Genomic DNA, 57,671 nt, shown 5'->3' on the forward strand with positions numbered 1-57,671 from the left:
TAGAGCCCACTCAACCACTGCGTCTTGCTCGACAATCCAAAAACAATTGAGAGGCTAGGACTTTTGTCCCAGCCTCTTTTTAACTGCTCTTAGTTCCCCATTTCCCCTTTGGGTACGAGCAGATAGAAAAATAGCAAATTCAATCCAAATACGGCAACAAAGAGCGCTATTTGGGTGGCATCAATCGTTTGTTTCTCAGTCAAATCTTGGATCAGCTTTGTATAATAATAGCCTGGGAAAACCCGTTGTAGCTTGCCAACCAAGTCCATAAATCCTCCACTTGCACCAAGCGTATCAAAGGGAATAATGGTCATGGCTGCTAAAATAATAACTGGAAAGCCAATGGTATCAATCGTCTTGGCATCTACCCTCACCCCAAGTACAAAGCCAATCACACTAAAGTAGATCCCCATCAAGGATAAGAGGAAAAATTGTACCAACAGGCTAGCCGTCACTGGAAAGTGAAAACCTAGAACAGCAACTACTAGCACTGCTAAAAAGATCAAGCTGTTCAGAATCAGTTGTACAATCGATTGATCCCATAAATAGTGCTTGACACTATAGCTTGTAAAGTGGGATTCAAAAGAATAAAAGCCGATATCTGAGGCGATTCGCTTACTAAAAGTTGCAAGGCTATTGCCAATGACCCCGATAAATACAGCAATGCCTAATAAAATACTTGGTGAAACCCCTTTTTGAAGCTGATAAAAGAAGATATACCAGCCTATGGGTAAAATAATGGTGAATAATACGAAGCGCTTATTTCGTAAAACTTGTTTTAATTGAATCTTTTTCATGCTTGTTCCCTTCCTTTATTCATCTCTTCTCGGAAATACTGCTCAATGGTTTGACCAGCCTGATGGATGTCCTCAACAGCCTTTGTTGCAGCAATTCGACCGTCTTTTAAAATCAGGACTTTTGTAAAAAAGGCATCAATTTGGTTAAAATCATGGGTCACCACAACAGATGTAAACTCTTGCTGCTCCAGCAATTTCCAAAAATTATCCACTGCCTCCAAGTCCATGCCTGTCGTCGGCTCATCTAAAAAAATCAACTTTGGATGATTCAAAATGGTTAACAATAAGGACAAGCGTCTCTTTTGACCACCAGAAAGACTTCCCACCATCTGCTCTCTTGATTCTCTCAATTCGACCATTTCTAAGAGTCCATTGATATCAGCCTGCTTCAGCTGATTCATCCGGCTTTTTAATTCGACGAATTCAGCAACGGTTAGATCCTCGATGAGCAGATCTCCCTGAGGCATCATCCCAATTTCTCTTTGAAAATCAAGTGAAGTCTTTATCGTCCCCGAATCAGCCTGGAGCTGCCCTGCGATAATGTTGAACAGGGTGCTTTTACCTGCTCCATTATTTCCCAGCAAGGCAATTTTGTCTCCTTCTTCTATCGAAAAAGACACCCCCTTTAATACAGCTTTCTCCTTAAATGATTTTGTAATAGATGCTACCTGAAACATACGATCCCTCTTTTCTTATTGATCTTGTGTCCATTATACTTCAAGGGGAAAACCTTGGAAGCTCTCTGTCAGAATCGGTCAAAAAATCGTCGTGAATGGTCAAAAAAGAGGCTGGGACAAAAGTCCTAGCCTCTCAATTATTTTTGGATTGTCGAGCAAGACGCAGTGGTTGAGTGGGCTCTACTACGTTGATTTCATCAGCTTTTACAGCCCTACTCAACTGTGCGGAGGTGGAACGACGAAATCGAATTCTAACGAATGACCGATTTCTGTCCCACTCTCTCTTCCATTATTCCTTCCAAAAGGTCAGGCTCTGGATAAATCGGTAGTTTGAACTCTTGGTAGACACTGTCGTTTTGGGATACTTTTCCAGTAATTGTTGGATCTTGTACAAGCCAAGACCTCGGCCATCTCCTTTACTTGAGTAGTCCTTTTCAAAAATTCTCGCCAGTTCTATTTTTTCAGCTTTTGTACTATTTTCAACGATTAAGATGAGGGAGTTTGCCTCCTGAAGCATGGCAAGAGTCAGCTGGGGGTCGTCTGATTCGAGACTCGCTTCGATAGCATTGTCACAAAGAATGGATAAGAAGGTGATGAAATCTAAAACCTCGATGAATAAATCACGAACAGGTTCATCGATCTCGACAGAGATCCCAATCCCTTTATTTTGAGCTTCCAATAATTTTGCGGACAGAACACTTTTTACAGCTGGATTTTCAATGTGACTGAGTTTAGCAATATCAAACTTGCTATCGTAAAATTGTTGGCCACTCTCTCGGAGAACATTCTCATAGACTTCCCTGATCGCGTTGAGATCTTCATGCTCAATACTTAATTTGAGACTGGTTAAAATATTCAGGTAATCGTGACGAAAGGCACGAATCTCCCCATAGAGCATTTCGACGTGTTGGCTATAGGTGGCTAACTCCTGCAGTTGCCTATCTTTTTGTTCCAGAATTTCTTGTTTCAATCGTTCTTTAGACACTGCATTGAAATACAAGAGCATCACAAAAAACAAAATCAAATAAATACTATTTAACTGTTCCCGTAAAGCATCTGCATGAGGAATAACATCCTCAAAAACCACCAGACCTACAACACTGACTAAATACACAAACATGGAAAGATCCATCGGGAGTAAGAAACGATTAAAATACTGCCGTTGAAACCCTACTTTTAAATCTGTAAAATCTAGTTTTAACAATTTAGTGATTCCTATATAAACAGGAAAGACCAGCAATTCAAGTAGAGCATCATACCAGCTGACAGATGCCTCATGAACAAGTACGATCCCTAACATTGGAAAGACATAAAAGGCTAAGAGACGCGCAATGAGACTCTCCATGACAACCGGGTAGAGCCCGTAAAAAATATTCAAAAGGTGTCGTATGTTACGATTTCGGTAGAAACTATAGGCAATAAATACTAAGAAATAGCCAAAAAAGCCTACCGGTGGCACAAGGGTAAAGACGACTGCAAAGAAGAAGGGGCACAAAAAGAGCCAGCGCAAGGCGAACTCTTGTCTACTGATATGACGATAGATCAGCATACTGACGAAGAACTTTAGGTAAAATATTAGAACATCTAACAGCAATTCTTTCTCCCTTCTATTTTTTCAAAGCTTCCAGTAAGCCTCTGTACTTGGTCCGTGAGATCAAGCAATTGTCCCCATTTTCAAAAAAAGCTTTCTTGTCTTCTTTATCAATCTTCGTAATATTTTGTGGATTCACCACAAAGGAGCGGTGACACCGATACAAGCGGGGATCTGCTTTTTCGATATCGGCAATACTAGCGTAAAATTCCAAGCGCTCATCCTGGGTATGTAAAATGACCTTGTGAATAGTTGGAGACGTTTCAACATACAAAATCTTATTAAAGGGAACTTGTACTCGCGCCATCGCACTCTCAAATGTAAAAGCATCTTGCGCAATCGTGGTCCCAGCTTGCTCCAAGGTATAATCGATGGCTGAGCTGATTCTCTCTTTGAACTCTTCCTCACCCAGCGTTTTATCGATAAAATCCAAGGCAGCTACTTTGTACTGAAAGGTAATGGGCATGAATTCAGAGTGAGTGGTGACAAAGACAATGGTCGCATGGGGATCTTTCTTACGAATCTCTTTTGCGATCTCCAGTCCTTTTTTCTCCTCACCTTTAATCTCGATATCTAAAAAGAATAGGTGATGGGCGCCTCTCTCTGTGATAGCATCCAGCAACTGACTTGACTTCCCAAACACTTCTGGCGCTTTGCATTGCAAGGATTTTTGACGGATGAGATCCTGCAAGACCACTTCGATACGCGATTGTTGGATCCATTCATCTTCTAACACAAAAATCTTCAACAAAGTCCTCACTCCTTCCCCTCTACGAATATGTTCTATTTTACCATAAATGATGCCTGCTAAGCCACTCTTTCAAAGGAGACTCAAAGGCCTTCTACTTTTTTTCTTAACAAAAAAACTCTCCCGGAGGAATCCGGAAGAGCTTGCGCAAGGGGAATTTGAAAAATATTTTTTAATATGAAAAAGGTCGATAAAATCTACGCTATGTTCAAACTCTCATTTTACTAGCAGCGATATTACGATCAAGTTTTATTGTCAATAGACATGTATGTGGGAAGTTCTCCCCTTGCAACAATGTAGACCTGTGATCTACTCTTACTAGTATACACTAGAATTATTACAAAATCAGTTAATTTGTATTGCAATTTGTTGGCAAATATTCCTCCGCCCGAAAACCCCGCAAACACCGGATTCCCAAGCATCTACGCAAGTCCTCTTTAATTAGTATTTATCATTTCTGTTACAAAATTTAAAATAAAAATATTATTCCACAACACATGAAAATTCCAAAGCACGATAAAAAAGGAGGAACGATATTTTCCTCCCTTTGAGCTAGTAAGACACTTCGGTAAGGCACCATGGTGCTTGCCGTAGTCTAATGAGGTGCTTCAGCACCCATTAGACTAAGTGTCTTACATCATCCCACCCATCATGCTTGGATCCATTCCTGGTCCTGCTGGGGCTGCTGGTTCTGGTTTGTTGGCTACGACTGCTTCGGTCGTCAAGATCAGACTCGCTACGGAAGCGGCGTTTTGAAGGGCTGAACGGCTCACTTTAACTGGGTCGATGATTCCTGCATCAATCATATTCACCCATTCACCTGTTGCAGCATTGAAACCTGTTCCGACTTCGGCATTTTTCAAGCGATCAATCACAATAGATCCTTCGTAACCGGCATTGTGAGCAATTTGGCGCACAGGTTCTTCCAAAGCACGAAGAACGATATTGCGTCCGGTTGCTTCATCTCCTTCTAATTCAAGGGCTGCGACTGCAGAGATAACATTGACAAGAGCTGTACCACCTCCGGCAACGATTCCTTCTTCAACGGCTGCGCGAGTCGCATTAAGGGCATCTTCGATACGGAGTTTCATTTCTTTCAATTCTGTTTCTGTTGCAGCACCAACCTTGATCACGGCAACACCACCAGACAATTTGGCCAAACGTTCTTGTAATTTTTCACGGTCAAATTCAGAGGTTGTGGTTTCGATTTGTGACTTGATGACCGCCACACGGTTAGCGATCGCTTCTGGGTTACCAGAACCTTCGACAATGACGGTACTGTCTTTATCGACTGAAACTTTAGCTGCTTGACCAAGGGCTTCAATGGTTGCATCTTTCAATTCCAAACCAAGATCGTCTGTAATGACTGTACCACCTGTCAAGATGGCAATGTCTTCTAGCATGGCTTTGCGGCGATCACCAAATCCTGGTGCCTTAACAGCTACGACATTAAAGGTACCGCGGATCTTGTTCAAGACAAGTGTTGGAAGAGCTTCGCCATCGACATCATCTGCGATGATCAAGAGTGGACGGTTGCTTTGAAGAATGCTTTCCAACAATGGCAAGATTTCTTGGATATTTGAAATCTTCTTGTCAGTAATCAAAATGTATGGATTTTCAAGGTCTGCCACCATTTTTTCATTATCAGTGACCATGTATTGTGAGAGGTAACCACGGTCAAACTGCATGCCTTCAACGACTTCCAGTTCTGTTTCCATTCCACGAGACTCTTCAATCGTGATGACCCCATCTTTACCAACTTTTTCCATGGCTTCAGAGATGTACTCACCGACTTTTTCAGAACGAGAAGACACAGCAGCTACTTGAGCAATGGCTTCCTTGCTTGATACTGGGATCGCATTGTTTTTCAAAGCTTCTACTGCTGTTGCAACAGCGGTCTCGATCCCACGGCGGATGCCAATTGGATTAGCACCTGCAGTGACGTTTTTGATTCCTTCACGGACGATGGCTTGAGTCAAAACCGTTGCAGTTGTTGTACCGTCACCTGCGATATCATTGGTCTTAGAAGCCACTTCTGACACCAATTTAGCACCCATATTTTCAAAATGGTCTTCCAATTCGATTTCTTTTGCGATGGTCACCCCATCATTTGTGATCAAGGGTGAACCAAATGATTTTTCAAGAACCACATTGCGACCTTTAGGGCCCAACGTAACTTTCACTGTATCTGCTAAGACATCGACACCACGGACCATTGCAGAACGTGCATCAGATGAAAATTTAATATCTTTTGCCATTTCTCTTACCTCTTTCTTCTCTTACTCTACAATTGCAAGAATGTTTGCTGTTCCAACGATGGTGTAGGTTTCTTCCCCATCTTTCACTTCAATTCCTGCATGGCTTTCAACCAAAACGTGGTCTCCTGCTTTTACAGCTGGAGCAATGAGTTCGCCACTTAGGGTACGCACACCTTCACCAACGGCAACCACTTCAGCTGTTTTTGTATCGGCCTTGCTCGCACCTGCGAGGACAAAACCTCCAACAGTCTGTTCTTTTTCTTCTACTTTTAAGACCACACGGTCTCCTAATGGTTTTAACATGTTCATTCCTCCATACGTGTTTTTAGCACTCTCTATACGTAAGTGCTAACTTATGTTTCTATTGTATCACTTGGTCAGAAATAGTCAAGAAAAAAACACCTCAAAAATAGATGAGATGTTTCTAAAATATCAATTTAAAATTGTCAATTTTTGATTGAAATCGTCGATCACTTTTTGAAGATTGATCCGCCCGCGGTAGATGCCATATCCAAAAACAATCATGCCTAAAATTCCAACCAAGGCTAGTAAAATCCCGAGGATCAAGAGTGGGAGGAAACTTTTGTGAAAGAGATAGATCAATACCACACCAATACTGGCAATGATAAAGAGTAAGCTGAACCAACGACCAAGGTTTTCAAGCATGTGGCGTTGGTACTTGATTTCTGTTTCATATCCATTGACAAGTTCTTGTTTTGTAACCATGGGATTCCTCCTTATAAAAATTGAGAATGAAGTGCAAGTAAAGGAGGTCAATTCACTTCATTCTCAAAAACTCCTACTAGCAAATTCGTTTTTTCTTTTCCTTAGTATTTAAGATGTGGGTCGAAGATACCAAGGGCAACACCGATCAAAGCAACTACAACGAGAAGTAACATAACTTTGTTTGGTGAAATTTTTTTCTTAGACATCAACCACCAGCAAAGAGTGATGAAGGCTGCTGTCAAGAGACCTGGATAAACACCATCGATCTTTTCTTGGATGTTCAAGAAGACTTTTCCTTCAGAATTCTTGAATTGAAGGGCTGTTGTAACAGATACCCAAGTAGCTGCTACGGCACCGATAACCATACCACCGACAACGCTGATCGCTTTACGAAGAGCTTGTCCTTTTGGTCCTACAAGGAATTCAACGGCTTTATCCCCTAATTGGTAACCTTTGAAGAAGGCAAAGCGCATACCAAAGTAGACTAAGAGGTTCCATACGACGATGTAGAAGAGAGCACCAGCGACGTTACCACCTTTAGAAAGACCAAGGGCAATCCCTAAGAGAACTGGGATCAAGGTACCAACAACCAATGAGTCACCAATACCAGCGATTGGTCCCATCAAACCGGCACGCATACCGTTGATGGTTTCGCCATCCACTGCATCTCCGTTTGCACGCGCTTCTTCCAAACCAGCTGTGATCCCTACAACAAGAGATCCAAGTTGTGGTTCAGTGTTGAAGAAGGCCGTATAGGTTTGCATAGCATCCTTTTGTTCCTCTTTTGTGTCATACATTTCTTCTACGATTGGAAGCATAGAAGTCAAGTACCCGAAGGTTTGCATATGTTCTTGAGAGAAACAAGTCAAATGACCATAATACCAATGATGGAATGCTTTTGCTAATGTTTTCTTTGAAATTTTCTTTCTATCAGCCATTTTAAATATCCTCCTCATCATCGTCTAGGTCCACCACTCCGGCTGGAGCAGCTTTCATCGATTTGATCACTTCAAGTTCATAGTAGATTACTGCAAAGATTAATGAAACAACGGCACTGGATACCAAGTTCAATCCGAGAGATTTTGCCAAGGTAAATCCAACAAAGAATGGAATGAAGTCAGTTGCTTCTGTAACAATTTGTTTCAACAAGATGGCAATACCGACACATGGGAGAAGAGCACCGACTGTAAAGAGGGCTTTCATCCAGTAACCATCCATAGGAAGGTATTGTTTCATCAAATCAACCATGTTTTCACCGTATTTGGTGATAATCATTGTTGGAAGGAAAGAGAAGAGGAAGTGAGAGATCCAAGGGTAAACCCAGTCAACTGCGTAGAGTTTTTTGAAGTTTCCTTCTTCAACGGCTTTCCAACCAATGTGTTGCCAAACCAAGTTCATAGTAGCGGTACCGTAGAAAAGAACTGTACCGATTGTCCCAACGGCTGCACCGATTGGAGCTGCAGCTGCGGCGATTCCAGCTTCATCTGTGATGTTATTAGCATGCACAAACAAGATAGCAAGAGGAACACCGATGTAAGAGATGGCACGCACATCGGCAGATACGGTACCACCAGGTGTTACCAAGGCGATATAAACGACTTGAAGGGCAACCCCGACCATAATACCGGTTGTCACATCTCCAAGAATTAAACCTGAAATCAACCCACCGATCAAAGGACGACCGAGTGTATAGTTCCCGATACTGGAACCTCCCATACCAGGCATTGAAGACAAGCTGGCGAAAATACCAAGCAAGATTGCTTGAATCCATGAAATTGTCATAACAAACGCTCCTTTTGTTTGTAAATATATTTACCTAACAGATAAGACTGTTAGTTTTAAAAACCAAATTTTGATTTGAAATCATCCCAATAACCGATGGAAACATCTGGCAACAATTGGAATTTCACCTTGTAGCCTGCTGCTTGAATGGCTTGGAAGGCTTCTGCTTCTTCCTGAGTGATGGATTGGTTATTTCCCAATTTCACAGCTCCAGGACGATCATTTGCAGGGCCAACAATGATTTCTTTAACATCACCTGGGACAAACCCTTGGTCGACCAAAATTTCCTTCATATCGATTGGATTTTTGGTGATCAAGAAGTAACGACTATCTGATTCTGTTACTTTTGCTGATTTTTCTTTAAAGGCTTCCTTTGTCCATACAAAGGTTTTCTTGTCTGATGCGCCTTTGTAAGCTTGGATCAAAACCTTGTTTGATGCTGCTGCATCGTTTACGGCAATCAAGCCATCACATGGTTTTTCCTTTGCCCAGCGTGTGACTGTTTGACCGTGAATCATGCGGTCATCAATCCGTACAAATGTTACTACCATAAGGTACCTCCCTATTAAATATCGTCATCATCTTCTTCAGCACTTGTGGCTGAAACTTCAAAAGGCTGTAGTGCAGATCGTGCTTCTGATAAGATGGTAGCTGACAAATCGTCTCCATCCAACACATCTTTCATCACAACTGCCGTCAAGGCCATGGTAAGGTTCATCCCACCAAGGATTAAGGCTCCATCGAGCTTTCCAGCTTCTTCTAGAACCGTGGCTGCAGTGGTTAATGGACTACCACCTACGATATCTGCCAAGACCAAAACAGAATCATCAGCTGTCAATCCTGAAATGCTCTCTCTGAAATCAACTGCGAAGTCATCAACTGATTTTCCTTCTTTGAGTCCAACTGCGATGACCTGATCCATCTTATCACCAGCAAACATGGCTAGTGATGTTTTTAGACCTTCTGCCAGTCCACCATGACTGACCAAAACGAGGTATTTCATTTTTCTACGCCTCCTTTATTTGACTCTATTGTAGATTATTTGAAAGCGTTTTTACATTGTCAAATGTCACATTCCTAATATGACATTTAGCAATAAAAAAATGACATCTGTCACTTGACAAAATGCCATCTTATTTTACTCTAAACTCCTACCTGTAGGCTACTTTCAATCTCCCTCTGAATTTGAGGCAAGCGGTTCTCAACATCTTGATCGCGCAAGGCATTGCCAATCAAGTAGTCTAGCTTTTCTAGCACCTCTTTTGAGACATTTTTCGGACTACTTTCAACAGCTTGTTCCATGATGCGGTTCAAGGTCTGATTGGTCAAGGAATTCGTCCCAAAATCATCTACCTGCAAAAGGTCTTTACTAGAGCGACTCTTGACTACCTGTGGCATGACAGAGATCCCTTGGGATTGGGCAAAGAGGGTTTGTTGAATTTCTGGATCCTCTGTTAAGAGTTGCATCAATTCCCAAGCCAACTTGGAATGAGAACTTCGAGCCGACATAGCAAAAGAAGTCGTCGTGACCAAGGTTGCCTTGGTCGATTTTGACTTAGCCGGCATCGGGATACAGGTCCAAGTGAAGTTTGAATATTTAGAAACGTGGTAGGGATAAGGTTTATAGGTCCGATATTGGGCCAAGGTCATAGGATAGAAAGCGACTTTCCCCTGGTCAAAATCTTTAGAGCTCACCTTGTAATTTTTATTTAGATCTTCCAATTTTTGCAGAAAAGTCAAAGACTCTTTCACTTCTGGAGCTGTCAACTTGAGCATGCCTCCTTGGAAAAGATGACCTCCATTTGCCGCCAAGGCTTCTTTCCAGGTGTATTCTGTGCTTCCAAATTGGTCCAATTGCCCATCTCCATTGGTATCTTTGGTTAGTTTCTTGCAAATCGTATAGAACTCTTCAAGGGTCCAGCCTTCTTTGGGAACCGCGATGCCTTCTTTATCCAAGAGATCTTTATTGACACACATCAAAATCGGATTGCTTTCATAAGGTAAGGCATAGGTTTGCCCCTGATAGACACCCGATTCAAAGGCAACGGGATAAAAGGCAGCTTGATCTTTTCGATCCATATAGCCGTTTAACTTTTCTAGCACCCCCCGCGCTGCTAATAAAGAAAGATCTTGCTCAGAGACCATAAACACATCCGGCGTCTTTCCCGAGACAATCTTTTCAGAGAGCCAGTCTGAATAATCTGACTGCGGAATCCCATTTTCATACTCTACACGGACGTGGGGATGGGATTTTTCAAATTTTTGAATCGCACGATCCAAGGCATGGGAACGTTGACTGGTCGGCACATCCCAGCTAGAACCTGCATAAACGCCGATATGGAGTACGGTCGGTTGCTGTTTCCACCAATAAAAACCCGCGCTCGCACAGAGCACAACAAGGAGACCAATCCCCCAACAAAGATGCTTTCGCTTCAATTTCATTCTGTATTTCCTTTAGAAAAATCACGTCTCGTCACTCCTGTTTGGACTGACCAGATCGCTAATTGCGTTCGATCTCGTAGGTTTAATTTCGCCAAAATCGTTGATAAGTAATTGCGCACGGTTCCTTCTGACAAGAAAAGTTTGGCCGCAATTTCTTTATTGGACTCCCCATAGCCGACTTCTTGGATAATGCGCCATTCCGTCGTGCTCAAATCCTTGACATTGTCCTCATCTACAGCAATAGAGAAGTTGGATTTAGCCATTTGTGAGAAAATTTGAAAGACTTTACTAGCGATATTCGGGTTGATCATGGCTCCGCCCTGATATACCACCTTAATCGCTTCATAGAGTTCCTCTGTCGAGGCTCCCTTCAAAAGATAACCTGAAGCACCATACTTGAGTGCACTATAGATAAATTCATCATCGTCAAAGGTCGTTAAAATAATAATTTTGATATCCGGATAGTGCTCTTTGACTTCTTTTGTCGCCAAAACTCCATCCATGCCTGGCATCCGAATATCCATTAAGATCAGGTCAGGATGTGTCTGTGGAATGCTCGACAAGACGTGATTCCCATCTTCCACTGTGGCCACCACTTCGATATCGGGGTGGGCTGACAAAATAATTTTCAGAGATTCTCGAATCAAGGCCTGGTCATCTGCCACCATTACTTTTATCACCATCTCTATCTCCCTTCTTTATATTTCGGTAAACTGACGCGCGTGAAAAATCCATCGCGACTTTCAAATTGAAGCTGTCCTCCTAGGATGGAAATGCGCTCCATCATCTGCTTGAGTCCATAGCCATAGGTCAAGGTTTCAAACCCAACCCCATTGTCCTGCAACTCGATCAGATAATCTTCTTCATTCTCAAAAAAATGAAGGATCATCCGGCTGGCATGACCGTGGCGAACCGCATTGGTCATAGACTCTTGGATCACACGAAAGATCGTATCTTCAATCATGACATCCATATCGACATCGACCCATTCATAGTGTAAATCGACCTGCAAGTTGGAAAGCGTCTGGTACTCGCGGATCATCTTTTCCAAAGCATCTTTGAGGGTTCGTCCCTCAAGGGCACCTGGACGGAGGCGATTGAGAGAGCCCCTCACATCCTGGATCCCTTCCCGGACAACTTCTGATACGCTTTTTACCTGCTCTTTTGCCCGATTGGGATCGATATCAATCAAGACCCCAACAGCATCTAAACCTGCCGAGATCCCTGTTAGCGCGTGTCCCAAGGTATCGTGAATCTCCCGAGCAATCCGTTTACGCTCCCGATCTTCTGCAATCTTCTCAGACAAGGCCATATAGTTGTTCAATTCCGTATTGACCTTCGAAACCATGGCCAGCTCTTCTTCCACTTCGTGGTTTTCCGCAAGAACATTCATAATATAGAACAAAAGTGAAATAATGAAGAGCACCATATTCAAGGCATAGAGGGAATTCTTCAAGAAAAAGGCCAGAATCCGAATGGAGGCAGGATAAAAATGAATATAGACATCAAGAGAAGGTATCGGAAAGAAAAGCGAAAAGACGTCTGAATTGGTCACAAGAAGCATCAAGAAACTCACTAGGATAAACGCAAACCAATACTTGCGGTCTCGCTTGGTATTCAACTCTTTGGAACCATAGAAGATATCCGCAAAAACCAATAGAATAAGCCCGTTATAAGCTACATTTTGGACCCACATCAAGAGCAACATCAGGAGGATCTCCAGAATGTTCCACTTATCAAAAATGGACCATCGACTCGTTTGAGACCGGTAACGACTCATGGAGATCAAGGCAATCCCAGCAAATAAGAGCGCAGACAACCAAAAAGTTGTAGAGGGCGCAAAAGGAATACGCTCTAAGCGTTCTACTAATAGAGAAGCTTGCCGTTGGGCAATGATATAGTTGGTTGCTTGAAGATAGATGATACTGTTGAGCATCACAGCGATAAAATTCACGACCATCAGGATGGCCAAACTGTATCTCACACCTCTAAATTTTCTCATTACTGCCACCCATTCACATCAAAGTGATCGATGTTTTCCTTTGTCATCATTTGAACCGGAATGGTTACTTCTTTTTTGTAGCTCTTCCCATCAGCCATATCTTGGATGACCTCCATCACGCGATCTCCCATCTTCAAAGGAGACTGGGCAACGGTTCCTACAACATCATCTGTCGAGTGCAGCAAGGCTTTCATATCTGGTGAGCCATCAATCCCATAGATCGCAATGGGATGGGTGATCCCTTGCTCCTTGATCGCTGCTAAAGCTCCTATAGCTGAACGGTCATTCAAGGAGACTAGAGTATCGACATTCCCCCCTGACTGCAAGAACTTACGGACAGCTGGCATAGCGATCTCCGTCTGACCCTTGGTTTCTAGTTCCGAGATAATCTCATATGACCCATGTCCTTTGATGGTATCCTTAAATCCCTGAATCCGCGTATCTGCTGAAACAGTCCCCTTATGCTCTAAGAGCAAAATACGAGCATTTGAGGAGCGTTTCATCAGCTCTTTCGCAATCAAGACTCCTGCCTGGTAGTTGTCAGAGACAATGCTGGCATCCGGCTTAAAATGCTTGAGCTGGGTATCAACTGCAATGATCTTAATTCCTTGTTTTCTAGCTTTTTTAAGAGCTCTTAAAATGGGCTGACTATCCCCTTTAACCGGATTAATCACAATCACATTTACCTTTTGAGCGCAAAAATCATCGATCTGCTGGCTCTGCCTTTTTTCATCCAATTCTGGATCTCGGACAGATACAAGAGCTCCTTTTTCATCAGCAATTCGACTAATTTCCGAATGAATACTTTTATAGAACTCATTGTTCATGGTCATATAGGTGACACCGATCTTGGTCTGATCCTTGATGCTACTGGTTTGACAAACGGCATAGATCCACAAGAGGATGCAGGCCACTGGAATCACCAGTAAAACCCGTTTTATCAGCCATTTCAACCGTTCTTTTCTTTCTTCTTTCCCCTTCAAACTCCGTTCCTTTTCTGAAAATTTTGAATATATATTACTTTATTTTACTACTTTTTCAAGATAAATGCTGGCTTTTATTGTACAGATGCATATTTTTGATTTATTTTTAAAAGAGTAATTCCCGAATGAAACCCCTACCAAGTATCAAAAAAGCTGGTCTATAAACGAACCAGCTTTCTTTTTTATTTCTAAAAAGGAAGATCTTCCTCTTCTAAGATGATATCAGCTAAATCTCCCGTTCCACCATTTTCACGCATCGCTCGCTGAGCGCGGCTCTCTAGCAACTGAAAACTTTGGCAGAGGACCTCTGTCACATACTGCATGACCCCATTTTTCTCGTAGCGGCGCGTCCGAATCTCTCCATCCAAAGAGATCAGGCTCCCTTTGCTGGCATAACTAGCCATGGTTTCAGCTAATTTCCCCCAGACAACGACATTGACAAAATCAGTCTCTCGCTCCCCGTTTTGGTCCTTGTAGCGACGATTGACCGCAACGGTCACTCGGGCAACGGATTTGTCTGTGCTGGTTTTATGCAATTCTGGAGCCGCTACTAGGCGACCGATTAAAATAACTTTATTATACATCATTTACCTCCTATCTATTTATTCGAAAAAATTTTAAAAAATGGAGGTGACAAACCAAAATCAAAAAAATCTAGGATCCAAAACATCCTAGATTCTTCTCTTTATTCGTGCCAGTGACGAGCAGGATCAAAAGGTGTCCCTGCTACTTCTGCGTCATCTAATTCTATAATGCCTCGTTTTTGAGGAGCATTTGGCAAGTGCAATTCGCGCGGACTGCACATCATACCATAACTTTTTTCTCCACGAAGAGCCCCTGGGAAAATCAAGCTACCATCCGGCATCATGGCACCTGGAAGAGCGACAATGGTCTTGAGACCCACTCGCGCATTTGGAGCTCCTGCTACGATCTGAACTGTCTTGTCTGGTCCAACTGCTACTTGGCAGATATTCAAGTGGTCACTATCTGGATGGGCCACCATTTCAAGGATTTCTCCCACCACAAATTTTGGTTCCCGATCGTTGACCAAACGTTCTGCGAAGCCTTCTCTTTCCAATTCTTGGTTCAAACGATCTACTTGCTCATCTGTCAAAAAGACTTGGCCCTTGCCTTCGATGGCGAAGAAAGATGAGGCGTCAAAGATATTCCAGGCAACGGTTTCTTGCTTGTCCTCACGGTAAACGCGAGCCACTTTTCCTTTTCTCTCCACCGCTAGCTTTGCTTCCCCACTATTTTTCAGGGTCAGCATCAATACATCGCCGACTTGTTCTTTGTTGTATGTTACAATCATGATTTTCTCCTATTTTAATCCTGCTAAGAATGCTGTAATCTGCGCCTTGGTTTTCCGATCCCGATTGACAAACCGACCGATTTCCTTATCCTTTTCCAGAACCACCAAACTAGGGATCCCATAAACATCCCAGACTTTCGCCAGATCCAGATAGGCATCTCGGTCAATCAAGATAAAGGTAAATTCGGGATTTTCAGCCTCAATCTCCGGCAAAAAAGGCTTGAGATAACGGCAATCCCCACACCAGTCGGCTGAAAAGACAAAGACTTTCTTGCCCTCTTGCTCTACATAAGAAGCAATTTTTTCTAGAGAATTTGGTGTAATCATAGTTTTTCCTCTTCGTAATGCAAGAGACCATCCTCATAGACAAAGCGGTAATGGCGCTCATCTTCAAAAATGACACCACCTACTAAGCGCTCTTCACTAGACTCGTAGAGTTCCACATACAGAGTCGCAATCGTCCCCATGGCTTCCATTTGCTCCCGTACTTCTGCTACCAATTCTTCTTGGGTACGGAGACGCTTTTGATCTTTGGCAATTTTATAAACACCGGCCGCAAGGACTCCTGCACTTGCTACAGCCAGACTAGACAAAATAATTTTTTTAGCTTTCATAGTGCCTATTGTAACACAAAATAAGCAGAGGGACAACGGTCTAAGCTGGATCTCTCCCTCTGCTTTTTGGGACTGATTTCCATAATAACGCTACCATCCTTGTAGAAAAAGTGATAAAATAGCATCAGAAAGAAGGTAACCTATGACTGATTTATTTTCTAAAATCAAAGAAGTAACTGAAATCCCTGCCATCTCAGGTCACGAAGCTCCTGTACGGGATTATTTGCGCCAACAATTGACCCCTCATGTGGACGAAATCGTGACAGATGGTCTCGGTGGGATCTTTGGGGTCAAACACTCAACGGCTGCCGATGCTCCTCGTATCTTAGTAGCTGCTCACATGGATGAAGTTGGTTTTATGATCAGCGAAATCAAAGCTGATGGGACTTTCCGTGTTGTCCCAATCGGAGGTTGGAACCCGATGGTCGTCAGCAGCCAACGCTTCAAACTCTTTACACGTGACGGACGTGAATACCCTGCTATTTCAGGATCTGTTCCTCCACATTTGACACGTGGTACAGGTGGGCCAACCGTACCTGCCATTAGCGACATCGTCTTTGATGCAGGCTTTAGTTCTAAAGCTGAAGCTGAGAGCTATGGCATCCGTCCTGGAGATACCTTGGTCCCAGATAGCTCTGCAATTCTCACTGCTAATGGTAAAAACGTCATTTCTAAAGCATGGGATAACCGCTACGGCGTCTTGATGGTCAGCGAATTGGCCAAGAGCCTTTCTGGCCAAGCCTTAAACAATGAACTGTATGTAGGGGCCAACGTTCAAGAAGAAGTGGGACTTCGTGGAGCCCACACTTCAACCACTAAATTTGATCCTGAAATCTTCCTTGCTGTAGACTGTTCGCCAGCAGCTGATGTCTTTGGAGACCAAGGTGCGATTGGGGAAGGAACACTGCTTCGTTTCTATGATCCAGGTCACATCATGCTACCAAATATGAAGGATTTCTTGCTCACTACTGCTGAAGAAGCGGGCATCAAATTCCAATACTATTGTGCCAAAGGTGGTACCGATGCAGGTGCAGCACACTTGAAGAACGGCGGAGTCCCATCAACAACTATTGGTGTCTGTGCACGTTACATACACTCTCACCAAACCCTCTATGCCATGGATGATTTCTTGCAAGCGCAAGCCTTCTTACAAGCATTGGTTAAGAAATTGGATCGCTCTACAGTTGATTTGATCAAACACTATTAAGCAACATCTATCACGAGTCCCCGTAAGGGACTTTCAGATCGAGGATAAAATCCTCTTAAAAACTTTCCTTAGGTGAGTACGGACGTCTGTGAACTTCTCCGAAGTTCCAAGACTAATTATTGAGCCTGAGGTCTCAATAATTCCGAGTGCCTGAAACTGAGTCGTTTCAGGCACTTTTCTCACAGCGGAAAGTTTAAGTGCACCCTGCTATGACCTTAATAGACTACCTCATTTTATTTGTTTAGCATCACTTAGGTCATTTTATGTAAAAAATATGCCTGAACAATCAAATTCTATGATGTCTAACCTCATCTTAGGAAAGTATCTTAGAATATTTTATCTTCCATCTGTTTTCTGATATAATATGAAAGAATGAAATGGTAGGAAACTGAACACTCATCCTTGGATTCGTGTGGCAGACCCTTCCCTTATATACAGGAGTTTTACATGAAAAAACAAGCTTTTAGTTCTGAAAAGTATTTGAACTTGCAACGTGACCACATTATTGAGAGGATCAACCAATTCGATGGCAAGCTCTACCTTGAATTTGGTGGTAAGATGTTAGAAGACTTCCACGCTGCTCGTGTCCTCCCTGGATACGAACCAGACAATAAGATCAAGCTGCTCCAAGAATTGCGCGACCAGGTTGAAATTGTCATTGCCATCAACGCCAACAACATTGAGCACTCAAAAGCCCGTGGGGATCTAGGAATTTCTTATGACCAAGAAGTGCTACGCTTGATCGACAAATTCAATGAATTGGGGATCTTTGTAGGCTCTGTCGTCATCACCCAATATGCTGGACAAGCTGCAGCAGATGCCTTTCGCAAACAACTAGACAAGAGCGGGATCGCCTCTTATCTCCACTATCCGATCAAGGGCTATCCGACCGATATGGACCACATCATCTCTCCTGAAGGGATGGGGAAAAATGACTACATCAAAACTAGCCGCAATTTGGTCGTTGTGACAGCTCCTGGACCTGGTTCTGGTAAGCTGGCAACGTGTATGTCCAATATGTACCATGACCAATTAAATGGGATCAAATCAGGTTATGCCAAGTTTGAAACCTTCCCAGTATGGAATCTTCCTTTGCACCACCCAGTTAACTTGGCTTATGAAGCAGCGACTGCAGATCTAGACGATGTCAATATGATCGATCCCTTCCACCTCCAAACCTATGGAGAAACAACGGTCAACTACAACCGCGATATCGAAATCTTCCCTGTCTTGAAGCGCATGTTGGAACGCATCTTAGGAACCTCCCCTTACGCTTCTCCAACAGACATGGGCGTCAACATGGTTGGCTTTGCCATTGTGGACAATGACGCTGCGATTGAAGCTTCCCAACAAGAAATCATCCGTCGCTATTACCAAACCATCTTGGATGTCAAAGCTGAACGTGTCGGTGAAGGAGCCGTCAAGAAGATTGAGCTCTTGATGAATGATTTGGGCATTACTCCAAATGATCGGAAAGTGACCGTGCTTGCCCGCCAAAAAGAAGAAGAAACAGGTGAGCCAGCCTTGGCCCTTGAATTGCCAAACGGCGAGATGGTAACCGGAAAAACCTCTGATCTCTTTGGCCCAACCGCAGCCCTCCTGATCAATGCGATCAAGAAATTGGCGCATATTGATAAAGAAACCAAATTAATCGAGCCAGAATACGTCCAACCTATCCAAGGCTTGAAGATCAATCATTTGGGTAGCCGTAACCCTCGTCTTCACTCAAACGAGATCCTCATTGCCCTAGCCATTACAGCTATGACCAATGAAGACGCTAAGCTTGCTATGCAAGAATTAGGCAAGTTGAAAGGCAGTGAAGCCCACTCAACCGTGATGCTGACAGACGAAGACAAGAATGTCCTTCGCAAGCTCGGTATCAACGTCACTATGGACCCTGTCTACCAATACGATCGCTTGTATCGTAAATAAACTCAGACAAACAAAAACAATCCCTCGAATAGGGATTGTTTTTTTTATGATGCAAAGAAGAGAGACTATTTGACAGCATCCCATAATTGGCGAATAGGCTTTCTTTGAACAGGGTCCACAAAATGAGGAGCAATTTCATTCAAAGATTCTAGAACAAAGGCACGTTCTGCCACATAAGGATGCGGCAAGATCAAGTTTGGACTGTAACAAATGGTGTCATCCATATAGAGCAGATCTAGATCGATCACACGTGGCCCCCACTTGACCTCACGAACACGCCCCATTTCCAGCTCAATGGCAAGTAAGGTCTCTAATAAATCCTCTGGGGTCATCCAAGTTTCAACCTCTGCCACTTGATTCAAAAAGGTGTCCTGCTCCACTCCTCCCCAAGGTTCTGTTTCAATCCTTGTGGATGTCTGAAGAAGGCGAATACCTCGATCCTTGATTTTTTCTAGCGCCGTCTCTAGTTGCAGTTGTTTATCTCCCATATTGGTGCCAAGCCCAATAAAGGCCCGTTTTTTCTCCCGTTCGATTGTCACCGAACAAGTCTCTAATGGCAAGGGAACAGGAGCCCAAGGTTTTTTCAACTCCAGACGAACTTTTTCTACAAAGGCATAGCTTTCGAAAATCTTTTGAACCAATTGAAAGGCCACTGTTTCAATCAGATCGATCTTTTCTGCCTGCATCCACTCGGTCAACTGTTCCGCCAAGATCCCATAATGGATCGAAGCTTCCAAATCACCTGTGCGGGCAGCACGGGTCATCTCATAATCTACCCATATGTCTAGGACAAAACGTTGTCCTAATTCTTTTTCTGCTGGAAAAACACCGTGATAGGCGTATACCTCTAAGTCCTTGATCCGTAATTGATCCACTCTCTTCACCTCTTATAGCCAGCCATTAGTGGCCCATGAGTTTATAGGCTTCATTTTTTAAGTCTTTATCTGTCGCAAGCAGTCCACGCGCAGCAGTTGTCACTGTAGCGGTCCCAGGTTTACGGACACCACGCATATTCATACACATATGCTCTGCTTCTACCCAGACAAGTGCTCCTTGTGCTCCAAGATATTCCATCAAGGCATCTGCGATTTCTACCGTCAAACGTTCCTGAATCTGTGGTTTTTTAGCGTATACTTCGACCGTACGAGCCAGTTTTGAAAGCCCAGCCACACGGCCATTTGGAATGTAGGCAATGTGCACTTTTCCATAAAATGGTAAAAAGTGATGCTCACACATGGAATGGAAGAAGATATCCTTCTCGACCACCATATTGTTATCAATGATTTCAAATGATTTAGACAGGTGCTCTTCTGCTGTCTGCCCTAATCCTGCAAAGATTTCTTGGTACATCTTGGCAATGCGGGTCGGCGTTTCCTGAAGTCCCTCACGGTTCTCATCTTCACCGACTGCCTCGATGATCATTTTCACTGCTTCTTCAATTTTCTTTGTATCCATATCATCTCCTAGTTGGATTTTTCTGTTTTTAATAAATAAGGTCGTACCTGGCTAAGGAAGTAGAGCGATCCCGTTACAATGAGGAGCTCATCGCCTTCAGCTTGCCAGTTTTGTAGAAACTCTTGCCAGTTGACTTCCTCAAGCTGATGCTTTTTCGCAGCAGCTCTTATCTCTTCTTGAGAATAGGCTCTTGGATCTTCAAAGGTTGTGAGGATCAAGCGACTATTTTCCAGTTCCTGCCACTGAATGAGCATCTCTTCTAAAGCTTTGGTCCGGATGCAGGTAAAAAGAATGGTCTTTTTTTGACTTGGGAAAAGTTCCCGAAGACTTGCGATTAAAGGCGCAACGGCGTGGGGGTTATGGGCCCCATCTAGCACGATCATGGGATTTTGCGAGACCACTTCCATCCGGCCAGGCCAGACGACTTGATGCAAGGCCTCATCCACTAACTCTCTTGACAAGAGTTCACGCCCTTCTCTTTCAAAAAGTACATCACAGATGCTGATCGCAAGAGCTGCATTTCTGGCCTGGTGATGACCTAAGAGCGCTACTTGATAGGAGGCTGTTTCTCTTTTGGAACTGTGATAAAAAAAGGATTGGCCCGATAGACAAGAGGCTTCTAGCTCAACTTGGTAATCTCTGTCATAGGCTGTTATCGGTGCCTGCTTCTGAATCGCAATGCCTTCAATGACTTGGCTGGCTTCTGCTTCTAATTTCCCTAGAACCAGAGGAATTCCTGGCTTAATGATACCAGCCTTTTCACGGGCGATGGAAGCCAGATCTGGCCCAAGAAGGGCGACATGATCCAAGCCAATCGAAGTGATTGCGGTCAGAACGGGCTGGCAGACATTGGTACTATCTAGTCGTCCCCCCATACCGACTTCCATAATCACATAATCCAGCTCCTCATGAGCAAAATAATCATAGGCGATGGCCGTCATCACTTCAAATTCAGTCAACCCTTGAAAGATAGCCCTTGATTCTTCAGCTTCCAGGAGCTGCTGGTAACTATCCAGGTAGGTTTGCAGGTCTTGATCCGAAATGGCTTCGCCATTAATGGTGATTTGGTCATTGTAATGGATCAGATAAGGAGAGGTAAAGACTCCAACCCGTAAACCTGCCTGCCTCAAGAGTTGGGACAAGGTAGCAATGGTAGAGCCTTTGCCATTGGTCCCCGCAACATGAATGACCCGACAGTCTAGGTGAGGATTTCCTCTCAAAGCCAAGAGAGCTTCCATGCGCTCCAAGCCGAAATGTGGATCTTGGGAACGATAGGCTTCTAGCCAACGAAGATCCAACTGATGTTCTTTTGTCTTCATTTACTTGTATTGTTTTAAATTGGTATCTGCTGCCTCTTGGGCTTGGAAAATGGCTTGCCCCAGACTGGCTGCCATCTTGTGAAGGGGAATATCATGCACCCGCACTACTTCGACTCCTTGACTGGCTGCAATACTGGTCAAATGGCTCGAAGCCAGGTCCCGATTCCAAAAACCAGTCTCCGTTGCAGGATCTGTCTCAAATCCAGCTTCCTCAATAATATTGACCACAAATCGTTTGCGGGAGACCCCTAGAAAGATCGGATACCCCTTTTGGTGAATCGTCCCGAGTTCTTGTAATAAGAGTAAGTTCTCACGCTTGGTCAAACCAAAACCAATCCCAGGATCCAGCATGATACGATCCATCTGGACACCGGCTGCTTTCGCTACCGCAAGCGAGCGGTCAAAGAAGGTCCACATCAAGTCTTGAATCGGTTCTTGAGCCATCTGTTGAAGCTCTTGCTCTGAAAAGACTGGTTCGAAACCAAAACGTGGAAAGATAGTGGAACTTGGATGATGCGGTCTTGCCATCACTGGATTAAACATGAGAACTGCGCTCGCTTCATGCTCCGCGACGACAGCAGCCATCTTAGGATCTCCAAGAAAACCCGTAATATCGTTGACAATATCAGCCCCAGCTTCGAGCGCCGCCGCCGCCACCTGGGACTTCCAGGTATCCACTGAGATCAAGACATCACTTTCTTTCCGAATGGCTTTAATTACTGGAACCACGCGGTCAATCTCTTCTTGGATCTCTACATAATGACTACCTGGTCTTGTTGATTCTCCTCCGATATCGAGGATCTGAGCTCCTTCTTGGATCAGTTTTCTCGCCTGCTGCAAGGCTGCATCCACACTCGTATACTTACCGCCATCAGAAAATGAATCCGGAGTGACATTTAAGATCCCACAAAGAAGGGTCCCTTGGCCACTCAGCCATTTATTATCAATCATTTTCGTTCTCCTTTGATTCCCTTCCTACAGCATGATTGCGAACAAAAGAGGCTAGAACAAGTGTTCTAAACCTCTGAGTCTACTCTCCATACGGATTTCTGACCTTCTGTAGGATGGTTCTGCATCAACACTCATTGGTACCTACCATTTTATCATAATTTATCATGGAAGAAAACTCTCCATACTGGCAATAAACAAAGGAGTATGACCACCGGATAATAATAAGCCAGCGCATTCAAGGTCATGTGAAGGCAAATGCTATACTCGATCCGCTTGTAGCGATAAGCCACCCAAGTTAAGATCAAGGACATACCTCCGTAAGCTACCCATTCCCCTAGGGTACTCGGTCCATGCAAGTAAGTAAAAAAGAGAGCACCGGCTAGATAACCAATTGGTTCTGCCCCTCGAAAGATCAAACGAGGGATAATGGCCCGACAGAGCAGCTCTTCTAGAATCGGAGCAACAAGGATCACGACCATTCCCATAGCAAGAAAAGGAGCATGAGATTGCAGTTCATTCAGAGCCGCTTGGTTTGCCGTCGTACCACCTACCTCTTGTTTCAACAAGGGATAGGCGAGCAGGTTATTAGCCATCAATAAGAGAAGAAAAAGAAAATTTCTCCCCAAAGCCGGCCAGGTAATGACCCGAACATCTAAGTTCTCCAGAGGGCTCATCTTGATGACCTTATAAAAAACAAAGAACACCGCCACTGTCACCAAGAGAGTGAGGATAGTGACCCACCTTGCAGGCATTCCTTCTTGAAGGGAATAAACCATGGTGATGAGGGGGAATTGCGAGAGAAAGAATAAGGGCACAAAAAGCAGGAGCCAGAGGGCATTCTGACATAATGGGTGCTTTCGAACAAAAGACTGCATATTTTTCAATGGACAACCTCTTTCTTGTATAAAATAAGAAGACTGGGGCTTTCGCCTCCAGCCTTCTCACTTTATTTCAGTTTACTGATTTTTGAAACGTTCAACGTCACGCGCAATCACCAACTCTTCATCCGTTGGAATCACCAATACCTTCACACGGGAATCATCTGTGGAAATATCTCCAACAACTCCAAAGACATTCTTTTCAGGGTCGACCTTGCAGCCAAACCAGCTGATTCCATTGATAATAGAAGAACGAACGTTTACTGCATTTTCACCGATTCCTGCTGTAAAGATGATGGCATCTGCACCATTCAAGACAGCCAAGTATTGACCGATGTATTTTTGCAAACGATCGATAAAGATATCGTAAGCCAATTTAGCTTTTTCATCTCCATTGTGCATCGCTGTATGGATATCCCGCATGTCACTAGAAGATCCAGAAACACCCAGAAGACCTGATTCACGATTGAGGATACGGCTGATATCTTCAGGTTTATTGAAATCCTCTGTATGTTCCATCAAGTAAGGAATAATCGCTGGATCGAGATCCCCTGTACGGGTTCCCATCATGACTCCACCTAGAGGGGTGAAGCCCATTGAGGTATCGACAGAGATTCCCTTGTCAACCGCTGTAACAGATACACCATTGCCAACGTGGCAGGTGATCAATTTCAATTCTTCTAATGGTTTTCCAAGAAGTTTAGCAGCTTCACCAGCTACATACTGATGACTGGTTCCATGAGCACCGTACTTACGGACCTTATTTTCTGTGTAATATTTAGTTGGAAGAGGGTAACGATAAGCTTTTTCCGGCATGGTTGTATGGAAAGAAGTATCAAATACCACAACACTGGTAATATTTGGACAAATCTCTCTAAAGGCGCGAATTCCAGCTGCATTTGCAGGATTATGAAGAGGTGCTAACAAAGACAATTCTTCTACTTTTCGAAGGACTTCGTCATCTACCAAGGCAGAATCCTTGAAGTATTCTCCACCAGCAACGACGCGGTGGCCCACACCTGTAATCTCATCGTAGGATTTGATAATATCAAAGCGAATCAAATCATCCAACAAAATTTTTACAGCTTGTGTATGGTCCTGGATATCTAATACTTGTTTTTCAGAGCGTCCATCAAATTTAACAGTTGAAATAGAATCCTTCAAACCGATCCGTTCAATCAACCCTTTTGCAAGAACAGTTTCCTCTGGCATTTGGTACAATTGCCATTTTAAACTAGAGCTTCCTGCATTAATAGAAATTGTTTTCGACATATATTCACCTCATTAAGCGTTTTCACTTCCTCTATTATATCAGATCTTTGATCAAATTTCACTATCCTTTAACCAGTTTTGGAAACTTTCCGTGAAGTGAACCACCTGGTCTTGATCCTGAAGATCGGTAAACGGATAGACAAAGGGCTGGACAGACTCTTCTTCTTGTTTTCGTAGGACGAAAATCGTCTTAGCATAGGCGGGATTTGAAAAAAGAGATTCTGGCAAGGTCAGCATAGCAAGGATTTGAGCCTTGTCTGTTAGCCAAGCTTTCAACAGATCACTCTGAGGGCTCGTCAAGAGGTTATTTGGAGCTAAAAAGATGGCAACTCCTTGAGGTTTCAGGTATTTCAGAGCCTGTTCCATCATAAGGTGATGAGCATAGGTATGGCCTTCGGAGCTCGCCACCTGATAGCGCTGTGCAATCGCATCATCTGGATAATAGCCAATCGGTAAGTCGCTAACGATCAAGTCACTTTCTTTCAACACTTGTGGACGAACCGCGTCGCCTTGTGCAAAGACAACGCTAGACTCCATCACATCTGCGATACTAGCAGATAGATCAATCAAGAGATCATCTACTTCCAATCCTAAGTAATCAATCGTGAGACGGCTATTGTTGACAATAGTCTCAGCGAGATTTCCGGTTCCACTTCCCACTTCTAAGACATCCAGTTGGTCGCTTTTAGCCAACTGATCGATCAAAAATGTAATGATAAAACCAATCGCATCTGGTGTGAACTGGTGATTCGCTTGTAAAGGCTCTGTCTGAGCAGCTTTCATAAAAAGGAATTGGTAGGCTCTGCGCCATTCTTCCTTACTTAAATCTAGTTCTTTTAATTTTTTGCTATTGTTTTTAACAATGTCTAAATCCGTCTTGCCATCCAAATACATGGCATTTTGTTCAATCAAGGCGTCATAAAAGTTGGTCGACAATTCATTTTGAATACTTTGAGTGTTTTCTAATAGATAGGTATAGGCTTGTTCAATTTTTTCGAAATTCATGATTTCCTCCGCACCCTATCATACCAAAAATTAGTCTTTTTCGCTATTTTCTGATGATTCCTTGGTCTCGTTTGGCGTCTCTTCAGAAGGAGTTTCGGTCTCTGCCTTCTCCTTATCTTTCTGTGTCTTCTTCTTTTCTTTTTGACTCTTCTTGCTTTCTTTTTCTTCCCTTACAGGAAGGACAAACTCATAGCTTTCGCCATCCATCTCAGCTTGGGCATGAAGAAAACCAGTATCCTGCCTTAGCTGAACAACTCCAGACTTTAAATGAATCTCTGATGTCTTCTCATCACTCTTTCTCTTTTCAAGAACCAATTGTACCAAAGCATAGGCCCGTAGACGATCTTGACTCGTCTTTAAGATCCGTCTCTCCGCAACCTGACGGTGCAGGTAAAACTGAAGCAAGAGACTAAAAATCGCTGCCATCAAGAGAGCGTAAAGCAAGACACCAGCTTTAACTTTTTTCATTTTGCATCGCTGGTACCACATGATAGACATACTCCCTTTCTAGACCTTCTTCAAAATTCAACCGCAGATGAAGCAACTCTCCCTCTTGCCAAATTTGGCTAGAGCGAACCCCTGAAATCATAGGCTGATAGCCCCTGCCCTTATCATCTGTTTTTCGGATATCATCTCCTTTAGATTGGCCAATGGCAATTGGTTTTTGATCCTGGACCAAGTAGATATGGTTGTCTGCCACTTTTTCAAAATGACTCCGGTCCAATTCCACCTGCAATTGTTGCTGAAAAAGTATCCATTCTTCCTGCTTTTGATGCGCCTGGTAGTCCAATTCAGTATGCAGGAGCTTGGTCAAGCCTTGAAAGACCAACACTCCCCCACTAAGCACTAAGAGAGCGACCAAGGCTTCGAGCAAGGTAAAGGCCTTGACCTTTCCGTTATTCCACATGCAGCACCACCTTTCCTTGATAATAGACTGTGAGTTGATCGGCATCTTTTTCGACTTGAACCTGAATACCATTGGCCTCCAGATGATTTTGCCCTGTCTGAAGCGCCATTTGAGCGACAGATAAGACCTCTACCTCTTTGAAATCCGCTAGTCGCTCCTTGCGCGAACGCCGGATCTCCCCTAACAATAAGGTCGTAATCATGGCAAATAAACCCAAGGCTACCAAAGATTCTATGAGAATACTAGCGGGAACGGATGCTTTTTTTAATTTTCCCATTTCCAAGCGACAGTTGATAGGTCACCACTCCTCTCTGTGTCTGAAAGTGAACATTGGCCAGAGATGAATTGCCACCTGCTCGGTCCAATCGAATAGTTTTAGGATCTTGCAAAATGACAGAATCAGGAATCTCCACTGTCTGGTAGGGCGTTTGAATCTTCCTTGCAGTCACTTCAACATCCAATTCCGTTTGCCTTGCCAGTGCTATCTTCTGACTTTCTTGATAGAGGTGTTCAAACTCTGCAAAAAATACTTTTTCTTCCACCTGCTGAAAGCTCGTCCTGATCGATCCCGATAAGCCCAGATAGATAAAACTGACGATCATCAAGGTCAAAAGGGTCTCCACCAAGGTGAAGGCCTTAATCTGCAACCGCACGAGTTTCTCCACTATTTTTCGCATAATAGGCACGATAAGATTCTGCTTGTTTGTTGGTAATATTTCCATCAGCAATTAGCTTTGATAGAGTGGCTTGGTCATTGGTATGATTGAGCTCGTACAATTCAGCCTGACTTTCGACTACCTTCACAACCGCTGCATTTCCTGTCTCTTTCACGGAGTCTTTTTGCTTGGTCAAATTCGGCACAAAGAGCAATAAGAGCACACTGATGATCAATAAGACCACCAACATTTCAATCAGCGTAAAGGCTTTAACCTTATAGGTTTTTAATGTTTTCATAAATGAACCTCCATATTTTGATAAATCGGCAGCAACATGGCTGCATAGAGTAAGACAATCACAAGAGCCACAAAGACAAACACCAAGGGTTGTATCACATTCATGGCCTTGTGAACCCGACGAAAGAAATCTTCCCATGTTTTTTCAGCGTAGATCTCTAGTTCACTTCCGAGCTTTGATTTGACTTCACCATATTCAATCATAAGGGGCAATTCTTTTTTGAAAAAAGGATACCCCCTGACCGTCTCTGAAAAGGATTGCCCACGGTCTAAAGAGAGAGCTAAGTCCCTTCCAATCTCTTGAAAAAGCTGGGATTTTTGGTCCTGCATCATGGAAAAAATCTGAGACAGCTCCAATCCTTGCCCAATCAGATTGCCCCATTCTCTGGCATAATAGGCTGTCAAATAAGCTTGAATCATGCCTTTCCCGAAAGGCAGATGAGACAAGGTTCTAAAAACCTTGATCTTTCCTGACTGGCGGTAATAGAGAAAGCCGAGTAAGAAGAAGGTCACCAGTCCCACTCCTAAGGCCAAAAAGAGTTGGGGGAAGGAACTGATCAATTGCGTCCCAATATTTTGAGCATCCATTTGAGGAAGCAAATAATTGCGCAATCCTAGCATAATCAGAACTAAAAACCCAAGCAAGATAAGAGGATAGGTGCTCACCTCAATCAGCTTTTTCTTGACCTTGCGCATGTTTTCTAGGTAAGCACTGATTTTCTCCAAGCTCAATGCAAGATTGCCATGGAGCTCAGCGAGAGACAGCTGTGTCGTGACCGCATCTGAAAAACCGATCCCTGCCATCATCTCTGAAAAACTCCGCCCCCGCGAGAGATCCTCTCGCATCTGGGAAACCAAACGACTCTCCACTAGGTGAGAGCGATCCAGAAAATCGACAATCTCAGATAGGTGAAAACCACTTGAATAAAGATTCAAAAACAATTCGATGATTTGCTTTTGTTTAGCGGTAGATAATTTTTTCGGCTTGGGCCTGAGCCAGCTGGATATATCCCGATTGAGCCAAGAGATCCATTTGTTGGTTCCAGCGGCTGGCTGAGTGCTCTTGGTAGTTTTCCGTCGCAAAATCGACCACACCTCCTCCTGCAATTAATCGTTGGTAGCAAATACCTTGTAAAACAATCTTAAGCTCTTCCTCACTCACTCCAAGTTCTAAGAGCCTCTCATAAACACCCCGAACGCTTTTCGCATGAATAGTAGAGAAGACGGTGACTCCTGTCAAACTAGCTCGTACGACCGCACGAGCTGTTTCCCTATCTCGGATCTCTCCAATAATGAGAAGGTCCGGCCGATGGCGTAAGGAGAGTTTGATCAGGTTGTCATAGGTCATGCCGATCTGGTCATTCAGCTGAAGTTGAAGCATATTGTCCTGCTTGATCTCGACAGGGTCTTCAATAGACATGACTTGCTGGTCCGCAAAGCGCTCTTGCGCCAACGCATGCATGAGAGTGGTCTTTCCCGAACCAACAGGACCTGCAAAGAGATAGAGGCCACGACCAGCCAATTTCTTCTTCAAGTCCGGCAACTGATCAAACCAAAACCGCAATTCACGTTCCTCATCATGCAAGAGCCGAATGACCAAGCTTTCATAACCACGATAATCCCCCACCGTCGACAAGCGAATCGAGACCACTCCATTCTCCAAAGGGTAATCACACGACCCCAGCTGGCTGCGCCTTTTTTCTCCCACATTCATCCCTGCCACGAACTTAAAGTGGCTGATAATAGCCGTCATGTCCTCAAAAGGGAAGGACTGCACAAAGCGCCTATCGTCTCCCACTCTCATAAAAACCTGGTACTCCTCCTTCCGAGGAATGAAGTAAAGATCCTGAGCTTCTTCCTTTTTCCCCATGCGGATCAATTTTTTTGCAATTTCTTGAACCATAGTTCCTCCTCTCACTTATACTATTCGAAAAAGAAGACAAAAAAAGAAGACTTTCTAGATCGCTCTAAAAAATCTTCCGAATGTCTCTTATGACAGGGTTGTCCCCTTTTTTGAATCGAGTGTATATTGACAAGAACGGTGTTTGCGACTGCCTCTTTCCTTTTCGTAGCCTGGGCGGAACTTGCTTTTAGGGATCTTGTGCTCGTCTTCTAGAAGGACAATCGAATGGAAAAACTGCACATCTTCACTGCAGTCCTCACACCACTCTTGCTCCTTGGTATCCCAAAAGATCGTCATGAGATCACTCCGACTCTTATAACTTGGAAAGTGCTCATTTAACTCCAACCACTTCTGCTTGTAGTATTTCAAAGCCTGGTAATAGTCTTCAAACTTCCGACTACTCACGATATCTTCTTCCCAACCTTCTAAAAACCACCAGGGTTCACAGTCCCCGTACATTTCAATCACTCGATACATAAACTCTTCCATCCTTTGTATCCTCTATTATATAGAAAATCCTTTGAGAATAAAAGTTTTCTGCTCAGAGCATGATTTTTCAGGTAGTTTTCAGGCGATTTTCACCATTATTTTTCAAAAATAGACTGCCTAATTGCTATTGGGTCCTTTTTTCGAGAATCAAAAGAAGAGAGTTCCAATAAAATGGACAGACCATCCTGGGAACTCTCTTTTCTCAAGTATTTAGAACAATTCAAGTGCAATCATGGTTGTCATGGTTGCATCGTAATAGTTGTTCAGAGGTAGATCTTGTGTAAAGATATACTTGTTCTGTTGCACCAACTTCAAATAGCCTTTTTCATGTTCAGAGGCATAGACAATCGGTGCCAAAAAGCTTGCTGCCTGATGATTGTTCAAGGCCTTCCCTTTCAAGTCATAACCTGCATACAGGTTTCGTTGACTCTTGAAAAAGTTAAGCATCTTTTTCACCAATTGTTGACTGGTTTTGTCCTTACTTTGAACAAGGTTGTATGGAAGGCGACAAGCGTTATACGAGTAGGCACCATCATACTTGGATTCAATCGTCTTGGGATCCGCTACACGCGTTCCTTGCTCATCTACCCAGATGAAATCAGGTAGTAAACCTGTTTTGGTTTGGGAGCTGATCGTTTGGAGTTGCTGCAACATCTTTTCTTTGATATCCAACCACTTCGAATCTTTTGTCACTTCATAAAAGATCTGGAATTGCGCTGGCAGTGTATCAGACGTCCGCATCAAATGATAAAACTCCGAATCCTGATTGGCCCAATTCCCCACCGTTAACACACCAGTTTCTTCATTGTAGTTGTGTGCGAGAATATCTTCTAAAATCGCTTTGGCTTGAACCTGGTAGTCTTTGGCTTGCTTTGGCCATTGCTGAGCAGCTTTTAGAAGAGCATAGGCGATGTAGAGATCCCCATCTGTGGCGTTATGATCCTCATCTTTTGCTTTTCCATTGCTGATGGTTTGTTTCCAAGACATCAATTGGGTACCTTCTAAGCGATGATTTAGATAATAGTGATAGAGTCGGTCAAAGTCTGCTTGTTGGGCTTGTCCTTTTTCAGCAGCTGCAACAGTAATGAGCATTCCATAACTTTGCGCCTCGGATAACACTACTGTTTGATTGCTATCATTGGTGGTTCGAACATAGGATTCTTTCCCTTTTGAAACAACAAAATGCTCATTCCACTGACGATAAATTCGATTTCGCATCTCCACTTTACTTCTCGTTCTCGCTAAAAACAAGGTCAAACAGAAAATGCAAAGGATGACTAGAAACCATACATATCTCATCTTTTTCGTATTCATAATCTCTCCTATCCTGCGAATCGTTTTGTTTTAACCCATTTGGTTTCTTTCCGGTGCAATAGTTTATCCATCACAATCGAAGAGATGGCATCAATCGACACAATGATAAACAGTTGAGAATAGGTGAAATAGGCAGCCAAGGCCAACCAAATTTGCTTGGTAGTGGCTTGACCAAATTGTGAGGCAAGAGCCACATTAATCTGAAGCAGATAAAGCCCAATCATCAAGATCCAATTGAAGAGCATCAATTGCGCAATGTAGATATTTTCTGAATCAAAGGCAAATGGAATTTGCACACCTGGCACCACTGTATGGATACACATGGCCAGAATATTGGCAAAAAAGATCAAGTCCGATAAGACGATGGCCGCATTAAACCAGAAGAAGACACAGGAATAGTTGGTCACTTCTAACTTCACGCGCCAATTTCCCTTACCAAATAAATGCTTGAAGTTGGAAAGAACCACTTCATAATTCCCTTTGGCCCAACGTTTCCGCTGCATATAGTAACTCTTCAGAGTCTCTGGCTCTTGTTGGAAGGCTTCTGAATTATAGGCTAGCGCAATCAACTTCCCACTTTGCATAATCTTGAAGGAAATATCCGTATCCTCAGTCAAGGCACCGTTTTTCCATCCTCCAATACTCTTAACAAATTCGGTTTGAATAATGAAGTTAGTTCCTGGAATCCGTCCAATCTTAAAGAGATGCCACATGCCCACATGGTGGACCCGTTGGGTGACAACAATCTCTTGGTTGATACAGCGGGTCAAGAAGTTTTGATTGGCATTCCGCGTTTTATTGCGGCCGAAAGAAGCCACATGACGTTCTGGATCTTTGAGGACTTCTTTCACAAGGAAATAAAGAGCATTTTTTTCAGGCATGGCATCTGCATCATAGACGCAGATATAGTCTCCAGTCGCCATCGCCAAAGCGTCATTTAGCACACCGGCTTTCCCACCTGTCCCACTTCGATTGATAATGGTCAAATCACGTCCTGCATACTCTGGCAATGCTTTAACCGCCAAACACTCTTCATAGGTGCGATCGGAACAATTATCCGCAAAGAGCAGTAATTCTACACGATCATGTGGGTAGTTCATATCAAGGATCGCTTTGGCTGTTTGTGCAATGACCACATCCTCATTATGGGCGGGTACGACAATGGTCACTTTTGGATAATAAGGAAGTGGATCCGTATTGACACGAAAATCACTGTGTTTAAACCAAAAATGAACGGCTGAAAAGAGGATTACTAAGCCCCAGGCTAAGGACAACCAAATCGAAATCAAGGCAATAATCATCACAATCTGACTAATCATGGTCCACCGCCTTAAAATTTTTATTGACACGGTGGTAAATCACCGTATAAGCTACAAATAATACAATAAAGCACAAGGCAAAAAATACACTGATGCCTACAGCTATATTAAAAAATATATTTGTAAGAGACATGTTTTCCTCCTAATATTCCACAATAATATCTGTTTCAAGTTGACGTTTTAAGTAACGAATCATTTCTTTATAGCGATGGTATTTGGTTCGATTGGATTGATCCACTACAAGAAATCCTGACTGAAATTGGATGCCTTGAACCCCATCTTCTCCTTGGAACACCAGTCCTTCCAACTGTGGTTTTAAGACCGTCATATAATCGCTCTTCAGATCCCGCTCGCTATCAGAAGATAAGATCAAGAAATTACCGTCTGATACATAATACAAGCTTTCATTTGGCTTCAGATGATGCGTTAACAAATAGTTGATTTGGTTTAAGGTCCGATTGTACTCTCTCGGTTGCAATTGGAAGAACAATTCCTCGTGCGACCAGTGAATGAGTAAGGCCTGAATCGTATCATTGGTTTGTCCGCCATAAGAAGCGATGCGGTTGCGATAATCTGCGTAAGCTTCTGGCTCTTGATCCTTCACTTTTGCAATCTCTTTAAAGAGGTGATAGCGAATTCGGGTCAAGATTCCAATCAAGATCGGAAAACTAAAGAGCAAGAGCAAGGCTTGATGAAATGGGATATAGACAACACCCGCCACCAAAAAGACAATCCCAAGGGCAAATGACAACAGGATGGTCCATGTCAACAATAAATCCGATAAAACAATAGCAGAAAATAATCCTAAAACAAAGAACAATCCTTCTTCAATCAGAATCTCTCTTGCAAAAAACAAGCAGTAAAGTAAAAGAAGTACTTCGAAAACAATCAAAATCAGCAACCATCTACTTAACTTTTCCGTTTTTTTCATTTATTCTTTCTCTCCCTCATGAAATTCTTCGGCAGCCTCTCCCTGGCCAAAGTAATGTTTAATGGCTTGTACGATTCGCTCAGAAGCTCTTCCATCCCCATAAGGATTTCGGGCATTTGCCATTTGAAGATACAGGCTTTCGTTGGTTAAGAGCTCTGTCATCGTCGTTTTGACGACGGCAGGATCCGTTCCAACTAATTTCAAGGTCCCTGCTTTGACCCCTTCTGGGCGTTCCGTTGTATCGCGCAATACCAATACCGGTTTTCCTAATGATGGCGCCTCCTCTTGCACCCCACCTGAATCCGACATGATAAAGTAACTTCTCGAAGCTAAGTTGTGGAAATCCAGCACATCTAGAGGCTCAATGAGGTGGATCCGATCATGATCTCCTAATAGATCGTTTGCCGCCTCTTGGACCGCTGGACTAAGATGCACTGGGTAAACCACTTCAATCGTCGGTTCTTGATCCACCATTTCTCTCAGAGCTCCAAAGACCGCTCGCATGGGTTGGCCTTGATTTTCTCTTCGATGCATGGTCACCAGGATGACTTTTTTAGCTGGATCTAATTGATCTAACACTTCGTGATGATAGTCCTCTTGAACCGTGAGTTTCAGCGCATCAATGGCAGTATTTCCTGTCACCACAATAGAGGATTCCGGATGATTTTCTTTTAAGAGATTGGCCTTACTTTCGCCCGTCGGCGCAAAATACAGATCCGCTAAATCATCCGTCATTTGACGGTTCATCTCTTCTGGATATGGAGAATATTTATCAAAGGTTCTCAAACCAGCTTCGACGTGACCAATGCGGACTTGATTGTAAAAGGCAACCAGACTCGCCGCAAAGGTGGTTGTTGTATCTCCATGGACGAGCACCATATCCGGCTTTTCTTTTTTGATAACTGGATCTAATTGATTCAGGATTTTAGAAGTAATGTCCAATAAGGTCTGGCTTTTCCCCATAATATCCAAATCGTAATCAGGTACGATGTTAAAGGTTTCTAAGACTTGGTCCAGCATTTGACGATGCTGGGCAGTAACCACTGTGATGGTCTCAATAACCTCCTTTTGTTTTTGCAACTCCAACACCAATGGGGCCATTTTAATGGCCTCCGGTCGCGTCCCAAACACAACCATAATTTTCAATTTTTCCATAAACTTCCCCCGTCGACATGCATGTAATTCGACATTTTTTTAATTTGTGTACATCTTTTTTCATTCTACCGCCAATGACTTTAAATGTCAAACCGATTTTGGGTTTTATAAAGAAATTACTAATAGTTAGTCATTTTATTATTTTGGTGTTTAGAATACATATCCATATAATCACTAATTGTGAGTATTTTCAGCACGACTTTTACCGGGCTAATATTTTTGGTAAAAAAATAATTCAATAATTATACAATTATTTTTCAAATAATAAATTTTTATAATTTTTTCAAAAAAAGTCGGAACTTGTAGTTCCGACTTTTTTTCTTATTTTTCTACGACTTCAGCTGTTTGAACTTCATCGACTGTTCCATCTGTTAATGGCACTTCTTCGATGATTTCAACTTCATTGACTGCTTGTGGTTCCAAGTTACGGTAACGAGCCATACCTGTACCTGCAGGAATAATCTTACCAATGATAACATTTTCCTTAAGTCCAAGGAGATGGTCTTTCTTACCACGGATCGCTGCGTCAGTAAGGACACGAGTTGTTTCCTGGAAGGAAGCCGCTGACAAGAAACTGTTGGTTTCAAGAGAGGCTTTGGTAATTCCCATAAGGACTGGACGAGCAGTTGCAGGAACTCCACCAGAGATAAGGACATCCTTATTGGCATCTGTAAAGTCTGTAATGTCCATCAGAGTACCCATGAGAAGGTCTGTATCTCCTGGATCCATGACACGTACTTTACGGATCATTTGACGCACCATTACCTCGATGTGTTTGTCGCCGATTTCTACCCCTTGGCTACGGTATACTTTTTGTACTTCCGCAAGGAGGTATGTTTCAACTGACAAGACATCACGAACAGCAAGGAGACGTTTTGGTTGAATAGATCCTTCTGTCAGAGCATCACCACGAGAAACTTGATCTCCCACTTCGACTTTCATGCGGGCAGTGTAAGGGACAACGTATTCGCCCTCACCAGTTGCTCCGCTAACAAAGACTTTCTTGGTCCGTGTAGAAGCATCTTCTTCGATGGCTGTGACTTCCCCTTTGACCTCAGTGATGACCGCTTCCCCTTTTGGATTGCGGGCTTCAAAAATTTCTTGGACACGAGGAAGACCCTGAGTGATATCGGTATTTGAGGCAACCCCACCCGTGTGGAAGGTACGCATGGTCAACTGTGTACCAGGTTCCCCGATAGATTGGGCAGCGATAGTTCCGACTGCTTCACCCACTTCAACCGCATCACCAGTCGCCAAGTTGATACCATAACAGTGACGGCAGACACCATGGCGGGTGTTACATGTAAAGACAGAGCGGATAGTGACTTCTTCCACACCAGCTTTGACAATTTCACGTGCTAGGTCTTCTGAAATTAAGGTATCTGGACCAACGATGACTTCACCTGTTTCAGGGTGTTTAACAGATTTCTTGGTATAACGACCAGTCAAGCGTTCTTCAAGTGGCTCGATCATTTCCTTACCATCAGTAATGGCACGGATCACAAGTCCACGGTCTGTTCCACAGTCATCTTCACGGATAATGACGTCTTGGGCAACGTCAACCAAACGACGAGTCAAGTAACCTGAGTCGGCTGTCTTCAAGGCCGTATCGGTCATCCCTTTACGGGCACCGTGAGTTGAGAAGAACATTTCGAGTACTGACAAACCTTCGCGGAAGTTTGACAGGATTGGCAATTCCATGATCCGTCCGTTTGGAGCGGCCATCAAACCACGCATACCGGCAAGTTGCGAGAAGTTTGAGATGTTACCACGGGCACCAGAGTCCATCATCATAACGATTGGGTTCTTCGGATCTTGGTTATCCACCAAGCGTTTTTCCAATTTCTCACGGGCTGCACGCCATTCAGCTGTAACAGCATTGTAGCGTTCGTCATCTGTGATCAAACCACGACGGAATTGTTTGGTGATTTGTTCCACACGTTTGTGAGATTCTTCAATGATTTCTGCCTTGTCTTCAACGACTGGAATATCGGCAATCCCCACTGTCAAACCAGCAAGGGTTGAGTGATGGTAACCCAAGTCTTTCAAGCGGTCCAAGAAAGCAGACGTTTCAGTTGTACGGAAGCGTTTGAAGATTTCTGCGATGATATTTCCAAGATTTTTCTTCTTGAATGGAACGTTTAATTCCAATTTCTCAATCGCTGCTTTGACATCTTGACCAGGCTCCAAGAAGTACTTAGCTGGAACGCCTTCTGTCAAGTTGGCATTATTTGGCTCTTGAAGGTATGGAAGTTCTGCAGGCATGATATCGTTAAAGAGGATCTTACCAACAGTTGTCAAGAGAATCTTGTGTTGTTGCGCTTCTGTCCATGGTTTGTTCAAGCTATCTGTCGCAATTCCGACACGGGTATGCAAGTGAACATAGCCATTGCGAAGGGCCATGACCGCTTCATCACGGTCTTTAAAGACCATGCCTTCGCCTTCACGACCAGCTTCTTCCATAGTGAGGTAATAGTTCCCCAATACCATATCCTGAGATGGGGTAACGACTGGTTTACCGTCTTTTGGATTCAAGATGTGCTCAGCAGCCAACATCAAGATACGAGCTTCTGCTTGAGCTTCTTCTGAAAGCGGTACGTGGATGGCCATTTGGTCCCCGTCAAAGTCGGCATTGTAGGCTTCACAGACAAGTGGGTGCAAGCGAAGAGCTTTCCCGTCAATCAAGACAGGTTCAAAGGCTTGGATCCCCAAACGGTGAAGGGTCGGTGCGCGGTTCAAGAGAACTGGGTGTTCTTTGATCACTTCTTCCAGGATATCCCAGATGCGTTCATCTCCACGTTCGACCAAGCGTTTTGCAGCTTTGACGTTTTGTACGATATCACGCGCAACGATTTCACGCATGACGAATGGTTTGAAGAGCTCGATGGCCATTTCACGTGGCACACCACATTGGTACATCTTAAGAGTTGGACCAACGGCGATAACGGAACGTCCTGAGAAGTCCACCCGTTTACCGAGCAAGTTTTGACGGAAGCGTCCTTGTTTCCCTTTGAGCATGTGGCTCAATGATTTCAATGGACGGCTACCTGGTCCTGTGATCGGACGACCACGACGACCGTTATCGATCAAAGCATCAACGGCTTCTTGGAGCATCCGTTTTTCGTTTTGCACGATGATACCAGGGGCATTCAATTCAAGCAAACGTGCCAAACGGTTGTTCCGGTTGATCACACGACGATAGAGGTCGTTCAAGTCAGAGGCAGCAAAACGGCCACCATCCAATTGGACCATCGGACGAAGATCTGGTGGAATAACTGGAAGGATGTTGAGAACCATCCATTCTGGCTTGTTACCAGATTTGTAGAAGGCATCTAAGACATCCAAACGACGTACAGCCTTCACACGTTTTTGACCAGTTGCAGTCTTCAATTCTTCTTTCAAGAGAGCAATTTCAGCTTCCAAATCCACTTGTTTCAAGAGGTCTTGGATCGCTTCTGCACCCATCTTAGCTACAAAAGAACCTGGTCCGTATTCACGCAAGCGTTCACGGTATTCACGTTCTGTCATGATGGATTTGTGCTCAAGTGGTGTATCTTTTGGATCGATCACCACATAAGCTGCGAAGTAGATAACTTCTTCAAGGGCACGTGGGCTCATATCCAAGGTCAATCCCATACGAGAAGGGATGCCTTTGAAGTACCAGATGTGTGATACAGGCGCTTTCAACTCGATGTGTCCCATACGTTCACGACGAACCTTGGCACGTGTTACTTCAACCCCACAGCGGTCACAAACGATCCCTTTGTAACGGATCCGTTTGTATTTCCCACACGCACATTCCCAGTCTTTTGTAGGTCCAAAGATGACTTCATCAAAGAGACCTTCACGTTCTGGTTTCAATGTACGGTAGTTGATTGTTTCAGGTTTCTTGACCTCTCCATAAGACCATGAACGGACCTTGCTTGGAGAAGCTAGGGTGATTTGCATACTTTTAAAACGATTTACATCAACCACTATTTCTTACCTTTCCTTGTTTTCATACTTGTTTCATTTGGATACAGCCGTAGGGGGGAAGAAAGGAAACTTTCTTGCCACCTCCTTGGATCTGTATCTTGTTATCGAATCATCCTGCTAGAAGCATTGGTTTCTCACAAGACAATCATTTTTACTGATTATTTTTCTGATTCTTCAGCATCAAAGGCTGCTTTTGCTTCTTTGGCTGCTTTTTCACGTGCTTTTTCAAGGTCATCCACATGAATCACATCATCGTCTTCCCCTTCATCGAGGTCACGAAGTTCCACTTCTTGATCATCTTCGTCCAAGACACGCATGTCAAGACCAAGAGATTGCAATTCTTTGACAAGAACGCGGAAGGATTCTGGTACACCTGGTTTTGGAATTGGTTTACCTTTGGTAATTGCTTCATAAGCTTTCAAACGTCCGTTGACATCATCTGACTTGTAGGTCAAGATTTCTTGAAGGACATTTGATGCACCATAAGCCTCAAGGGCCCACACTTCCATTTCCCCGAAACGTTGTCCACCAAATTGAGCTTTCCCTCCGAGTGGTTGTTGGGTAACCATTGAGTAAGGTCCGACTGAACGGGCATGGAGTTTATCATCAACCATGTGGTGGAGCTTGATCATGTACATGACACCGACAGAGACACGGTTGTCAAATGGCTCACCTGTACGTCCATCGTAAAGAATCGTCTTGGCATCACTATCCATACCAGCTTCTTTCACAGTATCCCAGAGGTCTTCTGAGCTTGCTCCGTCAAAGACTGGTGTTGCGATGTGGATACCCAAGTTACGAGCGGCCATACCAAGGTGAAGTTCCATAACCTGACCGATATTCATACGTGATGGCACCCCAAGAGGGTTCAACATGATATCAACTGGTGTACCGTCTGGAAGGTAAGGCATGTCTTCAACTGGAACAATACGAGACACAACCCCTTTGTTTCCGTGACGACCGGCCATCTTATCTCCGACGCGGATCTTGCGTTTTTGTGCGATGTAAACACGAACCAACATGTTGACACCCGATTGCAATTCATCTCCGTTTGCACGTGTAAAGATCTTAACATCGCGAACGACTCCATCTCCACCGTGAGGCACACGAAGAGAAGTATCACGCACTTCACGAGATTTATCTCCAAAGATCGCGTGAAGGAGACGTTCTTCAGCAGAAAGGTCTTTTTCACCCTTCGGTGTTACCTTACCGACAAGGATATCGCCTTCTTTTACTTCCGCACCAATACGGATAATACCTGTTTCATCCAAGTCACGAAGAGCATCTTCCCCAACGTTTGGAATTTCACGGGTAATTTCTTCAGGGCCTAACTTGGTATCGCGTGTTTCTGATTCGAATTCTTCCAAGTGAACAGATGTGTAGACATCTTCTTTCACCAAGCGTTCGCTCATGATAACGGCATCCTCGAAGTTATACCCTTCCCATGTCATGTAAGCGACGATTGGGTTTTGACCCAGGGCCATTTCCCCTTTTTCCATCGATGGACCGTCAGCGATAAAGTCGCCTTTTTCAACGACATCGCCAACTTTTACAAGGGTACGTTGGTTGTAAGCCGTACCTGAGTTTGAACGACGGAATTTTTGGATATGGTAAACATCAAGAGCTCCATCTTCCCGACGAACTTCTACCTTGTCTGCATCTGCATAAGTAACTTTACCATCATGTTGAGCAATGACTGCAGCTCCTGAGTCATGGGCTGCTTGGTATTCCATACCAGTCCCTACGTAAGGGGCTTTTGGATCAATCAATGGCACAGCCTGACGTTGCATGTTGGCACCCATGAGGGCACGGTTGGAGTCATCGTTTTCCAAGAAAGGAATACATGCTGTCGCAACGGCAACTACTTGTTTTGGAGATACGTCCATGTAGTCGACTTGATCAGATGGGAATTCTTGGTTGTTACCACGGTGACGTCCCATAACGATTGGCTCAGCAAAGCCACCTTTTTCGTTCAACTTAGAGTTAGCCTGAGCGACGATGTACTCATCTTCTTCATCGGCTGTCAACCAAACGATTTCGTTGGTGACTACACCTTTTTCCCGGTCCACTTTACGGTATGGCGTTTGGATGAAGCCATATTTGTTCAAGTGTCCGTAAGATGACAAGTTGTTGATCAAACCGATGTTTGGTCCTTCAGGTGTTTCGATTGGACACATACGACCATAGTGGGTATAGTGCACGTCACGCACTTCATATCCGGCACGGTCACGTGTCAAACCACCAGGCCCTAAGGCAGACAAACGACGTTTGTGAGACAACTCAGAAAGTGGGTTGTGTTGGTCCATGAACTGTGACAACTGTGAAGATCCAAAGAATTCTTTAATTGCTGCAGTTACTGGGCGGATGTTGATGATTTGTTGTGGTGTCAAGACGTCGTTATCTTGTACAGACATCCGTTCGCGAACGTTTCGTTCCATCCGTGAAAGTCCAAGACGCACTTGGTTGGCAAGCAATTCACCAACGGCACGAATCCGACGGTTTCCAAGGTGGTCGATATCATCTACACGGCCAATACCTTCTGCAAGGTTCAAGAAATAGCTCATTTCTGCCAAGATATCAGCTGGAGTCACAATCCGTACTTTGTCAGATGGGTTAGCATTTCCGATGATGGTGACAACGCGGTCTGGATCTGTTGGAGCGACAACTTTGAATTTTTGCAATTCAACTGGTTCTGTCAAAACAGCAGCATCATTTGGAATGTAGGTGATTTTGTTCAAACCGTTATCCAATTGTTCTGAGATGCTGTCGATCACATCGCGCGTCATGACAGTACCAGCTTCTATAAGGATTTCCCCTGTTTCAGCATCTACCAATGGTTCTGCGATGGTTTGGTTCAACAAGCGGTTCTTGATATTGAGTTTCTTGTTGATCTTGTAGCGACCAACTGGTGCCAAGTCATAACGACGTGGATCAAAGAAACGGGCTACCAACAAGCTACGTGAGCTTTCCGCTGTTTTTGGTTCACCTGGACGAAGACGCTCGTAGATTTCTTTGAGGGCTTCATCTGTCCGTGAATCCATTGGATTTTTGTGGATATCTTTTTCAATGGTATTGCGAACCAATTCGCTGTCCCCAAAGATATCGATGATTTCATCATCTCCAGAGAATCCAAGAGCACGCACAAGAGTTGTAAATGGAATCTTACGTGTGCGGTCGATACGTGTGTAAGCAATGTCTTTTGAGTCGGTTTCAAGCTCTAACCAAGCCCCACGGTTAGGGATAACAGTTGATCCATAACCAACCTTACCATTCTTGTCCACCTTATCATTGAAGTAGACACCTGGTGAGCGGACCAACTGAGATACGATAATCCGTTCTCCACCATTGATGATGAAGGTTCCCATTTCAGTCATGATTGGGAAATCACCAAAGAAAACTTCTTGGGTCTTGATTTCACCTGTTTCTTTGTTGACCAAACGGAAGGTCACAAAGATTGGTGCTGAGTAGCTGGCATCGTGGATGCGCGCTTCTTCAAGCGAATACTTAGGTTCGCGGATTTCATAACCCACAAATTCCAATTCCATTGTATCCGTGAAGTTTGAGATGGGAAGCACATCTTCAAATACTTCCTTCAAGCCATGATCCAAGAAATCTTTGAATGAGTCTGTCTGGATTTCAATCAAGTTTGGTAAATCAAGAACCTCTTTGATTCTTGAAAAACTACGACGGGTCCGATGTTTCCCGTATTGAACGTCATGTCCTGCCAAAGTTTTTAGCTCCTTTTCCATACTAGGATAGCTTGGTAAAATGATTTTCACCACCTATCCGGTTTTAACTACAATTGTGTGATTTGCATCACGTGAAGAGCTGTCTCTTCACCTCATTCGTCGCTTTTTGTAATTTTTAGAAAAATTAAATTTGTGTAACAAACTAGGATTTTTCTGAAAAATAGGCACAAAAAGAGCAGCTAAATCGACTTATTCAAGTAAGATTTAACTGCTGTAAGCTCTTATTTGGACAATATTTCAAATAAAGCACACGACAAATTAGTTATCACTATTATACCGTTTTTTGCTCCAAAAATCAAGGCTTTCTCTATGTTTTCTACTGGATCAGACTAGCGTCGATTGCCACGATTTGAGCTGTTTCGATTTGAACTATTGCTGGATGAACTATTGGTTGTCGAATTGTTCTTATTATTCGACTGATTTCCACTGGAATTGCCGAGAATGGCCGCCCAAGCACTTTGATAATCGCTATCCGATCCCCCGATGGCAAAGCGGTATTGAGTGGTTGGCGCTCCGTTTTTGGCCCAAAGGCTCGTCACCATTTGACCGCTCACATCGATATCCCGGCCATTGACATTGACGCGACCCGGTCTTTCACCAGTCGATTTGAGCACTTCAGAGCGGATCACACTCTTATCGAGAGTGAATTTATCCTGAATTCCGAAGAGACTTGGATCTGCTTGGTAGATCGCATTTGCCAACTGCGCCATGTATTGGGCATTGTTGTTGTATCCAGTCAAGGTCTGCATAGAAGCATTGTTGTCATGGCCAATCCAACCTCCTAAAGAAACATTAGGGGTGGACAGCATGAGCCACATATCCCCATTTGAGTTAGTGGTACCGGTTTTTCCAATCCAGTCAGCACCTGCCAGCGTTGGATTGACTTGGCTAATCCGTGACTTAAAGGTCGTTGTAGCACCAGACGTAATAACCCCGCGCAAGAGATCCTGCATAATCGTTGCCGTCGCTGGAGAGTAAACACGAACAGGATCTGCCTCGTGCTTGTATACTACATCCCCATCTCGATCAATGATTTGCTCTACCATGTAGCGTTTGAGGTAGTTCCCATTGTTAGCAATGGTTTGGAAACCATTGGTATGTTGGGCAACAGTGACCTCAATTCCTCCCCCCATTGGCAGACTCTCAATGCCATATTCAGGGATATCATAGCCCATTTTCTTCATGTAGGATGGGACATCCACACCCTTTTCACGAAGGGTCCGGTAAGTCCAGTAAGCTGGAATATTCCATGAGGTATTGAGGGCCTCACGGAGATCCATCATGGCTGTCCCTCGGCTATCCACGTGCATGATTGGCTCACCACTTGAGAAATTAGTCGGGTAGTTAGAAAGGATGCTATTGCTTCCCATCAAGCCTTGGTCGATGGCAATCCCATAGGCCAACAGAGGTTTGATAGTAGACCCTGGGGAACGCTCTGTATCAAAAGCATGGTTGTTTTGGTTGCCGTCAAAATTCCGTCCACCGATAAATCCTAAAACGGCACCCGTACGATTGTCCATGAGGACATTGCCGACTTCTACTAGACCCGTCCCATCATCCAAGACGCTTCCAAAATTCGCTACCGCGGCCTGCATCGCATTGTGAACCGGTTTGTTAATCGTGGTTTGAATGGTGTAGCCACCTTCGCGCAACTCGCTCTCAGCTAATTCTTGGTAAGCCTTGACGGTTTCATTATTTTTCAAGTCTTGCTTGGTGACATTGTCTCGCTTGATCAAGTAATCATACATGGCCTCTTTTGCTTCTTCCATGGCTTGGAAGTAGAGGTAGTCATGCGGTGTTTTCTCGATGCCATCTGGAGCCATGAAGTCTTTGGTCAAGTCGTACTGAGCATAGGTCTCGTAGTCTTTTTTCGACAAGGCTCCCGTCCGGTACATATTGAACAAAACGTCTTTGGCACGCGCCAAACCTAACTCGAGGTTTTCCTTGCTCTTTAGGCTACCGTCTGCAGCATAAGGAGAGTAGACAATCGGACTTTGTGGCAAGCCAGCGATAAAGGCCGCTTGTGGAACGGTCAAGTCTTTGGCAGAGACGCCAAAGATTCCTTGAGCTGCAGCTTCCACACCCGCAATATTTTGTCCCCGATTGTTGCGTCCAAAAGGCGAAACATTTAAGTAGGTGGTTAGGATTTCATTTTTATCCATTCCCCGCTCTAAAGCCAAGGCATCGACAATCTCTGTCGCCTTACGAGTAAAGGTTGGAGCGTCTCCCACGACTTGCTGTTTGATCAACTGCTGGGTCAGGGTTGATCCCCCACTAGAGGAACCCACGCCGGCTACAGATCCAAGTGTTGCCCGAAGAACGGCTTTAGGTACAACCCCCTTGTGGCTTTCAAAATTCTCATCCTCAGTAGCGATCACAGCCTTCTTGACATTGTCCGAAATGGCGTCTCCTGCTACTGGCGTACGGATCAAATCACTGTCCACTTCTGCAATCAAGCTCTTATCGGAATAAGTCAGTTTTGAAACACTGCTGACGTTGCGGACCTGCTGGACCAATTCTTCTGTCTTTGGAACCTTGACGTTACTAAAGAGGCTCGCCGCATAACCAATCCCGATCCCTGCGCCAAATAAAAAGAGGCACACGAACAGGGCGATCATGACATCCCACAAGAGTTTGAGGGTTCGTAAAAAGGTCGCAAAAATATCACCGACAGACCAGCTACTTTCCTCATTTTTTTCCTTATTCGGAGTTTCTGTATACATATTTGCAAAGAATTTTTGAATCTTCGTCCAAAATTCTTGCAGCTTCTCTTTTAATTGATTCACTGATTCTTTCTCCTTGTTCCCTATATTATAGCAGATTAGGCCCTTTGTTTTCAATCACAAGAGCGTAGAAATCGTCACTCAATCTTCTTGAGTAAGGTCAAGAAAATGATGGAAACCATTGCCATTTCCGTGGTTTATGGTAGAATAGAGAAATGAATAAACTTATAAAGGAGAAAAGACACATGCACATTTTTGATGAGCTAAAAGAGCGTGGTTTGGTATTTCAAACGACGGATGAAGAAGCCTTACGCAAAGCACTGGAAGAAGGTCAGGTTTCTTATTATACTGGTTATGATCCAACTGCTGACAGCCTTCACCTTGGTCACTTGGTTGCCATCTTGACGAGCCGTCGTCTTCAACTAGCAGGCCACAAACCTTATGCGCTCGTTGGCGGTGCGACTGGTCTCATTGGAGATCCGTCCTTCAAAGATGCTGAACGTAGTCTCCAAACAAAAGAAACTGTACAAGAATGGGTTCGCTCCATTCAAGGGCAATTGTCTCGTTTCCTCGATTTTGAAAATGGTGACAATAAAGCCGAAATGGTCAACAACTACGATTGGTTCGGAAGCATTAGCTTTATTGACTTCCTTCGTGATGTCGGAAAATACTTTACAGTCAATGCTATGATGAGTAAAGAATCTGTTAAAAAACGGATTGAAACAGGGATTTCTTACACAGAGTTTGCCTACCAAATCATGCAAGGCTATGACTTCTACGTCCTCAACCAAGAACACAATGTAACCCTTCAAATCGGTGGATCTGACCAATGGGGAAACATGACAGCTGGTACTGAGTTGATGCGTCGTAAAGCAGATAAAACTGGTCATGTTATGACTGTGCCTTTGATCACAGATGCAACTGGTAAGAAATTCGGTAAATCAGAAGGCAATGCGGTCTGGCTCAATGCAGACAAAACATCTCCATACGAAATGTACCAATTCTGGATGAATGTGATGGATGCAGATGCTGTGCGCTTCTTGAAGATCTTCACTTTCTTGTCACTTGATGAGATTGAAGAGATCCGCAAACAGTTTGAGGCCGCTCCTCATGAACGCTTGGCTCAAAAGATCTTGGCGCGTGAAGTGGTTACCCTTGTCCACGGCGAAGAAGCCTACAAGGAAGCCCTCAACATCACAGAACAACTCTTTGCAGGAAACATCAAAAACCTTTCTGTCAAAGAACTCAAACAAGGCCTTCGTGGTGTGCCAAACTACCAGGTCCAAGCAGAAGATAACCTCAACATTGTTGAACTCTTGGTCACAGCTGGTGTGGTAAATTCTAAACGCCAAGCCCGTGAAGATGTTCAAAATGGAGCTATCTACGTCAACGGCGAACGCATCCAAGACCTTGACTATGTCTTGAGCGATAGCGATAAATTAGAAAATGAATTGACCGTTATCCGTCGCGGTAAGAAAAAATACTTTGTTTTGACTTATTAAGAAAGTAAAACCACGAAGTTTGGTATGAACTTCGTGGTTTTCTTATACACTTTTTTCTGGGACTATTTCCCTTTTCTGCGATGCAACAAAGCTTGGTTGATTCGTTGAGTTTTTTTATGGAGTTGCCAAATCTGGTAAAGCCAGATCAGACCGTAAATGGCTAGAAAGATCAACCAAGGAATCGGACTCCGTAAGGCTGCCCCCCAGCCAAAAAATAAGTAGGTCAATGCTAAGATGGTAGCTGTCACAACTAAATGCAAGATCACACGCAAACTATAGGTCAAAAACTCTTCTTCCTCAAGAATGAATGTCAAGACCCCCATTGTCCCACTCATCAAAAAGATCGCCAGGATGTTACGGACATTTACAGCGGGATAGACGATGTTGGGATAGACATGGGATAATAACACCAAACACAAATAAAAGAAGGATCCTGTCCTCATACCAGATACAAAATAAGCTATAACTCGTTTCATCACTTTCTCCTATACCCCTAAATAATCCATCAAGGATTTGACATATTTCCGACTGACACTTGATTTCACTCCGCGTGTCAGTTTAGCCATCATATTGCCTGAAAAACTATCCGATAGCGATTCCAAATGGTCGATATTCATCACCGCGTGGCGGGATATCTGTAAAAAATTACGACGATTAATTCGATGTTGAAAATTTGTCAAAGTATCTCTGACGGTGAACGTTTTGTCTGTCGTATAAATGGTCAGCTGATTCTTATCAATCTCGGCTAGAATAATGTCATCAATTTTCACCATGATCAAATGATCATCTGTTTTGATAGGGATCACTACTTGATTCACTGTCGAAAATTGTTCGAGATAGTCCATCACCTCTCGTGCTTGATCGGATAATTGCTTGGCTTGAATGACCACACAGGGGTCGTTTTCTGGGATATCCTGTTTTTCCTCAAAACGAATCTTCATTCCTACTCCAATTCTCACTTACTTTCTTTTATTCGATCTTTTTGCTAAGGGAACCCAAATCCCCAAAGCTAGAAGAATACCACCTAACACTATAAGGTATGTTTGTTCCTTTGTCAATAAGGCTTGCCATTTGAGCTGAACACCCATTTTTTCTTGAAATTCTCGAAGAAGATCATCTCGCCCCTTAAAGGTTTCGCTCACTGCTTCTTTCATGAGTACTTGTCGATAAAGTGCAGCAATATAAGTTGCTGGAGTACATTTCATTAGTAGTTGTGCAAAATCAGGTAGAACACCTAAAGGTACATAAGTCCCTACCAAAAAACCAGAAGCTGTACCCACTATGGTCGAAAACTTCCCAAGACTGTCTACGGAATGGAAAAAATAAACAAAAATGGCATTCACTAAACTAGAAAGCAGGCTACTAAGCAGCATAATAAGGAGTACTTCAGGTAATAAAGACAGTGCTGGAACTTCTCTAAAATAGCCACACATCAGCACATACATAAGGGCCTGCATGAAAAAAGAGATGATGATTGCGCTCGTTAGATACGAAAATGGTAACCGCCACTTTCCTTGATCCGATAAATAAAGATCCTGATCTACTTGATGTTCACGATCCTTTACTAGCTGAGTCAGGGCAGCCAGACTTGTCGTAATCCCTGTCACAGCCAGCGTCCCACTCATTAACCAATTATTTAACACAGGACCACTATTGGGGAGCTGAGCCCAAGCATCTGTTAGATTTTTTTGAAGAAAAATAATATAAAGAATAAAGGAAATCAAGGCTCCCAACAGAGAGAAGAAAACTCCTGAACGATTTCTGAAGTACAATAAAAAATTTCGCTTTAGTAAGGCTAGCATTAGCGAACCTCCCTTCCTGTAAGTGCAATAAAGGCATCATCCATGGTCCCTGGACGAAACTCAAAATGGGCTAGATTATCTCTAACTTGCGCCAGGTAATCAATGGCTTCCCTTTCACTCTTGGGTTGAAAAATATACTCCAATTGACTTTGTTGCTCTACTGACATTCCCGAAGATTTGAGACTTTCTATCTGCTGCATCTCCTTGAAACGAATCTTCAAGATATTAGTAGCATACTGACTCTTAATATCTAGTGCCGATCCTTGAGCAATCACTTCCCCATGGTCTACAATATAAATCTGATCAGCTTCATCTGCTTCGTCAAGATAATGCGTGGTCAAAACAACAGTCATCCCCTCTTCTTTCTGCAATTGATAGAGCAAATCCCAAATAGACTTTCGGGTTTGGATATCCAAACCTGTCGTTGGTTCGTCTAAGAACAGAATATCTGGTTGTGAGAGCAGGGCACGCGCAATGTCAACCCGACGCTTTTGGCCACCTGAAAGCGTCCCGTATTTCTGCTTTTGGAAAGCTGATAGACCTAGCCGATCAATAAGATCAGACACACGATTTGGTTTTAGGTCTTTGTACTGTCTCGCACGAATGGTCAAATTTTCTCTAACCGTTAGCATCTCATCTAAAACACTGGTTTGGAAGACCACACCAATTTTAGTACCTGGTTCATAGATGATTTCACCTTGCGTTGGTTGTTTCAAACCAATCAACATGGAAATCGTCGTTGATTTCCCCGCCCCATTTGGTCCTAGAATCGCATTAAAGGTTCCCTTTTCAAACTGTAAATGAATATTGTTTACGGCTAAATGATTTCCATATCGTTTACTGATGTTTTTAGCTTGTAATATCATGTTCTCTCTCCTTTTGATAAAACCAGTCTAACAAAAAAGCCGCTTAAAAAATGGCTTTTGGGGATAAGTGGTCAAAATGAAGAGATGAGTGGCGAGATAGAAGAGATTAAAATGAGGAAAAAATTTATTGCAGCCATTCTTTTCCCCATTGATTCAAGTCCTTTAAAATTGGCATCAGTGAATTTCCTTTTTCTATCAGCTCATATTCTGTTTGGTACTCTATTAGAGCATCGGTTGCTATCTAGAGGCTCTTTTGTTACACTACTAATATGAATACACCGATTAAACCAAAATTACAACGATTTCAAACAGCCACTGCTTTTGCCTGTCCCATCTGTCAACTGGACCTAGAACTTGTGGAGACCAGTTTTAAATGTCCCAAGGGCCATTCTTTTGATTTGGCTAAATTTGGCTATGTCAACCTGGCTCCCCAGATCAAACAATCAAAGGACTATGACAAAGAAAATTTCCAGAATCGCCAGCTAATCCTAGAAGCAGGTTTTTATGAGCCGATTCTAACAGCGATCGGACAAAAAATTCCGACCAGTGATGCCAAGATTCTAGATACCGGTTGTGGAGAAGGCTATTACTCCCGAAAGCTACAAGAAGCTTATCCCGAAGCTACTTTCTATGCCTTTGATCTTTCAAAGGAATCTGTGCAACTAGCTGCCAAGAGTGACGCTAGCTGGAAGGTCAATTGGTTTGTAGGAGACTTGGCTCATTTACCCATTCAATCCAAGAGTATAGAGGTCATTTTGGACATCTTCTCCCCGGCTAATTACGCTGAATTTGAGCGTGTCTTAAAGGCTGAAGGGGTGATCATTAAAGTCGTCCCAACCTCTTCTCATCTGAAAGAAATTCGTCAGTTGGCCCAAGATCAATTGACCAAGCAATCCTACTCCAACCAGGAAATTTTGGAGCACTTTGAAGACCACTGCCAAATTCTCTCATCCGAAACAGTCAGCCTCACCAAGAGTTTAACTCCTGAAGAACGCCAAGCGCTCCTCGCTATGACCCCTCTTCTATTTCACGTTGACCAAGAAAAAATCGACTGGACCCAACTCACAGAAATCACCATTGAAGCTGAGCTTCTAGTTGGGAAAATCAAGATACAAAGGACTTAAAGTAAAAAGGCTGAGACGATTTGTCTCAGCCTTTTTACTCATCTTCTGCATGCTCTGTCATGACTTGTAAAGCACTTTTTAAATCCTTTTTGCTATTTGTGCGATTTTTTCGAGTTCTTCTTTCCGTTGACGATCACTCATATATTCCACTCGTGTAACTTGTGTCACTTTAACCGGTTTAATACCACAGGGTTTCAAGATTTGGGATTTTAGAACCTTTGCGTAGTCTTGAGAAAAAGGAAGAAAAATTTTTGGCGTATTATGCGTCGTAATGATCCATGCTTTTCCATCTAGTTGCCCCACCGGACCTCGAGGTCCATTCTGATAAGCAAAACCTGCAACAAAAACACGATCAATAAAACCTTTTAAAATAGCTGGCATTCCACTCCACCAAGTAGGGAAAATAAAAATCAACTGATCCGCCCAACTCAATAAATCTCTATACGGTTTCATGTCTTCATTATGCTGTAAATCTCTCCTTTTATGCCTTTCATCAAAACGTAAAACCGGATCAAAGTTTTCTTTATATAAGTCTACTATTTTAACCCTATGCTCTGGTGCTAAATGCTTTTGCACAGTTTGAAGGATTGATGCATTATAACTTGTTTCATTCGGATGTGAATAAATTATTAAAACATTCATCAGCTATCTCCTTTTATATAAATATCAAGCATCGTTCTGACGGTCTTTTGAACATCATTTTCTTTAAAGCTTTCTCCAACGGGACTCCTTACCAATAGAGCCAAACCAGCAATAAAACTCCAAAAATGGATCAAAATTTCTGCGTCACTACTAGAAAGATTTTCCTCATCTTTAAGTCTTAACGCTACCGACTTAAAATGTTCAAATCCTGGTAAAGAGGAGTTGACTGAAATAGTTTCATGGGATAACTCCATATAGTTATATGGAAATTTGATAAATAATGCTTCAAATAGATAGGTTTCCTCTTGGGCAAACCTTACAAAGTTACAGCCCATCAGAGTTAGTTGAGTTCTTGCATCTATGGAAGTATCAATCCCTTGTATCATATTTTTCAAAAAGAACATTGATAAGTGTTCCATAACCACTTGAATATATCTATCTTTACTTCCAAAATGCTTATAGGGAGCTCCATGAGTCACCCCACATTTTTGAGCTATTGTACGCATAGACATCCGGTCAATCCCGTTAGTTCTGATTTCTTCAATGCCGACCAAAATTAACTTTTCTTTCAGTTCTTCCGTATTCCGTTTCATTTGACCACCTTTCCTTATCAAAGTATACGCCGTCTACTTTTTGTAAAGTATACACTGTCTACTTATATTTGTCAAATAAAAAATACTCAAAACTTAGCTTCAGGGTCTCTGACCTTCTGTCACGTACTCACCTAAGGAAAGTTTCTAAGAAGACTTTATCTTCAATCAAAAGGCTGAGACAAATCGTCTCAGCCTTTTACTCATCTTCTGCATGCTCTGTCATGACTTGTAAGCGATAGGTTTTAGGCGATTTTCCACAGAGTTTACGGAAAACCTTATAAAAATAGCCTACATTACTGTAACCGACCTTATAGCAGATATCTTCAATACTGTCATTGGTCGATAAGAGGAGCTGCTGGGCGGCCTTAATCCGCTGTTTGTTGAGGAGTTCTGCGAACGTTGCGTTGGTTTCTCGTTTAATCAATTGGCCTAAATAGACTGGATTGATAAAGAGAGCCTGACTAATGTCCTTGAGTGACAGCTCTTTTTGGTAATCACGGCTAATCACTTGGAGGACACTCGCTACATTTTCGTTCATCCGATAGTGGGATAAGAAACGGGACAACTCTTCCTGGATGAAGCTAATCATCTCGCTAAAGGTAGCAGCTTCTTGGACTTTCTTGACCACATCGGCCAAATCATCTCCCTGCAGGTATTCAAACAAATGAAAGACATCCATCAAAAATTGGATAAAGAGTTGCTTGGTCAACGAAACCTTGGGTGTCTTCTCAAGGATCATTTTTTCCAACCAGTCCAGTTCTTCTAAGATCTGTTGGATATTTCCTTGCATGATCACCCGGTAGGCCGGCTCGTAGTAGTTAAAGACTTCCTCATCTTCATTGAGAGGGGTCGCTCCATAAAAGAGGCTCCGCTCCACTAGGTCCTTAAATTGACGAAAGTGCTCCTTATAAAGGGGCTCAAAGGCCTTCTCAATCATGGCTTCTTCTTCTTGATCTGAGATAAAGAGTTGAAGATTTTGCCCGAGAACTTGGTAAGACGAGCTGATAAAGCCTTTTTTCTCCTTAGCAACCCCAATCCACAGTGAATTTCGTCCTGCGATATACCGACAAAACTCTTCCTCAGAGATATCATCGTGAATCAAACGGTTGGCTAACTCTTGGCTTGGTTGCTGGATTTGGTGCTGAATTTTTTCTAAGATATTGCCCATTTCCACCTTATTGACCGGTTTGAGCAGGTAGTCTGCCACGCGCAAATTGAGGGCTGTCTTGACATATTCAAAATCCTGATAGCCTGACATAATGATAAAAGCAGCATCTGGAATCAAATCCTTCATCTCTGCAATCATCTGAAGTCCGGTCTTTCCAGGCATATTGACATCCGTGATCACCACATCCACTGGACGTTCTCGCACATAATCAAGGGCCTGGTCTGCATCTTCAGCAGTTGCGACCACTTCCATATTCCAGTGGTCAAAGGGGATTAATTTTTTTAACCCTTCTGTAATCATATACTCATCGTCTACTAATAAGACTTTGTACATTCTGTCTCCTTTATTCATCTTGAATGGTTATCGTATAGGTCACTCCATGGTGAGGTTGGGAGAAGACTTGGATATGGTAGCGATCTCCAAAATAGAGTAGCATGCGTTCATGAACATTGATAATTCCGATGGACTGCCGCCCACTCTTTTCTTCGATTTCTGAGCGTGGATTGCGATTGGCTAGTATCTCTTGAATGCTTTCTAGCTGTTCTTCTTCCATCCCGCGCCCATTATCAGTAACTAGAATCATGACTTGCCCTTCTCCTTGCAAGACTTTGACACTAATCACATTGTCCTTGCGTTTGTGATCCACTCCATGTGCAAAATAGTTCTCGACCAAAGGCTGGATGGTGAATTTTGGAATCTTCATTTTTTCCAAACCTGGATCGATCTTAAAGCCATAGGCGATCGATTTGGGATAACGTACCATGCAGAGGTAGCTGTATTTGCGACAAAATTCGAGCTCATTTTCAACCGTCGTCACTCGCTCATCTGAGATATTATTGCGCAAGAGACTACTAAACTCATAGATAATATCACCCAATTCATCCTGCTCTTGCATGACGGCATACATCCGGATAAATTCCAGTGTATTGTACATGAAATGGGGATTGATCTGGGCTTGTAGTGCCCGCATATTGGCATCCTTTTGGCTGAGCTGTAGCTGATAGATATCCCGAATATTCTTATCCATATTGTCCAACATGGTATTGATCATATTACCAATAACCAGCAGTTCTTGGTCCTTGGTCGAGGTATCAATCCGTCGTTCACTATCGCCTTGACTGATTAGATTCATGGTATCGACCAGATCAAGGACTTGGCGACGGTAATTTTTGAAAATTTGTCGCATTAATAAGTAAAGGATCAAGAAAATCAAGAAAGCAATGGAGAGAAAAGTGGTCAGGTTGGCTAGACCTTTCTTGACCAAATAACTTTCTGAAACAGCTACATCCACCTTGTAGCCATAGATCGTGCTACGAGTTTGCCATTTAATATCCTTTGATTGCCCCTTATCCCCTTCATGGTACATCTCTTTTCCAAAAGGGGTGAAGATCCGTACAGCGACCGGAAGATCGCCTCTGGCATTATCAATCGCTGCCGTCAAAATTTCCTGGTCCAGCGTCATATAAGCGATCCCAACTCCAGCACCCGTAGTCGGATCTGTCAAAGGAACCGGAATGGCTGTCGCAGGAGCCTTGTAATGGTCCGCTGAGACTTGCTTGCCCCCCTTCGATTGCCGGGTAGAGACAAATACCGTCTTGTAATCAGACAAGGTGACATCGATGCCCTCGATGTTTTTATTGCTCAAATAGAGGCTGTCAATATTCTTATGTAGGGACAATTGGATATAAGAAGGGAATCGGGCATTCAATCGCCAAGTCTCATACTCCGATGGTGACAAGGTAAAATAGCGATAAACTCCTTCTAATTTTGCAGGGTTTTCAACGAGGCTACGACCTTCTTGTGTGACCCGTTGATAAGAGGTCTCAAGATCCGTCACCACTTCGGTCAAGACCCGTTGGGCGATCCGGTCGGCTTCAGCTTGCTGGTTTTTCCAAGAGATCCCCGCGACAACCAGGCCCATAATGGTCAAAATGACCACCATGACATAGGCGTAGAATTTTAAAAGCGTACTTAACCAGATTTTTTTCATCGTTAGGATACCAATTTTTCGTGGATGTTTTGATAAACAGGGTCAAAGATATCATTGACAAAGAAATGCCATACACCGATCAAGACGAAAAAGAGAAGGGCTGGCATATAGTAGCTAATGACGCCAAGTAGCACGGTTCCAAGGATGAGCTTCAGAACCGGACGAATGTCCAGCAACATTCCGATCAAACTGAGCTTGATACTGTTGGCATAAGAGAGGTCAAAATACACTTGCAATTTCAAATAAACGGCATAAGCTAGAGGCGCAACCAAGAGGAAAACCAGATTAAACAAGAGAACCAAAATTTGGAAGAAATTCAAGTGAGGGATCTGGATCATGAGGTACATGCCATAGAGGAGAACCCCTTCAATGGCAAAGAAGGTATAAAAGACTTGATTAGCCGGGCGTAGATTTTCTTTGAAGAGTTCCCAAGCGCGTGACCAATGATAGTCCTTGTAGGTCATGCCATTTTCCGCATAGAGGCTCATGATAGTGGCACTAGCCGGTCCTACTCCTAGCAGAACACCCCCACAGATCGTCAAGACCCAAAAAATCCCTGTTACCAGCATAGCAACATAGACTCTCGTAAAAATGAACTCGATGATTTTTCCCATCATTCAGCCTCTTTTCCAATTAGTGATTCTATTATACCATAAAAATAAAACGCTTTCCCTTATTTGCATTGGTAAATTGAAATATTGATTTTCATTTACAGTTCTATTTTCATAAAGACATGAAAAGGCTCTGGAGATTCCTCCAAAGCCTTTTTCGAACTACCTGTTCTTATTTTTTAGAAGCAAGGAATTCGTCGTATTGTTTTTGCATTTCGTCAAGCACTTTTTGGTAAGCACCTTCTGATTTCAATTTTTCAAGCATCTTAGGAACTTCTACTTCAGGATCCACAGTACCAGTATTGATAGCACCTGCAAATTGGTTCAAAGTATTTGTAAGAGCAGTGATTTCTGATTTCACTTTATCTGTGTTAAAGATGAAGCCAAGTGCTGGAGATTCTTTTGCAGTTTCCAAATCTTTCTTAGATTGTGCAATTTGTTCATCAGTTACGTTTTCGTTGATGTAAAGAATCCAGTTGTTACCAGTGTTCCATCCAGACATGTGAGTGTTTCCGTTGTAGCCATCCAAGACTTTGACACGGTTTTCTTTGCCGGCAACTTTTTCCCAGTTCTTGCCTTCTGGTCCATAAACAAGTCCGTTCAAGAGTTCTGGGTTAGTGTTCAAGAGGTTCAACACTTCCATAGCTTTTTCTTTGTTCTTAGAGTTATTTGAGATAACAAAGTTAGCTACTTGAGTGGTGTTGTTCTTCTTGTAAAGTTCAGTAAATGGTTTGATGTCGATCTTACGGTTTGCTACACGAGAAAGCAAGCTATTGCCGTAGTCAGCTGGTCCTACTGTTTCTTCACGTACCAACCAAGTATCTTGAGAAAGGTCATATCCAGTATCGCTTGTAGCTACGTCTTTTGGAATGTATCCTGCTTCGTAGTATTTGTGAAGAGTCTTCAAGTTTTCTACATAACGAGGGATTGTGTAACGGTCAACGATCTTCGTAGTGTCACCTTTCAAGTCAACAACGAATGGAAGTCCATCAACAGCTACATAGTCGAAGTCATCTGAAGGTCCACCGTAGCTCTTGTTCATGGCAAATGGAACAACGTTTGGATCTTTTTCTTTAATGGCTTTCAAGACTGGTTCAAGAGAAGCATAGTCTTTGACGTTTGAGATGTCGATACCATATTTTTCAACAAGTGGTCCGTTGAAGGCAAAGTTTTGAGAAGATGCAACGTTGGCTGCTACTGGAACAGCATAGATCTTGCCATTTACAGTGTTCCCTTTGATGTATGCTGGGTCAAGTGCTTTGTAAAGGTCTTTCCCTTCTTTCTTGTACAATTCTGTCAAGTCAGCATAAGCACCTTTTTGAGCGTTGATAACGTAGTTATTAGCAAAGGCAATATCATAGTTTTCACCAGATGAGATGATAACGTTCATTTTTTGTGCGTAGTCACCCCAACCAAGATATTGGATATCCAATTTTGCGCCAACTTTCTTTTCAATGATCTTGTTGGCATTTTTAAGAAGAACATCCAAGTTATCTGGTTTGTCACCGATTTGGTACATCTTGATGATTGGTTTACCGTCTTCAGTTGTTGCTGATTTCTTGTTGTTACCTGTAAGGCTTCCACAAGCAGCAAGAGTAGCTCCAAGAGCAATGACACTAGCAGATGCTAACGCGTATTTTTTCCAATTTTTCATAAGAAAAATCTCCTTTATGTTATTTTCTTTTTAGACTAAGTTATGAGTTGAAAATCTTGTCGATTTTCACTTATTTTCCTATTCTTTCACACCACCGATGGTCAAGCCTTTTACAAAGTAGCGTTGGAAGAATGGATAGAGAATGGCGATCGGCACTGTTGCCACAACCACCATAGCCATACGTCCTGTTTCCCGTGGGATGGATTGTACAGCTCCTGCCAATTGGCCGGATACCCCGACATTTTTAGCGATGTAATCCATATTGTTTTGGATTTGCATCAAGAGGTATTGCAATGGGTAAAGGTTGTCACTCTTAATATAGAGAAGGGCGTTGAACCAGTCGTTCCAGA

Annotated in this window: 57 protein-coding genes and 1 pseudogene (1 of these 58 running past the window's edge); 4 read left to right on the plus strand and 54 right to left on the minus strand. The window is 43.2% G+C overall.

The annotated features are described in order from the left end of the window. Window positions 1-89 precede the first annotated feature (89 nt). From NFR56_RS06270 to NFR56_RS06360, 19 genes are all read right to left on the minus strand, one after another. A complete protein-coding gene (locus tag NFR56_RS06270; protein ID WP_134974540.1) occupies window positions 90-797 on the minus strand; it encodes an ABC transporter in 708 nt (235 codons plus the stop codon). Next, window positions 794-1,474: an ABC transporter ATP-binding protein gene (locus tag NFR56_RS06275; RefSeq protein ID WP_118397228.1), complete on the minus strand. Its 681-nt coding sequence runs from the start codon at window positions 1,472-1,474 to the stop codon at window positions 794-796. The genes NFR56_RS06270 and NFR56_RS06275 overlap by 4 nt, the downstream gene beginning before the upstream one ends. 289 nt (window positions 1,475-1,763) lie before the next feature. Further along, window positions 1,764-3,068 carry a sensor histidine kinase gene (locus NFR56_RS06280; RefSeq protein WP_251458177.1) on the minus strand — a complete coding sequence of 435 codons (1,305 nt, stop codon included), beginning with the start codon at window positions 3,066-3,068 and terminating at the stop codon, window positions 1,764-1,766. 13 nt (window positions 3,069-3,081) lie between these two features. Next, window positions 3,082-3,816: a response regulator transcription factor gene (locus tag NFR56_RS06285; RefSeq protein WP_251458179.1), complete on the minus strand. Its 735-nt coding sequence runs from the start codon at window positions 3,814-3,816 to the stop codon at window positions 3,082-3,084. Window positions 3,817-4,445: 629 nt separating this feature from the next. Next, window positions 4,446-6,071, minus strand: a complete 1,626-nt coding sequence (gene groL / locus NFR56_RS06290) for a chaperonin GroEL (RefSeq protein WP_003004647.1) — start codon at window positions 6,069-6,071, stop codon at window positions 4,446-4,448. A 21-nt stretch (window positions 6,072-6,092) separates the two neighbouring features. Continuing rightward, the gene (gene groES, locus NFR56_RS06295; RefSeq protein WP_024055367.1) at window positions 6,093-6,374 is read right to left on the minus strand and encodes a co-chaperone GroES; all 282 of its coding nucleotides are present in this window, start codon (window positions 6,372-6,374) and stop codon (window positions 6,093-6,095) included. Window positions 6,375-6,503: 129 nt separating this feature from the next. Further along, on the minus strand, window positions 6,504-6,797 hold the full coding sequence (locus NFR56_RS06300) for a hypothetical protein (protein WP_003004348.1): 294 nt from the start codon (window positions 6,795-6,797) through the stop codon (window positions 6,504-6,506). 101 nt (window positions 6,798-6,898) lie between these two features. After that, window positions 6,899-7,753: a PTS system mannose/fructose/sorbose family transporter subunit IID gene (locus NFR56_RS06305; protein WP_037585172.1), complete on the minus strand. Its 855-nt coding sequence runs from the start codon at window positions 7,751-7,753 to the stop codon at window positions 6,899-6,901. Further along, window positions 7,737-8,579, minus strand: a complete 843-nt coding sequence (locus NFR56_RS06310) for a PTS mannose/fructose/sorbose/N-acetylgalactosamine transporter subunit IIC (RefSeq protein ID WP_014712796.1) — start codon at window positions 8,577-8,579, stop codon at window positions 7,737-7,739. Before NFR56_RS06310 ends, NFR56_RS06305 begins: the two co-directional genes overlap by 17 nt. Before the next feature lie 56 nt (window positions 8,580-8,635). Next, entirely contained in the window at window positions 8,636-9,130 is a 495-nt protein-coding gene (locus tag NFR56_RS06315; RefSeq protein WP_000261775.1) for a PTS sugar transporter subunit IIB, read from the minus strand. A gap of 14 nt (window positions 9,131-9,144) precedes the next feature. Next, window positions 9,145-9,582 (minus strand): PTS sugar transporter subunit IIA, encoded by a 438-nt coding sequence (locus NFR56_RS06320; RefSeq protein WP_049472855.1) that lies wholly within the window; start codon window positions 9,580-9,582, stop codon window positions 9,145-9,147. Window positions 9,583-9,722: 140 nt separating this feature from the next. Beyond that, complete coding sequence (locus NFR56_RS06325) at window positions 9,723-11,021, minus strand: ABC transporter substrate-binding protein (RefSeq protein WP_251458181.1); 1,299 nt, start codon at window positions 11,019-11,021, stop codon at window positions 9,723-9,725. After that, window positions 11,018-11,701: a response regulator transcription factor gene (locus NFR56_RS06330; RefSeq protein ID WP_037614177.1), complete on the minus strand. Its 684-nt coding sequence runs from the start codon at window positions 11,699-11,701 to the stop codon at window positions 11,018-11,020. The genes NFR56_RS06325 and NFR56_RS06330 overlap by 4 nt, the downstream gene beginning before the upstream one ends. Window positions 11,702-11,706: 5 nt before the next feature. Further along, window positions 11,707-13,023 carry a sensor histidine kinase gene (locus tag NFR56_RS06335; RefSeq protein ID WP_134974537.1) on the minus strand — a complete coding sequence of 439 codons (1,317 nt, stop codon included), beginning with the start codon at window positions 13,021-13,023 and terminating at the stop codon, window positions 11,707-11,709. Further along, the gene (locus NFR56_RS06340) at window positions 13,023-14,006 is read right to left on the minus strand and encodes a substrate-binding domain-containing protein (protein WP_251458183.1); all 984 of its coding nucleotides are present in this window, start codon (window positions 14,004-14,006) and stop codon (window positions 13,023-13,025) included. The genes NFR56_RS06335 and NFR56_RS06340 overlap by 1 nt, the downstream gene beginning before the upstream one ends. A 188-nt stretch (window positions 14,007-14,194) precedes the next feature. Continuing rightward, entirely contained in the window at window positions 14,195-14,590 is a 396-nt protein-coding gene (locus NFR56_RS06345) for a single-stranded DNA-binding protein (protein ID WP_003004675.1), read from the minus strand. Between the two features lie 101 nt (window positions 14,591-14,691). After that, window positions 14,692-15,318 carry a YtpR family tRNA-binding protein gene (gene ytpR, locus NFR56_RS06350; RefSeq protein WP_049475007.1) on the minus strand — a complete coding sequence of 209 codons (627 nt, stop codon included), beginning with the start codon at window positions 15,316-15,318 and terminating at the stop codon, window positions 14,692-14,694. Between the two features lie 9 nt (window positions 15,319-15,327). Then, window positions 15,328-15,645, minus strand: coding sequence for a thioredoxin family protein (locus NFR56_RS06355; RefSeq protein WP_134974536.1), 318 nt, complete (start codon window positions 15,643-15,645; stop codon window positions 15,328-15,330). Then, window positions 15,642-15,932, minus strand: coding sequence for a DUF4651 domain-containing protein (locus NFR56_RS06360; protein WP_134974535.1), 291 nt, complete (start codon window positions 15,930-15,932; stop codon window positions 15,642-15,644). Before NFR56_RS06360 ends, NFR56_RS06355 begins: the two co-directional genes overlap by 4 nt. A 142-nt stretch (window positions 15,933-16,074) precedes the next feature. Between NFR56_RS06360 and pepA the strand changes: the two genes are divergently transcribed. Continuing rightward, window positions 16,075-17,139, plus strand: a complete 1,065-nt coding sequence (gene pepA / locus NFR56_RS06365) for a glutamyl aminopeptidase (RefSeq protein WP_021154295.1) — start codon at window positions 16,075-16,077, stop codon at window positions 17,137-17,139. 447 nt (window positions 17,140-17,586) lie between these two features. Beyond that, window positions 17,587-19,071, plus strand: a complete 1,485-nt coding sequence (locus NFR56_RS06370) for a DUF1846 domain-containing protein (RefSeq protein ID WP_021154294.1) — start codon at window positions 17,587-17,589, stop codon at window positions 19,069-19,071. Between the two features lie 65 nt (window positions 19,072-19,136). Here NFR56_RS06370 and folK read toward each other — a convergent pair whose 3' ends face one another. From folK to pbp1b, 23 genes are all read right to left on the minus strand, one after another. Then, window positions 19,137-19,946: a 2-amino-4-hydroxy-6-hydroxymethyldihydropteridine diphosphokinase gene (gene folK, locus NFR56_RS06375; RefSeq protein ID WP_134974534.1), complete on the minus strand. Its 810-nt coding sequence runs from the start codon at window positions 19,944-19,946 to the stop codon at window positions 19,137-19,139. Between the two features lie 25 nt (window positions 19,947-19,971). Further along, window positions 19,972-20,526 (minus strand): GTP cyclohydrolase I FolE, encoded by a 555-nt coding sequence (folE, locus tag NFR56_RS06380; protein ID WP_003019101.1) that lies wholly within the window; start codon window positions 20,524-20,526, stop codon window positions 19,972-19,974. An 8-nt stretch (window positions 20,527-20,534) separates the two neighbouring features. Further along, a complete protein-coding gene (locus NFR56_RS06385) occupies window positions 20,535-21,845 on the minus strand; it encodes a bifunctional folylpolyglutamate synthase/dihydrofolate synthase (RefSeq protein ID WP_134974533.1) in 1,311 nt (436 codons plus the stop codon). After that, window positions 21,846-22,796, minus strand: a complete 951-nt coding sequence (folP, locus tag NFR56_RS06390) for a dihydropteroate synthase (protein ID WP_134974532.1) — start codon at window positions 22,794-22,796, stop codon at window positions 21,846-21,848. Between the two features lie 152 nt (window positions 22,797-22,948). After that, the gene (locus tag NFR56_RS06395; protein ID WP_134974531.1) at window positions 22,949-23,680 is read right to left on the minus strand and encodes a CPBP family intramembrane glutamic endopeptidase; all 732 of its coding nucleotides are present in this window, start codon (window positions 23,678-23,680) and stop codon (window positions 22,949-22,951) included. A 72-nt stretch (window positions 23,681-23,752) separates the two neighbouring features. Beyond that, window positions 23,753-24,946: an acetate kinase gene (locus NFR56_RS06400; protein ID WP_023919646.1), complete on the minus strand. Its 1,194-nt coding sequence runs from the start codon at window positions 24,944-24,946 to the stop codon at window positions 23,753-23,755. Between the two features lie 51 nt (window positions 24,947-24,997). Next, window positions 24,998-25,951, minus strand: coding sequence for a class I SAM-dependent methyltransferase (locus NFR56_RS06405; RefSeq protein ID WP_024054899.1), 954 nt, complete (start codon window positions 25,949-25,951; stop codon window positions 24,998-25,000). 30 nt (window positions 25,952-25,981) lie between these two features. Next, a complete protein-coding gene (gene comGG, locus NFR56_RS06410) occupies window positions 25,982-26,440 on the minus strand; it encodes a competence type IV pilus minor pilin ComGG (protein WP_134974530.1) in 459 nt (152 codons plus the stop codon). Next, the gene (comGF, locus tag NFR56_RS06415; protein WP_134974529.1) at window positions 26,406-26,858 is read right to left on the minus strand and encodes a competence type IV pilus minor pilin ComGF; all 453 of its coding nucleotides are present in this window, start codon (window positions 26,856-26,858) and stop codon (window positions 26,406-26,408) included. Before comGF ends, comGG begins: the two co-directional genes overlap by 35 nt. Then, window positions 26,848-27,135 carry a competence type IV pilus minor pilin ComGE gene (gene comGE, locus NFR56_RS06420; protein WP_134974528.1) on the minus strand — a complete coding sequence of 96 codons (288 nt, stop codon included), beginning with the start codon at window positions 27,133-27,135 and terminating at the stop codon, window positions 26,848-26,850. Before comGE ends, comGF begins: the two co-directional genes overlap by 11 nt. After that, window positions 27,101-27,505: a competence type IV pilus minor pilin ComGD gene (comGD, locus tag NFR56_RS06425; RefSeq protein ID WP_134974548.1), complete on the minus strand. Its 405-nt coding sequence runs from the start codon at window positions 27,503-27,505 to the stop codon at window positions 27,101-27,103. Before comGD ends, comGE begins: the two co-directional genes overlap by 35 nt. Continuing rightward, window positions 27,495-27,812 (minus strand): competence type IV pilus major pilin ComGC, encoded by a 318-nt coding sequence (comGC, locus tag NFR56_RS06430; RefSeq protein WP_049489153.1) that lies wholly within the window; start codon window positions 27,810-27,812, stop codon window positions 27,495-27,497. The genes comGD and comGC overlap by 11 nt, the downstream gene beginning before the upstream one ends. Next, on the minus strand, window positions 27,809-28,840 hold the full coding sequence (gene comGB, locus NFR56_RS06435) for a competence type IV pilus assembly protein ComGB (protein WP_182322092.1): 1,032 nt from the start codon (window positions 28,838-28,840) through the stop codon (window positions 27,809-27,811). Before comGB ends, comGC begins: the two co-directional genes overlap by 4 nt. Continuing rightward, a complete protein-coding gene (comGA, locus tag NFR56_RS06440) occupies window positions 28,773-29,714 on the minus strand; it encodes a competence type IV pilus ATPase ComGA (RefSeq protein ID WP_118095988.1) in 942 nt (313 codons plus the stop codon). Before comGA ends, comGB begins: the two co-directional genes overlap by 68 nt. Window positions 29,715-29,801: 87 nt before the next feature. Then, a complete protein-coding gene (locus NFR56_RS06445) occupies window positions 29,802-30,191 on the minus strand; it encodes a DUF1033 family protein (protein WP_070674950.1) in 390 nt (129 codons plus the stop codon). A gap of 222 nt (window positions 30,192-30,413) precedes the next feature. Next, window positions 30,414-31,517 carry a family 8 glycosyl hydrolase gene (locus tag NFR56_RS06450; RefSeq protein ID WP_045758997.1) on the minus strand — a complete coding sequence of 368 codons (1,104 nt, stop codon included), beginning with the start codon at window positions 31,515-31,517 and terminating at the stop codon, window positions 30,414-30,416. A gap of 8 nt (window positions 31,518-31,525) precedes the next feature. Beyond that, on the minus strand, window positions 31,526-32,836 hold the full coding sequence (locus NFR56_RS06455) for a glycosyltransferase family 2 protein (RefSeq protein WP_045758996.1): 1,311 nt from the start codon (window positions 32,834-32,836) through the stop codon (window positions 31,526-31,528). Next, window positions 32,829-32,969: a hypothetical protein gene (locus tag NFR56_RS06460; RefSeq protein WP_003009749.1), complete on the minus strand. Its 141-nt coding sequence runs from the start codon at window positions 32,967-32,969 to the stop codon at window positions 32,829-32,831. Before NFR56_RS06460 ends, NFR56_RS06455 begins: the two co-directional genes overlap by 8 nt. A 9-nt stretch (window positions 32,970-32,978) precedes the next feature. Continuing rightward, complete coding sequence (locus NFR56_RS06465; RefSeq protein WP_023919656.1) at window positions 32,979-33,767, minus strand: MMPL family transporter; 789 nt, start codon at window positions 33,765-33,767, stop codon at window positions 32,979-32,981. Next, window positions 33,768-34,922: a non-hydrolyzing UDP-N-acetylglucosamine 2-epimerase gene (gene wecB / locus NFR56_RS06470; protein ID WP_195189957.1), complete on the minus strand. Its 1,155-nt coding sequence runs from the start codon at window positions 34,920-34,922 to the stop codon at window positions 33,768-33,770. Between the two features lie 321 nt (window positions 34,923-35,243). Then, a complete protein-coding gene (gene rpoC, locus NFR56_RS06475) occupies window positions 35,244-38,897 on the minus strand; it encodes a DNA-directed RNA polymerase subunit beta' (protein WP_070661142.1) in 3,654 nt (1,217 codons plus the stop codon). A 158-nt stretch (window positions 38,898-39,055) separates the two neighbouring features. Beyond that, window positions 39,056-42,625: a DNA-directed RNA polymerase subunit beta gene (gene rpoB / locus NFR56_RS06480; protein WP_134974524.1), complete on the minus strand. Its 3,570-nt coding sequence runs from the start codon at window positions 42,623-42,625 to the stop codon at window positions 39,056-39,058. A 350-nt stretch (window positions 42,626-42,975) separates the two neighbouring features. Beyond that, window positions 42,976-45,432 (minus strand): penicillin-binding protein PBP1B, encoded by a 2,457-nt coding sequence (gene pbp1b / locus NFR56_RS06485; protein WP_182280192.1) that lies wholly within the window; start codon window positions 45,430-45,432, stop codon window positions 42,976-42,978. A 182-nt stretch (window positions 45,433-45,614) separates the two neighbouring features. On the opposite strand from pbp1b, the gene tyrS reads away from it, so the two are divergent. Then, window positions 45,615-46,871: a tyrosine--tRNA ligase gene (tyrS, locus tag NFR56_RS06490; RefSeq protein WP_003004779.1), complete on the plus strand. Its 1,257-nt coding sequence runs from the start codon at window positions 45,615-45,617 to the stop codon at window positions 46,869-46,871. Window positions 46,872-46,933: 62 nt separating this feature from the next. Here tyrS and NFR56_RS06495 read toward each other — a convergent pair whose 3' ends face one another. The 5 genes and pseudogenes from NFR56_RS06495 to NFR56_RS09860 all read right to left on the minus strand — a co-directional run. After that, a complete protein-coding gene (locus NFR56_RS06495) occupies window positions 46,934-47,347 on the minus strand; it encodes a DUF3021 domain-containing protein (RefSeq protein WP_031572583.1) in 414 nt (137 codons plus the stop codon). Window positions 47,348-47,356: 9 nt separating this feature from the next. Further along, window positions 47,357-47,812: a LytTR family DNA-binding domain-containing protein gene (locus tag NFR56_RS06500; RefSeq protein WP_031572580.1), complete on the minus strand. Its 456-nt coding sequence runs from the start codon at window positions 47,810-47,812 to the stop codon at window positions 47,357-47,359. 18 nt (window positions 47,813-47,830) lie between these two features. Beyond that, window positions 47,831-48,673, minus strand: a complete 843-nt coding sequence (locus NFR56_RS06505; protein WP_049472885.1) for an ABC transporter permease — start codon at window positions 48,671-48,673, stop codon at window positions 47,831-47,833. Continuing rightward, window positions 48,673-49,539: an ABC transporter ATP-binding protein gene (locus NFR56_RS06510; protein ID WP_070674615.1), complete on the minus strand. Its 867-nt coding sequence runs from the start codon at window positions 49,537-49,539 to the stop codon at window positions 48,673-48,675. Before NFR56_RS06510 ends, NFR56_RS06505 begins: the two co-directional genes overlap by 1 nt. Before the next feature lie 124 nt (window positions 49,540-49,663). Beyond that, window positions 49,664-49,750, minus strand: a pseudogene (locus NFR56_RS09860) (winged helix-turn-helix transcriptional regulator); the annotation flags it as partial. A gap of 58 nt (window positions 49,751-49,808) precedes the next feature. Here NFR56_RS09860 and NFR56_RS06520 point away from each other — a divergent pair. Continuing rightward, on the plus strand, window positions 49,809-50,663 hold the full coding sequence (locus NFR56_RS06520; RefSeq protein ID WP_118096004.1) for a putative RNA methyltransferase: 855 nt from the start codon (window positions 49,809-49,811) through the stop codon (window positions 50,661-50,663). A 78-nt stretch (window positions 50,664-50,741) separates the two neighbouring features. On the opposite strand, the gene NFR56_RS06525 is transcribed toward NFR56_RS06520, so the two are convergent. The 7 genes from NFR56_RS06525 to NFR56_RS06555 form a co-directional block, all read right to left on the minus strand. Then, window positions 50,742-51,305 carry an NAD(P)H-dependent oxidoreductase gene (locus tag NFR56_RS06525; RefSeq protein WP_014712763.1) on the minus strand — a complete coding sequence of 188 codons (564 nt, stop codon included), beginning with the start codon at window positions 51,303-51,305 and terminating at the stop codon, window positions 50,742-50,744. Continuing rightward, window positions 51,305-51,898, minus strand: a complete 594-nt coding sequence (locus NFR56_RS06530; RefSeq protein WP_070594712.1) for a TetR/AcrR family transcriptional regulator — start codon at window positions 51,896-51,898, stop codon at window positions 51,305-51,307. The genes NFR56_RS06525 and NFR56_RS06530 overlap by 1 nt, the downstream gene beginning before the upstream one ends. A gap of 196 nt (window positions 51,899-52,094) precedes the next feature. Further along, entirely contained in the window at window positions 52,095-53,399 is a 1,305-nt protein-coding gene (locus NFR56_RS06535; protein WP_070594711.1) for a response regulator transcription factor, read from the minus strand. Between the two features lie 10 nt (window positions 53,400-53,409). Next, window positions 53,410-55,056, minus strand: a complete 1,647-nt coding sequence (locus tag NFR56_RS06540) for a sensor histidine kinase (RefSeq protein WP_251458189.1) — start codon at window positions 55,054-55,056, stop codon at window positions 53,410-53,412. A 2-nt stretch (window positions 55,057-55,058) separates the two neighbouring features. Then, complete coding sequence (locus NFR56_RS06545; RefSeq protein WP_118096012.1) at window positions 55,059-55,670, minus strand: YesL family protein; 612 nt, start codon at window positions 55,668-55,670, stop codon at window positions 55,059-55,061. Between the two features lie 169 nt (window positions 55,671-55,839). Continuing rightward, a complete protein-coding gene (locus NFR56_RS06550) occupies window positions 55,840-57,321 on the minus strand; it encodes an ABC transporter substrate-binding protein (RefSeq protein ID WP_118096013.1) in 1,482 nt (493 codons plus the stop codon). A gap of 78 nt (window positions 57,322-57,399) precedes the next feature. Next, window positions 57,400-57,671: the 3' portion of a carbohydrate ABC transporter permease gene (locus NFR56_RS06555; protein ID WP_070587891.1), read on the minus strand. Its footprint extends 661 nt past the window's final position; the window shows 272 of its 933 coding nt (coding positions 662-933); its start codon lies off the right edge, out of view — the gene reads right to left on this strand; its stop codon occupies window positions 57,400-57,402.

The sequence above is a fragment of the Streptococcus caecimuris genome (genome assembly GCF_943193075.1).
Taxonomy (GTDB): domain Bacteria; phylum Bacillota; class Bacilli; order Lactobacillales; family Streptococcaceae; genus Streptococcus; species Streptococcus caecimuris.

Coding starts and splice junctions, on each gene's coding strand:
- NFR56_RS06320 (WP_049472855.1), bottom strand. CDS start 9,582: ATGAAATACCTCGTTTTGGTCAGTCATGGTGGACTGGCAGAAGGTCTA.
- NFR56_RS06500 (WP_031572580.1), bottom strand. CDS start 47,812: ATGAAGATTCGTTTTGAGGAAAAACAGGATATCCCAGAAAACGACCCC.
- groES (WP_024055367.1), bottom strand. CDS start 6,374: ATGTTAAAACCATTAGGAGACCGTGTGGTCTTAAAAGTAGAAGAAAAA.
- comGC (WP_049489153.1), bottom strand. CDS start 27,812: ATGAAAACATTAAAAACCTATAAGGTTAAAGCCTTTACGCTGATTGAA.
- comGE (WP_134974528.1), bottom strand. CDS start 27,135: ATGGGAAAATTAAAAAAAGCATCCGTTCCCGCTAGTATTCTCATAGAA.
- ytpR (WP_049475007.1), bottom strand. CDS start 15,318: ATGATTGTAACATACAACAAAGAACAAGTCGGCGATGTATTGATGCTG.
- NFR56_RS06530 (WP_070594712.1), bottom strand. CDS start 51,898: ATGAAACGGAATACGGAAGAACTGAAAGAAAAGTTAATTTTGGTCGGC.
- wecB (WP_195189957.1), bottom strand. CDS start 34,922: ATGGAAAAATTGAAAATTATGGTTGTGTTTGGGACGCGACCGGAGGCC.
- NFR56_RS06270 (WP_134974540.1), bottom strand. CDS start 797: ATGAAAAAGATTCAATTAAAACAAGTTTTACGAAATAAGCGCTTCGTA.
- groL (WP_003004647.1), bottom strand. CDS start 6,071: ATGGCAAAAGATATTAAATTTTCATCTGATGCACGTTCTGCAATGGTC.
- folP (WP_134974532.1), bottom strand. CDS start 22,796: ATGATTGATAATAAATGGCTGAGTGGCCAAGGGACCCTTCTTTGTGGG.
- NFR56_RS06535 (WP_070594711.1), bottom strand. CDS start 53,399: ATGTACAAAGTCTTATTAGTAGACGATGAGTATATGATTACAGAAGGG.
- folE (WP_003019101.1), bottom strand. CDS start 20,526: ATGGATACAAAGAAAATTGAAGAAGCAGTGAAAATGATCATCGAGGCA.
- NFR56_RS06460 (WP_003009749.1), bottom strand. CDS start 32,969: ATGTCTCTTACAAATATATTTTTTAATATAGCTGTAGGCATCAGTGTA.
- comGF (WP_134974529.1), bottom strand. CDS start 26,858: ATGTGGAATAACGGAAAGGTCAAGGCCTTTACCTTGCTCGAAGCCTTG.
- NFR56_RS06275 (WP_118397228.1), bottom strand. CDS start 1,474: ATGTTTCAGGTAGCATCTATTACAAAATCATTTAAGGAGAAAGCTGTA.
- comGG (WP_134974530.1), bottom strand. CDS start 26,440: ATGTGGTACCAGCGATGCAAAATGAAAAAAGTTAAAGCTGGTGTCTTG.
- NFR56_RS06315 (WP_000261775.1), bottom strand. CDS start 9,130: ATGGTAGTAACATTTGTACGGATTGATGACCGCATGATTCACGGTCAA.
- NFR56_RS06355 (WP_134974536.1), bottom strand. CDS start 15,645: ATGATTACACCAAATTCTCTAGAAAAAATTGCTTCTTATGTAGAGCAA.
- tyrS (WP_003004779.1), top strand. CDS start 45,615: ATGCACATTTTTGATGAGCTAAAAGAGCGTGGTTTGGTATTTCAAACG.
- NFR56_RS06545 (WP_118096012.1), bottom strand. CDS start 55,670: ATGGGAAAAATCATCGAGTTCATTTTTACGAGAGTCTATGTTGCTATG.
- NFR56_RS06385 (WP_134974533.1), bottom strand. CDS start 21,845: ATGAAGACAAAAGAACATCAGTTGGATCTTCGTTGGCTAGAAGCCTAT.
- comGA (WP_118095988.1), bottom strand. CDS start 29,714: ATGGTTCAAGAAATTGCAAAAAAATTGATCCGCATGGGGAAAAAGGAA.
- NFR56_RS06360 (WP_134974535.1), bottom strand. CDS start 15,932: ATGAAAGCTAAAAAAATTATTTTGTCTAGTCTGGCTGTAGCAAGTGCA.
- NFR56_RS06525 (WP_014712763.1), bottom strand. CDS start 51,305: ATGAATGTTTTAATAATTTATTCACATCCGAATGAAACAAGTTATAAT.
- NFR56_RS06310 (WP_014712796.1), bottom strand. CDS start 8,579: ATGACAATTTCATGGATTCAAGCAATCTTGCTTGGTATTTTCGCCAGC.
- NFR56_RS06495 (WP_031572583.1), bottom strand. CDS start 47,347: ATGAAACGAGTTATAGCTTATTTTGTATCTGGTATGAGGACAGGATCC.
- NFR56_RS06400 (WP_023919646.1), bottom strand. CDS start 24,946: ATGTCGAAAACAATTTCTATTAATGCAGGAAGCTCTAGTTTAAAATGG.
- NFR56_RS06550 (WP_118096013.1), bottom strand. CDS start 57,321: ATGAAAAATTGGAAAAAATACGCGTTAGCATCTGCTAGTGTCATTGCT.
- NFR56_RS06335 (WP_134974537.1), bottom strand. CDS start 13,023: ATGAGAAAATTTAGAGGTGTGAGATACAGTTTGGCCATCCTGATGGTC.
- NFR56_RS06405 (WP_024054899.1), bottom strand. CDS start 25,951: ATGAATTTCGAAAAAATTGAACAAGCCTATACCTATCTATTAGAAAAC.
- NFR56_RS06465 (WP_023919656.1), bottom strand. CDS start 33,767: ATGAAAAAAACGGAAAAGTTAAGTAGATGGTTGCTGATTTTGATTGTT.
- NFR56_RS06345 (WP_003004675.1), bottom strand. CDS start 14,590: ATGTATAATAAAGTTATTTTAATCGGTCGCCTAGTAGCGGCTCCAGAA.
- NFR56_RS06300 (WP_003004348.1), bottom strand. CDS start 6,797: ATGGTTACAAAACAAGAACTTGTCAATGGATATGAAACAGAAATCAAG.
- NFR56_RS06305 (WP_037585172.1), bottom strand. CDS start 7,753: ATGAGGAGGATATTTAAAATGGCTGATAGAAAGAAAATTTCAAAGAAA.
- NFR56_RS06325 (WP_251458181.1), bottom strand. CDS start 11,021: ATGAAATTGAAGCGAAAGCATCTTTGTTGGGGGATTGGTCTCCTTGTT.
- NFR56_RS06505 (WP_049472885.1), bottom strand. CDS start 48,673: ATGCTAGCCTTACTAAAGCGAAATTTTTTATTGTACTTCAGAAATCGT.
- NFR56_RS06370 (WP_021154294.1), top strand. CDS start 17,587: ATGAAAAAACAAGCTTTTAGTTCTGAAAAGTATTTGAACTTGCAACGT.
- pepA (WP_021154295.1), top strand. CDS start 16,075: ATGACTGATTTATTTTCTAAAATCAAAGAAGTAACTGAAATCCCTGCC.
- NFR56_RS06455 (WP_045758996.1), bottom strand. CDS start 32,836: ATGATTAGTCAGATTGTGATGATTATTGCCTTGATTTCGATTTGGTTG.
- NFR56_RS06445 (WP_070674950.1), bottom strand. CDS start 30,191: ATGTATCGAGTGATTGAAATGTACGGGGACTGTGAACCCTGGTGGTTT.
- NFR56_RS06540 (WP_251458189.1), bottom strand. CDS start 55,056: ATGAAAAAAATCTGGTTAAGTACGCTTTTAAAATTCTACGCCTATGTC.
- NFR56_RS06520 (WP_118096004.1), top strand. CDS start 49,809: ATGAATACACCGATTAAACCAAAATTACAACGATTTCAAACAGCCACT.
- NFR56_RS06510 (WP_070674615.1), bottom strand. CDS start 49,539: ATGATATTACAAGCTAAAAACATCAGTAAACGATATGGAAATCATTTA.
- NFR56_RS06450 (WP_045758997.1), bottom strand. CDS start 31,517: ATGAATACGAAAAAGATGAGATATGTATGGTTTCTAGTCATCCTTTGC.